We start from the raw sequence: 57,671 nt of genomic DNA on the forward strand, positions 1-57,671 counted from the left end.
TGTTTGGGGTGCGCGAGCAGCTGGTGCGGCGGCGCACGCAGCTTTCCAACACGATCCGCGGCTACGCAGCCGAATTCGGCCTGGTGGCCGCACAAGGCCTTGCCCGCATCGAGCCACTGCTGGCCCGCATTGCCGGCGACGCGACGGTGCCGGCGCTGGCAAAGGAACTGCTTGAGACGCTCGGCGAGGAATACCGCGCGGTGTGCGCGCGATACGCGGCAATCGACAAGAAGCTGTTGGCCCATCACCGCAAGGACGAGACTGGACAGCGGCTGGCTGCGATGCCCGGCGTCGGGCCGGTCGTGGCGAGCCTGCTCGGCGTCAAGGTCACTGATGCGACAGCGTTCGGTTCGGGACGCGACTTCGCGGCGTGGCTGGGGCTGACGCCGAAGAACCATTCGACCGCCGGCAAGAACCGGCTGGGGGTGATCACGCGGGCCGGCGACGAGATGCTGCGGCAGGCGCTGGTGGTGGGCGCGACGGCCCACATCCAGCAGGTGCGTCGCGGCCGCGCCAAGGCCTCGCCGTGGCTGGCGGCGTTGATTGCGCGCAAGCCGCCGAAGCTGGCGGCTGTGGCGCTCGCCAACAAGACCGCCCGTATGGCCTGGAAGATGATGATCACCGGCGAGCCGTACCGTTGCGGCCTGGCGGGCAGCCTGACGCCTCCTCGCCGCCCTCAAGGCCGCTTCGCGCCGCCTACGGCGGTGGCCTGCGGCCAGCCCTGACCGCGGCTCAGCACGGCGCTGACATGCCCGGATAGGCCGCAACGGAGGAACACCGAACACAAGCTCTTGCAACGGAAGGAAGATGGCGTGATCGATCGATCCGTGACGCGCGAAACTCCGAGGGATCCATTGGCCAACGAAACCGCTGGCATGATTGGAACGGGCGTCGCGAACCCCACCTTGGCCAGCGGCCGCAAGGACCGTGCTCAAAGGCCGGACATATGGACGCAAGCGATCGAAAACGACGCAAAACAACCGTTGCAGGCAGGGCGCCGTCCACATATGGATCCCAGGGTCTCCGCGACGCCGCTTCGCGGCTGCTACGCCCCAGGATGACGAAGCTGGGTTCACGCGCTGCGCCGCTCGGCCGGAAGCGTCTCCAGCAGCTGTTCGAGCTTGGCGATCGAGTTCTGCTCGGCGAGCGGCGTGTAGACGATCAGCTTCATGTCCGAGCCGTCGTCGATCGACAGGCTCATATGCTCGAACGCCATGGCGCCTGCCGTCGGATGCCTGACATGCTTCACACCCGACAGGTTGCGGGCCACGTCGCGTAGCGGCCACCAGGCGCGAAACTCCGGGCTCGAGCGCGTCATCAGCGCGATCAGCCGCTCGAAATCCGGATCGCCGACGTATCTGGCGCTTTCTGCCCGGAACGACGCCAGCACGGCACGCGCCAGTTCCTCCCAGTCGACGAGCAGGCGCCGATGCTGCGGGCTGGTGAAAACCATATGGACGATGTTGCGGGCATCGCCCTCCAGCAGGCCATAGTCGCCGAACACGGCTGCCGCGGCAGAATTCCAGGCCAGCACGTCCCAGCGCCGCCCGACGACATAGGCCGGCTGCAGGACCAGGCTCTGCAGCATGTGCAGCAACGGGCCATCGACCTTTTCCGGCGCATCGAGACGACGCTCCGGCTGCGGCCGGCCGGCAAGGATGAACAGATGCCGTTGCTCGGCCGTGTCCAGGCGCAACGCCTGACTGAGCGCCGTCAGCACCTCTACCGATGGCCTGACGTCGCGCCCCTGCTCCAGCCAGGTGTACCAGGTCGTGCCGACGCCGGCGATCATCGCCACCTCCTCGCGGCGCAGCCCGGGTGTGCGCCGGCGCAGGCCGGTCGAGATGCCGGTGGCCGAAGGCGTCAGCCTTTCGCGCCGCGAACGCAGAAAGGCGCCAAGCTCGCGGCGACGGCTGCCTTCGGCGGAGTGCGTGGTGGAATCCATCGGCGCTATTATAGCAGTACCGATACCAGGATAAAGTTTGAACTGTTTGGCATGCGTCTGGTGCCCCATCTTTCTGCTCAGAGCGATGACATGGAGGCTCTGAACATGGAACTGAAAGACAAGACGATCCTCATCACCGGCTCGACCGACGGCGTCGGCCGCGTTGTCGCGCAACGGCTCGGCGCCGGCGGCGCCCGCATCCTGGTGCATGGCCGCGACGCGACAAGGGGCAAGGCGATCGTGGCCGAAATCGAAGCCGCCGGCGGCAAGGCCGAGCTGCTTGTCGCCGATCTCTCCTCCCTGGCCGAGGTCCGCCGCCTCGCCGAGGCGGTGCGCGCAAGGACCAAGCGGCTCGATATCCTCATCAACAATGCCGGCGTCGGCACAGCCGGCCCCAACGCGAAACGGCAGGTTAGCGCCGACGGCTACGAGTTGCGCTTTGCCGTCAATTATCTCGCCGGCTTCCTGCTCACCATGGAGGTGCTGCCGCTGCTCAAGTCCAGCGCGCCGTCGCGTATCGTCAACGTCGCCTCGGCCGGCCAGCAGGCGATCGACTTCGACGACGTCATGCTGACCCGCTCCTATGACGGCGTTCGTGCCTACTGCCAGAGCAAGCTGGCGCAGATCATGTTCACCATCGATCTGGCAGAACAGCTGAACGGCACCGGCGTCACGGTCAACAGCCTGCATCCGGCAAGCTACATGAACACCACGATGGTGCGGCAGGCGGGCGTCACACCCTGGAGTTCGGTCGAAACCGGCGCCGAAGCCATCATCAATCTCGCCACATCGCCCACGCTGGAAGGGCGAAGCGGCCTCTATTTCGACGGCCAAAGGGAATCCCGCGCCGATGCGCAAGCCTATGACGCGAAGGCGAGGCAGCAGTTGCGTGAATTGAGCCTCGGCCTTGTCGGGCTCGCACCCGCTTCCGCAACATCGAAGAAAGAAAATTCATGATCGAGAAAACGCAGCACGCCGTGATCGTCGGCGGCTCCTCCGGCATCGGCCTCGCCACCGCGAAAAAGCTGCTTGGCCCGGGCATGAAGGTGACGATCACCGGGCGCAGCAGGGAAAGGCTCGACAACGCATGGCAAAGCCTTGGCGGCGCTGTCGGAAAAGCTGCCTTCGATGCCGCGAAGCCGGACGAGGTTCGCCGGTTCTTCAACGAACTCGGGCCTTTCGATCACCTGGTGCTGGCCGCCAGCGGCGGCAAGGGGCTCGGCCCGTTCGAAACACTTGACCTGACCGACATCGGCGGTGGCGTCGACGAGAAGGTCCGGCCACAGCTCTCCTGCCTGCAGGCCGCCTTGCCGACGCTGAACAAGAGCGGCTCGGTGACTTTCATCTCGGCGGTGTCGGCGCAACTGTCGGCGCCGGGTATAGCCGGCATCGCCGCCGTCAACGGCATGCTGCTGACCGTGGTGCCGATCCTGGCAATGGAGCTGAAGCCGTTACGCGTCAATGTCGTGGCGCCAGGCGTCATCGACACGCCCTGGTGGGACTTTTTACCCGATGAACAGCGCCATGCGGTGTTTGCCGATTATGCCGGCAAGACACCGGTCGGCCGTATCGGCCGCGCCGAGGACGTCGCCGAGGCAATTGCGTTCCTGGTTTCGAACAGCTTCGTCACCGGCCAGGTGCTGACCTGCGACGGCGGCTTGCGGTATGCGGCGTAAGGCGGCTGCCTCCACGAGGCGTGTCAAAGCGACTGCGCGATCAGCGCCAGAAATCCTCCGGCCAGCGCGACGTTGCCGACAAAGCCATTGATGCGGGACGCGCGCTCCAGGCCCTGATGATCCCAGAAGTTATGGAACATCGGCGTGGCGACGATAAGGAACAGGATCAGGCATGCCGCCGCCGGAGCGGTCCAGATGCCCGCGATCACCAGTGCTCCGGCGATGATCTGCAGGACGATCCCCAGCCACAGCACCGGCCGTGCCTGCGGCACGCCGCGCGTCGTCATCAATTGGCTCACCAACGCCGCATTCTGGATGTTGCGCAGGCCGGCAAAGACAAAGGCGCCGCCAAGCAGCAGGCGGGCGGCGAAAAGGATCTCACTGTCAAAGTTTGAAAACATGCTGTTGGTCCTCGGGCAGAAAAGAGGCGCGCGGCGCAAGGCCGCGCACCTGGTCCTCAGGCGGCCAAGACCGCTGGCATCGGATGGATTGCATGGAACGGAACGCAAAGCCGGTTCCAGGTGTTGATCATGCCGAGCGCAACCGACAGCTTGACCAGCTCCTGTTCCGAGAAATGCTCAAGCGTCCTTGCATAGAGTTCGTCCGAAACACCGTTGTCGGCGATCCTGGTCAGCGCGTCGGTCCAGGCCAAGGCCGCGCGTTCGCGCTCTGAAAACAGCGGCGATTCCTTCCAGGCGGAGACGAGATAGAGCCGCTGCTCGCTTTCGCCGTCGCGGCGCGCTTCGCGGCTATGCATCTCGACGCAATACGAGCAGCCGTTGATCTGCGACGCCCTGAGCTTGATCAGATGCAACAGGCTTTTTTCGAGCCCGCATTCGTCGACTGCCTTGTTGAGCGCCGACACCGCCTTCATGATCTCCGGCGCCGCGCCGAAAAATTGCAGCCTCTGTTTCATCGTCTGTAGCCTTTCATGCTTGCTTGGTTGAACTTGATTTCTGCGGCCGCCGATGGCGCTCGACGAAGGCGCAGTTCGCGGCGACCGAACGGGGATCGGCATCGGCCGTGTATTCTGCAACGATGTCGGACAGCCGGGCGTCGGCGAGCGCGGCGCGATAGGCACGCTCGGCCTTCAGCATGGCTACGTGGATGCCGCAGGGTTTGACATAGACCGAGGCATCGAGCTTCGCTGGGCCGCGCTGGCGGATTTCGGCGCAGCGGAACGCCGGTTCACGCCCCTCGACGGCCAGCACGATATCGAGCAGCGTTATGCGTTCCGCCGGCCGCGCCAGCCGGTAGCCGCCGGACGGCCCCGGCACTGATTCCAGAATGCCGGACGCAGTCAGCGCGTTGAGATGCTTAAGCAGATAGCTCGGCGACAGCCCGAACGCTTCGGCCATGGCAGCACCTGGCAAGGTCGCGGCGCCATCAACGCCGGCGAGCATCGCGGCGCAGTGGATGGCCGCTTCGACGCCTTCGCCCAGCTTCATTTCGATGATCTCCGATTCATGGATATTTTTTATCATGGATAAAATTCATCTGCAATAGAAATATACCACTTTGGCGGTGCGGTGGCGGGTTTGTGACGTTCCGGAATTGATCCTTTCAGATCGTTGCGCCGCCCTCTATTGCCCCGTAGCCGCAGGTTGGCAGTACTTGGGTTCCTCGCCCCCGCGGAGCGGGGGAGAGGTGGCCCGGCGAAGCCGGGACGGAGAGGGGGACGACATTCGCGAAGCCAAACCCGGTGGGGAACGGGACGCGAGCATGTTAGAACGCCTTCAGGCCCTTGAACAGTTCCCAGCCGCAGCGAAGGCCCCTCTCCGTCCCGGCTTCGCCGGGCCACCTCTCCCCACTTTGTGGGGCGAGGAACCCAAGTTCTGCGGGCCAGCCGCATTTGTTGCTTGGCGATTCCTCTCTTGCCAGTGCGAGGCAGGCGATCCTCGTCCGTCTCTATTCCGCCGCCACCTTGGCCATCGGATTGTTCGGATGCGTCGTCCAGTTGGCATAGATCGGCGACACCGGCCTGCCGGTGCGCTGGTCCATCACGCCGACCGCCAGCGCCTCCATGGTGATGCAGTTCTCGACCGGACAGACATTGACGCAGAGATTGCAGCCGACGCATTCGGCCTCGATCACCTCGAAATGCCTGACGCCATCGACGATTGCGGTGATCGCCTGGTGCGAGGTGTCCTCGCAGGCGATGTGGCAGCGGCCGCATTTGATGCAGGCCTCCTGGTCGATATGCGCCTTGGCGACGTAGTTGAGGTTGAGATACTGCCAGTCGGTGACGTTGGGCGTGGCACGGCCGACGATGTCGTCGAGCGAGGCATGGCCCTTCTCGTCCATCCAGTTTTCCAGGCCGGCGATCATCTCCTGCACGATCTTGAAGCCATAGGTCATCGCCGCCGTGCACACCTGCACATTGCCGGCGCCGAGCGCCATGAATTCGGCGGCGTCGCGCCAGGTGGTGATGCCGCCGATACCGGAGATCGGCAGGCCATGCGTTTCCGGATCGCGCGCGATCTCGGCCACCATGTTCATGGCGATCGGCTTCACCGCCGGACCGCAATAGCCGCCATGCGAACCCTTGCCGTCGATCGTCGGCTCCGGTGCGAAATTGTCGAGGTTGACGCCGGTGATCGAATTGATGGTGTTGATCAGCGACACCGCGTCGGTGCCGCCGGCAAGGGCAGCGCGTGCCGGCTTGCGGATGTCGGTGATGTTGGGCGTCAGCTTGGTGATGACAGGCATGCGGGTGTTGGCCTTGCACCAGCGCACCACCATTTCGATGTACTCCGGCACTTGGCCGACCGCCGCACCCATGCCGCGTTCCGACATGCCGTGCGGGCAGCCGAAATTGAGTTCGATGCCGTCAGCGCCGGTCTCCTCGACTACCGGCAGGATCGCCTTCCAGGCATGCTCCTCGCAAGGCACCATCAGCGAGACGACGATCGCCCGGTCGGGCCAGTCCATCTTGACCTGCTTGATCTCGCGCAGATTGACCTGCAGGTCGCGGTCGGTGATCAGCTCGATGTTGTTGAGGCCGAGCAGACGACGGTCGGCGCCCCAGATCGCGCCGTAGCGCGGACCGTTGACGTTGACCACCGGCGGGCCCTCTTCGCCGAGCGTCTTCCATACCACGCCGCCCCAGCCCGCCTTGAAGGCGCGAATGACGTTGTAGGCCTTGTCGGTCGGCGGCGCCGAAGCCAGCCAGAACGGGTTCGGCGACTTGATACCGACGAAATTATTGCGGATGTCTGCCATGCTCATGCCCTCCCGTTCGAGGTCAGTGCCCGATGAATGCTCTCCGCAGCATCGCGGCCTTGCGCGACGGCTGAAACAGTCAAGTCATCGCCGCCGAAAATGCAGTCGCCGCCAGCCCAGACATTGGCCAGCGAGGTGCGGCCTTCGGCGTCGACCTTGATGCGGCCGGCTTCCAGGTCAAGCAAAGCCCCGCTGCCGTTGAGCGCAGCCGGGACAAAACTCTGGCCGATCGCCTTGAACACCTGATCGGCGACGAGCGTCAGCCGCTCGCCGGTGCCGACAAGCCGGTCGCCGTGCATCGCGGTGTATTCGAGCTCGATCGCCGACACCTTGCCGGCGTCGGCAATGACCCGCTTCGGCTGCAACCAGTGCCGGATAATGACGCCGTTGGCGGCAGCCAGATCCTGCTCGAATTCGGAGGCATTCATGTGCTCCGGGCCGCGCCGATAGCAGATCGTCACCTCTTCGGCTCCGAGCAGCTTCGACTGCACCGCCGCGTCGATCGCCGTCATGCCGCCGCCGATGACGACAACACGCCGGCCGACCGGCAGGCTGGCCAGATCACTGGCCTGACGAAGCTCGGCAATGAACTCGACGGCGTTGGTGACGCCCTGCACCTCCTCGCCATCCGCTCGCAAGGCATTGACGCCTGCAAGCCCCATGCCGAGGAACACCGCATCGTAATTCCTGGTCAGGTCCGACAGCTGGTAATCACGGCCGAGCGCCTTGCCGTTCTGGATGTCGATGCCGCCGATCGACGTGACATAGTCGACTTCGGCCTGGGCAAAATTGTCGACGCTTTTATAGGCGGCGATACCGTACTCATTGAGGCCGCCGGGCTTCGGGCGGGCTTCCAGGATGGTCACGTCGTGGCCATGACGGGCAAGCCGATGCGCGGCCGCAAGCCCGGCCGGTCCGGCGCCGACCACGGCGACCGTCTTGCCGGTCGGTTCGGGGCGCTCGTAGAACTGCTTGTTTTCGGCCATGGCGACATCGGTGGCGTAGCGCTGAAGGCGACCGATCTGCACCGGCTTGCCTTCGGCCACCTCGCGCACGCAGACTTCTTCGCACAGCGTCTCGGTCGGGCAGACGCGGGCGCACATGCCGCCCAAAATGTTCTGATCAAAAATAGTCTTGGCTGAGCCGATCGGATTGCCCGTCGAAATCTGGCGGATGAACAGCGGGATGTCGATCGAGGTCGGGCATGCATTCATGCACGGCGCATCATAGCAGAAATAGCAGCGGTCGGACTCGACCAGCGCCTCGTGATGATCGAGCGGCGGGTGCAGGTCGGCGAAATTGTCGGCATATTGGTCTGGCGAGAGCCGCCCGCCGGCAATGCCTTGCTTGAACTGGCCTTCTGGCATCGTCAGTTCCCCATGTTCTTGTTTTGGGGAAGGCTAGCACGTTTTATTTTTTTATCAATTGGTCAATTTTCGGCGCAAGCCGCTGAAACCCCTCGATAAAAACATGATAAATGCACTCATGTTTTTGAGCACCGTCCGTTGCGCCTCAATGGATGCGGCGCCCAGAATTGGCTACCAGTGGCGACAAGCTGTTCGAAAGCGCTTACGGGGCGGTAGGCGCTTGAGCATCGTGCGCGATTTTCAGACATTGGAGAAGGTGATGGACATTGTTCAGGAGGCGGTTCAGCGGTGGGAGCCTGTGCAAGATTTACCGCTGGCTGCCTGTCAGGTGTGGCGTCTGAAATCCGACAACTACTTTGAATTGGCCGTCGAAGGCGACTTCTTCGTCGGGGCATCCGAACGAACCCTCAAGATCAACTTCCACGGAGTGCTAGCACTTTCGGCTCATGACGACATGTTGGGCGTGACCCATGTCAGCGCTAGCAGCTCAATCCCATTGATTGGCTCTGGCGGGCAAGCCTCCTATAGATGGCCCCTCCTCCGAGTCGAGAACTCGCACTGGTTGCGATCAATACCCGGGCCGACAGACGACTGTTCGCATTTCCTATTGCTCAGTCTCGAATGCACGATAGAGGTGATTGCTCGTGAAGCCATAGCTGCTTGGATCTGACCCCTCGCTTCGCACCACGCCTTCCACAACTATTCCGGGCAGCGGGATAGGCCTTAGACTGGTGATGGTCCGCTCTGGTCAGGGAAGTGAGCGACATCCGGCGCATGGATCAACAACCCCTCGTTGACTGCGAGCAAAGTCGAAAACCGCAGGGCGCGCAACCCGGTAACATTTCCAATTTGCCATCATCTTTTTTGGTTGGCTGTCGGATTTTCGTCGTGAAGATCGTCCTAGAATGGATCGCGCATGATCGATGTACAAACCGCAAGGAGCACGACAATGCCACAGTCCCCCATGCCCTTCTTCTGGTACGAGCTGATGACCACCGATCTCGACGCCGCCGAGGCGTTTTACACCTCCGTGGTGGGCTGGAGGGGGCAGCCTTTCGAAGGGGCCCAGGGCATGCCGCGCTATATCGTCATGAATGTCGGCGAGCGCGGCGTCGGCGGGTTGATGACGCTGCCCGATGACGCGCGCAAGATGGGCATGCCGCCGGCCTGGGTCGGTTATATCCTCACCAGGGACGTCGATGCCGCAACGGCCTCCCTCAAGAAGGCTGGTGGCGCGGTTCACCGCGAGCCCGACGACATTCCTGGCGTCGGCCGCTTCGCCGTCGTTGCAGACCCGCAAGGCGCGATGTTCAACTTCCTGCAGCCCAGCGGCCCCGACCAGCCGCCGCTACCGTTGGCGACCCCCGGCAACATCGGCTGGCATGAGCTCTACACGTCAGACTGGAAGGCGGCGTTCGATTTCTATTCCAGCCAGTTCGGCTGGGAGAAGGGCGACGCCATGGATATGGGTCCGATGGGCGTCTACCAGCTTTTCGCCTTCGGCGGCGAGCCCGTTGGCGGCATGATGAACAAGCCCGAGCAGATCCCGGCGCCGGTCTGGCAGTTCTATTTCAACGTGCCCGGCATCGACGCGGCAGCCAAGCGCGTCACCGACAATGGCGGCAAGATCCTGATGGGTCCGATGGAGGTCCCCGGCGGCAGCTGGATCGTACAGTGCACAGACCCGCAAGGCGCGCACTTTGCTCTGACAGCGCCCGGGCATTAACGGCCGCGCTGATCGCGGGGCCGCCATCGTGCGGCCCCAAGGCTGCAGCACGCCTCACGACTCACTCACCGACAGTTGAATGCAGGCCGGACTATGTGAATGGTCCGGCCTTTGGCGATGACCTATGGCCGGGCTAGGTGAAAATGGAGTCGTAGATGAAGTTTTTCGAAGGCCTCGCCGGCTATCAACCGTTCGCCCTTGCCGCCTTGCGCATCATGACGGCGCTGCAGTTCATTGAGCACGGCACCCAGAAACTGTTCAATTTCCCCGTCGGCGATCACGCGGGCGCTCTGACCGGGCTGACGCTGACCGCTGCCCTACTTGAATTCGCCGGTGGCATCCTGCTGGCATTGGGGCTTTTGACCAGGCCGGTGGCGTTCCTTCTCTGCGGCGAAATGGCGATCGCCTATTTCATGGCGCACATGCCGCAGGGTTTCTTCCCGGTCAACAATGGCGGCGATGCGGCGATCTCGTTCTGCTTCATCTTCCTCTATCTGGTGTTCGCCGGCGCCGGCGCCCTGGCGCTGGACAACCGCCGCGGTGCCTGAAACGTCACCCACGCATCCGCTCGAAATTCGCGTCGAACAGCGGGATCGGCTGCATGCGCGCGGCGTGGCGTTTGCCCAGAAGCTCAATCTCGAAGCCGTCGGCTTCGTCGGCAATCTCTTTCGGCACATAGCCGATGGCGACGGACTTTTTCGAATGATGCGCGTAGCCGCCCGACGTGACCCAACCGCGCACGGCACCGCCATACCAGATTGGCTCGTCGCCGATGACGTCGGCATCGACAGTATCGACGACAAAGGCCCGCAGCCGCAGTCTGCCGCCTTGCTTGCGCTCGGCCAACGCCGCCTGCTTGCCGATGAAATCGGCTTGCTTGCCGTAGGCGACGAAGCGGTCGAGCCCGGCTTCCAGCGGCCCATAGATCGGACGGTATTCGCGCGCCCATGAGCCGTAATTCTTCTCAAGCCGCAATGCGTTGAGCGCGCGCGAGCCGAACAGGCCGATGCCGAATTCCTCCCCCGCGGCCATCAGCGCCTGATAGGCGGCGCGCTGATATTCCGGCGCGACCCAGATTTCGTAGCCGAGATCGCCGGTGTAGCTGACGCGCCCGACCAGGCATGGCGCCATGCCGATATCCATCTTGCTGATGGCCATGAACGGAAACGCGGCATTCGATACGTCCGCCCGCGTAACTTTTGCCAACACGGCGCGCGCCTTGAGGCCAGCGATCGACAGGCCGGTGAGTTTTGCTCCCGACGCTTCGATACTGACCGAGCCGTCCTGCGGCAGATGCGCCTCGAACCAGCGCATATGGTACTGCTCGGCGACGCCGGAGCCGGCCAGGAACCAATCGTCACTTTCCGAATTTGGACCGCCGAGATTGGCCAGCGTGAAATCGCCAATCAGCCTGCCGTCTTCCTTCAGCATCGGCGCCAGCGTCATGCGGCCGGGCCTTGGCAACTTGCAGGCAAGCAGGCGGTCGAGCCAGGCTGCAGCGCCCTTGCCTGTCACTCTGTATTTGGCGAATGACGAGATTTCCGAGAGACCAACGCCCTGCCGAACCGTCTCCACTTCTTTCGCCACATGCTCAAAATCGCTCGAGCGCCGCCAGGAGAATTCGTCCTTGACGCCTTCGGGCGCGTACCACAGCGGCACTTCCAGCCCATAGGCGACCCCCCATTGCGCCCCTTTGGCCGACAACAGGTCGTAAACCGGTGTCGTCTTGAGCGGCCGGCCGGCCGGTAGTTCCTCGTTCGGGAAGCGGATCGAAAACCGCCGCGAATAGTTTTCGCGCACCTTGGCATTGGTGTAGGCCATCGTCGCCCAGTCACCGTAGCGCGACACATCCATCGCCCAGATATCGGCGCCGGGATCGCCTTCGATCATCCAGTTCGACAGCGCCAGCCCGACGCCGCCGCCCTGCGAGAACCCGGCCATGACACCACAGGCCACCCAGAACCCCGGCAGGCCGCGCACCGGCCCGACCAGCGGATTGCCGTCCGGTGCGAAGGTGAAGGGCCCGTTGATGATCTGCTTGATGCCGGTGTTCTGGAAGGCCGGGAAATGCCGGAAGCCGACCTCCAGCGACGGCGCGATCCGGTCGATGTCGGGTTCGAGCAGCTCGTGGCCGAAATTCCATGGCGTTTGGAACTCGGACCAAGGCTTGTTGGCCTTTTCATAAGTGCCCATCAGCATGCCGCCGCGCTCCTGGCGCAAATACAGCTCGCCGTCGAAATCCACGGCATGGATGATTTCGGAACCAGTCTTCTGGTTCCAGGCGGCGACTTCCGGCATGTCCTCGGTGATCAGGTACATGTGCTCCATCGCCAGCACCGGCAGCTCCAGCCCGACCATGCGGCCGACCTCACGCGCCCACAGGCCGGCGGCGTTGACGACATGCTCAGCCACCACCTCACCCTTGTTGGTGATGACACGCCACAACCCGTCGGCGCGCCGCACGATGTCCTCGACCTTGGTGAAACGCTCGACCTCGGCTCCAAGCTTCCTCGCGGCCTTGGCGTAGGCGTGGGTGACGCCGGAGGGGTCGAGATGACCGTCCTCCTTGTTGCGAACGGCGCCGACGAACTGCTTGGGGTCGAGCAACGGCATCAGCTCGGCCGCCTCATCAGGCGATATTTCTTCGAGGTCGATGCCGAGATAGCGGCCCTTGGCGACGACGCCGCGCAGCCAGTCGAGGCGCGCCTCGGTCGCCGCCAGCAAGACGCCGCCAGTCAGATGCACGCCGGTCGCCTGGCCGGACAGTTCCTGGATCTCCTTGTAGAGCGAGATTGTGTATTTCTGCAGCTTGGCGACATTGGGATCGCCATTGATGGTGTGCATGCCGCCGGCGGCGTGCCAGGTCGAGCCGGAGGTCAATTCATCGCGCTCCAGAAGCACGATGTCTGTCCAGCCGTGCCGGGCCAGATGGAACAGCACGGAGCACCCGACAACGCCACCGCCGATAACCACGACCTTTGCATGCGATTTCATGGGATTCTCTCTGACGTCAACGAGTTGGATGGGAACGATGAATTCGGGGAGGACGAGCCCCACGAGCGCGAGCCTTCGATCATCACGGCTCGCTTTGCCCGATCGCTTCCTTGCGCTTGGCCACGTACGCCTCAAGCGCCTCGCACCTGGAGATTTCCATCACCGGCTCGACATAGTCCTCCAGCGCCTTCTTCCAAAGCCTCGTCGCCCGCGCCGTGGCATCGAGCCCGCCAGCCTCCTGCCAGGCCTCGAAATTTTGCCAGTTGGACAGCATCGGCTGGTAGAAGGCTGTGGCGTAGCGCTCCAGCGTGTGCGGCTCGCCGAAGAAGTGGCCGCCGGTCGGAACCGCACCCAGAGCCTCGACAGCAAGCTCGGCCTCGTTGACCTCGATCGGGCGCAAAAACTCCATCATGTGCTGGATCATCTCGACGTCGATGATGAACTTTTCGAACGACGCTGTCAGTCCGCCCTCTTGCCAGCCGGCGGCATGGTAGACGAGGTTGCCATGGCCGAGCACCGCGCCCCACAGCGCCATCAGCGTCTCATAGGCGCCTTGCGCGTCGGCAGCATTGGAAGCCGAGCCCGGCGTCGTGCGATAAGGCAGGTTGTAACGCCGCGCCAACTGTCCGGACGCGATATTCGCCTTGGTGTTTTCAGGCGTGCCGAACGCCGGCGCTCCCGATTTCATATCGACATTGGAGGTGAAGGCGCCATACATCACCGGCGCGCCGGGGCGGACGAGCTGCGTCAGCACCACGCCGAACAGCGCCTCGGCATTCTGCTGGGCGAGCGCGCCGGCAAGCGTCACCGGGCTCATCGCTCCCATCAGCGTGAACGGCGTCACCGCCACCGACTGGCCGAACTCGGCCATCGTCATCAGCCCCTCGGCCATCATCTCGTCGAAGCGGCGCGGCGAATTGACCGAAATGATCGTGGTAACGCCGGGATCGTCACGCATCTCGTCAAGCGTCAGTCCGCGCGCGATTGCCATCATTTCGATGCCGTCGAGCGCCCTGCCGCTGCCGATTGCCGAGACGTGAAAGCTTTTGTCGGTCAGTGTCAGATTGGCGAAATAGGTGTCGAGATGACGGGAATTCGCCGGCAATTCTACCGGCGCGCAGACCTGGTTACCTAGCATGTGGATGCAGTTGAAATGCTGCGCCAGCCGGACGAGATCGGAATAATCGCGCAAATTGCCGGCACGGCGGCCGCGCTCCATGTCGTGCACATTCGGCGGTCCGGCGACGAGCGTGAAGTTGATGGTATTGCCGCCGAGGTGGACGGCATGGGCGGGATTGCGCGGCGTCAGCGTATAGCTGGACTGCGTCGTCTTCAGCGCTTCCTCGATCATGCCGCGATCGATGCGGACGTTCATCGTGGCATGATCGACCTTGGCCCCGGCCTTCTCGAACAGCGACAGCGCCCGCGGGCTCATCACCTCGATGCCGAAATTCTCCAGGATATGCATCGACGCCTGGTGGATCGCCTCGATCTGGTCGGCCGAGAGCATCGCCATCGGCGGATAAGGGTTTGTCACCCGCCTGAGCGGCAGTTGCGGGATGGCGGTCGGTCCCCTGTTGCTGGTTCGCTCGGCGCCGCGCTTGCGTCTTGGTTCGCTCATGCCGCGCATCAAAGCGCCGGCATGAGGATCGAGCTGTCAAGAATCCGCCACCTGCGGGCGTGATTTTAGCCAAGACGCCATTGTGGGAATTTCACGTCGGTAAAAGCGACAACAAACGTCGGAATGTTCATATTTCCTCAGCGCCTGCTAAAGCGGCTGACCAGCCGTTAAGGAACGCAGCAAGATTCCTTTTATGTTTTCGGCCTAATGCTCTTGCAATGCGTAGGTTGAGTTTTAGTAAAATTGTGGCGATTGCCGTGCCGCTGGCGCTTTCGGCCTGCGCGACGCCGCCGAACCACATCAACGATGTGTGCGCCGTTTTCGACCAGAATGACGGCTGGTTCGACAATTGGCAGGCGGCGGCACAACGAACCGAGCAGAAATACGGTGTGCCGGTTCCCGTGCTGATGGCGACGGTGCGCAAGGAATCCGGCTTCAAGAGCAACGCAAGGCCGCCGCGCACCAAGCTGCTGGGCTTCATTCCCTGGAAACATATCTCCAGCGCCACCGGCTTCTCGCAGGCGCTCGACGGCACCTGGGCGCAATACCAGAACGAGACCGGCAGCTGGGCGGCGCGCCGCACCAGGTTTGCCGATGCCGTCGATTTTGTCGGCTGGTATCATTCCAAGACCGCCGACACGCTCGGCGTCGCCCGCAACGACACCTACAATCTGTATCTCGCCTACTATCTCGGCTGGAATGCCTACAAGCGCGGCAGTCGCGGCGACGCCGACGTGCAGCGCTATGCGCATGCCACCGAACAGATGGCGCAGGACTACGCCACGCAGCTACGGCAATGCGCGCCCTAGCCTATTAACGGCTCTCAGCCGCCCTTGGGTTTGCGCGGCTTGCGCGTGGCGTCCTCGGCCTGTCGGCCGTCGCCGACAGTCGGCGGCATGATTGGTGCCACCGCGCTGTCGGCAGAGCTTGAGGTGCCGGTCTCTGAAACCTCGTCCCGAACCTCGTGACGGCGGGCTTTGGCGACCGCTTCGGCATTCTCCACTGCCTGGCCCTCGGCATCGGCTTCAACGCTGCCAGTCTTTCCATGCGGGCGCTTGGGCGGATCTCCGGCAAAGCCCGGGCCAACACCGTGGTTCGCATCATCCGGCACGCCCTCATTCGCGGCGTGCTCCTTGTCGAATTTGATCACCGGCTCCATTTTCGCCAGCACGTCGTCGGACAGCCAGCACAAGCTCATATGGCCGTCGCCGAGATTTTTGACTGGCGGCACCGTGGTTTCGCAAAGGTTGTCCGGCACCAGTTTCTTGTAGCCGCAGCGCGTCTGGAACGGACAGCCGGACGGCGGGTTCATCGCCGAAGGGATGTCGCCTTCCAGCACGATGTGCTTCTTGACCACGCTTGTGTCGGCGATCGGGATCGCCGACAGCAATGCCTCGGTATAGGGGTGATAGGGCGGCGCGAATATCTGGTCGGTCGTGCCTTGCTCAACGATATAGCCGAGATACATGACGACGACGCGGTCGGCGATGTAGCGCACCACGGACAGATCGTGGCTGATGAACAGCATCGTCGTCTTGTTCTTGCGCTGGATGTCCATCAAAAGCTCGGTCACCGCCGCCTGGACCGACACGTCGAGCGCCGAGACCGGCTCGTCGGCCACCACCACCTTGGCATCGCCGGCAAAGGCACGCGCCACGCCGATGCGCTGTTTCTGGCCGCCTGAAAGCTGGCGCGGCTTGCGCGTCTCGAATGCCCTCGGCAGCTTCACCAGGTCGAGCAGTTCCAGCATCCGCTTGCGGCGGTCGGCCACCGTGTCGCCGACATTGAACTTTTCCAGCGTACGGATGATCTGCGAACCGACCGAATGGCTGGGATTGAGCGTGTCGAACGGATTTTGGAACACCATCTGGATCGACGACACCGTGTCGACGCTGCGCTTCTCGATCCCGGTCGACTGGATCTCCTTGTTGCCGAGCTTGACGCGGCCGGAGCTTGCCGTTTCGAGGCCGAGCAGCACCTTGGCCAGGGTCGATTTTCCGCAGCCGGATTCGCCGACGATCGCGACGGTTTCGGATTCGCGCGCCATAAACGAGATCGTCTCGTTGGCCTTGACGACACGGCCCTCGCTCGAGCCGAACACTTCGCTGCCGCCGACCTTGTAGTACTTCCTGAGGTCTTCGATCTGGAGCACCGGCGCACCGGGCACCACCCGCTCGTTGACCTTCTTGGCGCCGGGTGGCAGCGCCTCCCAGTCGATCTCGTTGAAGCGCACACAGCGCGAGAAATGCCCGTCATGGCCTTCGACCGCGATCATCGGAATTTCGGCGGCGTTGCAGACGCCCTCGACGAAATGGTGGCAGCGCGGGCCGAAATTGCAGCCCTTCGGCCGCTCGTGCGGTAGCGGCAACTGCCCCGGGATGGATATCAGCGGCCGCGAATTCTTGTCGGCGCCCGGCAGCGGGATCGAGCGGAACAGGCCTTGCGTGTAGGGATGGCGCATCCGGTCGAAGACGTCCTTGATCTTGCCCGTCTCCACCGCTTCGCCCGAATACATCACCGTGATGCGGTCGCAGGTCTCCAGGATCAGGCCGAGATTGTGCGACACGAAGATCATCGAGGTGCCGAACTTCTCGCCCAGCCCCTTGACCAGGTCGACGATGCCGGCCTCAACCGTCACGTCGAGCGCTGTCGTCGGCTCGTCGAGCAGAAGCAGCGCAGGCTTCGACAGCAGCGCCATGGCAATGACGATGCGCTGCTGCTGGCCGCCGGAAAGCTGGTGCGGGTAGGAACGCATCATGCGCTCGGGATCCGGCAGCTTCACCGCGCGCACCATTTCCAAGGCGCGTTTGTAAGCTTCGTCCTTCGACACCTTGTCGTGGATCAGTGGCACTTCCATCAGCTGCTGGCCGACCTTCATCGCCGGGTTAAGACTGGCCATCGGCTCCTGGTAGATCATCGCGATCTTGTTGCCGCGGATAGCTCGCAGTTCTTCGTCGGACAGTTCTCCCATGTCCTTGCCCTGGAATTTGATCTTTCCGCCGACAATCTTTCCGATGTTGGAGAGGTCGCGCATGATGCCCAGCGACACGGTCGACTTGCCGCAGCCGGATTCGCCGACAATACCCATCGCCTCGCCAGGCATGACCGTGCAGGAAAAATCCATGACGGCCGGGATCTCGCCCTTGCGGGTGAAGAAGGAGATCGACAGGTTCTCGATCTCGATGATCGGCCCATTGGTCGGCCCATTGGTCGGCTTGGCGGGATTTCGAACTGCCTCATTCATGGGTCGCTCCAATCCTTGTTCTTCAGGCATGTCGGGCCGAACCCGGCATCGATCTTCCCGGCATCAATCTTTCATAGACTGTTCGCGCAACGAATCCGCCAGGAGGTTGAGGCCGAGCACGAACGACATCAATGCGATCGTCGGCGGCAGCGCCGGGTGGATGAAGGAGCGCAGCAGCCGGCTGGCATCCTTGATCGCCGTGCCCCAGTCCGGGCTTTCCGGCGCCAGTCCCAGCCCGAAATAGCCGAGCGTGCCAAGCAGGATCGTGGTGTAGCCGATGCGCAGGCAGGCGTCGACGATCAGCGGCCCGCGCGCATTGGGCAATATCTCCCACAGCATGATGTACCAGGGCGATTCACCGCGCGTTTGTGCCGCCGCAACATAGTCGCGCGTTTTGATATCCATGACCAGGCCACGCACGATACGGAACACGCCGGGGCTGGAGGCGAACACCACCGCCACGAAGATATTGAGCTGGTTGGGATCGATGTGGATGATCTTGAACGGATCGGCATCGAAGACAAGGCCTGCATATATCCAGCCGCCAAGTACCAACGTCAGGCCAAGCAGGATATAGAGGCGGTCGGGGCGGTTCTTGTAGCGCGTCCAGAACAGCACACTGAAGAAGATGATCGGAAACAGGAAGAACAGCCCTGCCATCGCGTAGGGGATCGGCGTGTCCATGATGCCCGGCGTCACCAGCAGGTAGAACAGGAGGATCACCGGGAAGGCCAGCACAAGGTTGGCGAGGAAGGACAGCACCGTATCGATCTTGCCGCCATAATAGCCGGCCGGCAGGCCGAGCGTAATGCCGACCATCAGCGCAAAACCGGTCGCCGCCGGCGCGATGATCAGCACGATCTGGCTGCCATAGACCATGCGGGAGAACACGTCGCGGGCGAGCTTGTCGCCGCCGAAATAGTATACAAGTTTCGACGCCGGCTCGATTGCGCCCGGCAGCGCGTCCTTCATGATCGGCACTTGGGCGAGCGGATCGAAGGGCGAGATGGTCGACGCGAAGATCGCCGTAAACAGCCAGAACAGGCAGATGCCGACGCCGACGATGCCGACGCCGCTGTCGAAAAGCTGGCCGTAAAGGCCTAGCTTCTTCTTGTAGCCGAAGCTCGCCCCCATCACCAGGGCGAGAGCGATCCAGACCGGCCAGAAGCGGGTAAGCACGCCGAGTACGACGTTGAAGGCGCTGAGATATTCGACCTGCATCCGCCGGTCTCCTATTGAACTCTGATGCGCGGATTGAGGAACGCGTAGCCGACATCGGAGATGAGCTGTGTGATCAGGACGATAAACACCGAGACCAGCGAGCAGCCGAGCAGAAGATCGATGTCGTTGTTGCCGGCGGCCTCGACCAGGGTGTAGCCGAACCCCTGGTAGCGGAACATCACCTCGACGATGACGACGCCGGTGAGCAGCCAGGGGAACTGCAGCATGATGACCGTGAATGGCGCGATCAGCGCGTTGCGCAGAGCGTGCTTTATCACCACGCTGCCGAAGGAGAGGCCCTTCAGCCGGGCGGTTCGGATATATTGCTGTGTCATCACCTCCACCATCGAGGCGCGGGTCATGCGGGCGATGTAGCCGATGCCGTAGATCGCCAGCGTCATCACCGGCAAGGTGAAATTGTAGAAGGTGATCCCTTGGCTGGCCGAGGCCGCCGAACCGTTCAGCACGCCGAGCCAGGAGGCAAAGATCACGGTGAAGATGACGCCCGAAACATATTCGGGCGTCGCCGTCGAGGCGATCGACGCCACCGACAATGTGCGGTCGGTGCGTGAGCCCTCGCGCATGCCGGCAAGAATGCCGATCAGAAGCGAGACCGGCACCATGACGGCCAGCACGCAGAGCATCAGGATGCCGGTGGCGCTGAGCGCCGGAAAGAGTTTCGAAGCGACCGTCGTCTTGAACTTGGTCGAGCAACCGAAATCGCCTTGCAGGATGCCGGAGAATGTCGGCACGACCGGATCGTTGCAGAAGGAGAAACGCTGTGCGGGCTTGCCGGTCGCCGGGTCGGTCACCGGCTGCTTGGGCATGATGCCCAGCCATTGGCCGTAGCGGATAAAGAAATTCTGCCGATAGCCATGGTTGACCAGCCAAGCCTCAAGCTGCTCGGCGGATGTGTGCATTTCGGTCTGGCTGATCGCGAGCTTCTTCAGATTAGGCCCGAGATTGACCAGGAAGAAGACGATCATCGTCAGGCACAGCATCGTCACTGCCATGGTGCCGAGACGCCTGATAACGAAAGAAAGCATGGCGGTCCCCTGCCGGTCGGGTTGGGGGGTGGAACCGGTTTGCAAGCCGTGCGCTGCCGCCAGCGGCAGAACAAGCCTTCAGACCAGTCCCAGATGCAATACCCTTTTTATTGCAGACCCAGGCCGAAGAGTCCGCAACTTTTTGCTGCGCCGACTTCCGGTCCAAGGACCATGCAAAGAGCGAGGGAAAGGGGCGAGACGCCCCTTTCCGGATCGTCCGGTCAGGCCTGGTCGAGCCAGACCTTGCCGTAGTCGCGCTCGAAGGTCGGGTGCATCTTGTAGTTCTGCACCGCCTTGACCGAATGGCTGTAGAGCTTGCGCCAATAAGGCTGGATGATAATGCCGGAATCCTGCAGGATCTGCTCGATATCCTTCATCATTTCCTTGCGCTTGGCGGCGTCGGCAACTGCCAGCGCAGCGTTGAGCTTGGCATCCCACTCCGGATTCGACCAGGCCGTCTCGTTCCAGGCCTCACCTGTGCGATAGCCGATCGCCAGAACCTGGACGCCGAGCGGCCGCATGTTCCAGTTGGTCATCGACAGCGGATACTTCGTCCAGTCGTTCCAGAAGGTCGAACCCGGCAGCACCGTACGCTTGACCTTGATGCCGGCGTCGCGCATCTGCGCGGCGATCGCATCGCCGGTGTTCTTGTGCCAGTCTTCGTCGACCGTGATCAGCTCGTGCTCGAAATCGGCCTGGCCGGCTTCCGCCATCAGCGCCTTTGCCTTGGCCGGGTCGCGAGCAACCTTCGGCAATTCGTAGTATTCCGGATGGATCGGGGCGACATGGTGGTTTTCGGCAACCGTGCCGGCATTGCCGTAGCCGAGTTGCAGGACGACATTGTTGTCGACCGCGAGCTGCAGCGCATTGCGAACCTTCTGGTCGCCGTAAGGCTTGTTGCTCACGTTGGTGCGGCAGACGATCGTCGACGCGGTGACGACCTCCGACTTCGCCAAATCCATGCCGTCGAGGATCGACACATAGTCGGCCGACGTTTCGAAGTTGGTGTGCACTTCGCCTGCCTCGAAGGCGCTGACCATGGCCGCCGGATCGGTGCCGTAGTCGATGAACTCGATGCCGTCGAGGAAGACCTCGCCGTCCCACCACTTGTTGTCTTCACGACGCTTGTAGACCACTTTCTGGCCGACATCGTAGGAGACCAACTCGAACGGCCCAGTGCCGATCGGGCAGGCTTTGAAGTCGCCGCCTTTTTCGTCGAACGTCTTGTGGACGATGAGGCCGGGATAGTCGCACACGTTGGGAATGAGGGCGATATCCGGCTTGCTGAGCGTCAGCTTGATCGTGTGGTCATCGACCTTGGTCACCGCGCTCTCATCCAGCTTGTCGTCCTTGACCAGCGAACCGAGGCGACCTGGCATGGAATTGCCTTCGGCCTTCTTGTCGGCCCAACGCTTGAGGTTGAAGATGACGTCGTCTGCCGTGAACGGATCGCCGTTGTTCCAGGTGACGCCTTTGCGCACATGCAGCGTGTATTCGGTGGCGTCGTCATTCACGTCCCAGCTCTCCAGCAGATAGGGGCGGAACGTGTATTCGGTGGTGTATTTGACCAGCGGCTCGAGCGCCTGGCGCTCGGCATTGGCGATTTCCGACCAGTCGGACTTGCGCGGATCCTTCGGATCCTTGATCCATTGCGCGACCTTCAGTATGCCGCCTTTCTTGCCCTTCACCTCTTCCGCCTTGGCCGGCGTGGGGTCTGCGAGGCCAAGCATGCCATAAGCCATCGCCGTCGACGCGCCGAAGACGCTGGCGAGAGCCAGAAATTCGCGACGATCCATCTTGCCTGCCTTGGCATCTTCGGCCATGGCCAGGATGTGATCGGGAACGCGGTCGCCGTTACTCTTGTAGATCGTCATGACTAACTCCCATTGTTGGCTTTCTGCCTTTTAACATTCCGCATCCGCGCCATGATGTCAAAGACGGCAGGGATTGGGAACATGCCAAGGAATGTGCAACTTTGAAAGCAGGGCGGTTCGCGCGATAACGACAGTCTTGGCGCAAATTTGCTACTGCGCCAGGGATTTCGTCCGAAATCCCCACGGGCAATTAAACTGGGACATTCGCCGCTGCGCCGTTCGTTCTTCGGACAACCAACTGTTCTGCGCGAACGGCCGGTTTCAATATTCCCGTTCGTAGAAAACACCGCCTTTGGCTTCGCCTGCGTCGGTTGCCTCGCCACGCAGCTTGACGCCGCGCCCCACGTCGAGATCGACGGTTGCCTTGCCCGAGCCCGGCCTGTCGCCCTTCTGGATCGTCACGTAGGTGCGGTCGTTGAGATACTTGCCCGCCGAGACGGCGGTGCCGCCCTGTTCGTCGGTGATCACGTCGAGGTCGTCGACGCCGATCGCGCTGCGCAGGTTCTGCAGCAGGGAGGTCGAGCCGCCGACGCCGGCCAGTTGTCCGGCAGCCTCGGCGAGCTGCGCGATCTGCAGCGGCGACAGGTTCGACATCGAACGGCCGAAGATCAGCTGCGCCAGCACCTCATCCTCCGGCAACGCGGGTACCGAGGAGAAGGTGAATTTCGGGTTGGTCGCCTCGCCCGACACCACGATGGTCACGGTGGCGCTGGTCGTCTTCGATTGCGCCGTGAGATTGAGGTAGGGCACCAGAGAGCCGGAAAAGCCGACGGTGCCTTCCGTGAAGGTCAGCCGCTTGGCAAGGATCGTCAACCGCCCGCGCCGCAAGGTGAAGGTGCCGACCGCCTGGGGTGACGATGCCGGGCCGGTCAGCCGCAGCGAACCGCCGAGCTCGGCGTCGACACCCCTGCCCTGGATGAAGATCTGGCTAGGCGCATTGACTGTGACGTCGAGATTGAGGCCGCTGCCGCCGCCACCGCTGCTTGCAGCGGCCGGGCGCAACGCCTTGTCCTGCGCACGTACGGCGGCCGGCGCATTCTTGTGCTTGACGTTGAGCTCGGCCAGCGAGCCGGGCAGCTTTTCGGGTACGGTGATGACGGTCTTGGCCAGGTTGACGGTACCGGAAATCACCGGCGCGGAGGTGAGCGGTCCCTTGACGGTCAGGTCGCCGCTAAGATTGGCAGTGACCACCTTGCCGTCGGTATAGCGGCCGTCGACGAGCTTGATCGACAGATCGGCCGGAAAACCCTTAGCCGGATCGATGCCGACGGTGCCGCTGGCCGAAAGGCTGCCGCGTGTCGACAGCGTGCCGGTCAGGCGATTGATCCTTGCCACGCCGCCACCGACGGCGACATCGGCAGTGATGTCGTTGATCGCAAGCCCCGAGCGCGCGTCGAGCAGCCGGGCGCCTGACGTGCGGACCGTGCCTGAGATCACCGGCGACGTCGCCGGGCCGCGCACCTGCACATCGACGTCGGCCGTGCCGCTCAGGGACAAGCCTTGCGCGGCGAGTGTCCTGGTGAGGAAGGCGAACGGCACCTTGCCGGAAAAGTTGAGATCAAGGGTGGGCGCGCCTGATGTCGTCATCGTGCCGCCGCCCTTGAGGCCGAGGCCGGCGGCATCGCTCATGTTGGCGTCGAAGGTCAGTCTGTTGCCCGAATACGTACCTGAGGATGAAACGCCCATGCCGCCGAAGCCTGCACCACGGGTCTGCGACGTCTGAACGCCTGCGGCGTCGATCTTGAAGGCAACGGCCGGATTGGCCGGCGCACCCGTCACCTTCACCGTGCCTGAGATGGAACCGGCGGCATCGAGGCCCGGCGAAAAACTGTTGGCTATCGAGATCGGGACGCGGGCCAGCGTCGCGTTGAGGTCGAACGCCTGCCCAGCCTTGCCCGTGACCGTCGCCGTGCCGCCGCCGAGGTTGAGCACCAGCCTGTCGAGGCTGGTCACTCCATTGGCGATGTTGATGGTCGAGGCCTGGGCGATGGCCGCCTTGATGCCGCGGATGGTCGCCTCGCCGGAGGCAAGTTCGACCGTCGTCGTGCCCTTGACCGCCTTGACCCGGCCGGCGGCCCTCAGCGGAATATCCTTGACGGTGGCGCTACCGGAAAAACCGGTCCATTCGCCGTCGCGCTTGAGATCGACGTTGACGCCCCGAATAGCCGTGCCGCCGGAAGTTACGCTGTCGGCACGGATTTTGCCCGAGATCACCGGTGCCGCCAGATAGTTGGCGATCAGCGCATCGATGCTCACGGCCTTGGCCGAGACATCGCCGCGCGAGATCGAGGCCGTCGTCGCCTTGACGGCGACTTGCGGCACGGTACCCGCCTTGGAGAAGGCGATCGTGCCGCGCACATCGCCATCGGCCTTTTCCAGTGCCAGGGCCGCAAGGGGACCGATATCGGGCAGGTCGAGCGCCACGGTGCCGGCCGGCAGGAAGGCATCGTCGAGCGCCAGGTCGCCGGAAATGCGGTTCTTGCCGAGCGACAGCAAAAGCCCGTTGATGGCGCGTTTGCCGTCCGATGTCGCCAGCACGGCACTACCCTGCAGCGGTTGGCCGCCGACGTTTCCGGTGAGTTGCACATTTGCGGCGGGGTTGGCCGCATCAGCCTTGCCGGTGGCGGTGAGCTTCAATCCCGTGATCTCACGCGCGGCCACCGAAAGCTTGTCGCTGTTGACAGTCAGCGACAGATCCGGTGCGGTACTGGCGCCTTGCGCATTCAGCGCGAAAGAAATAGCGCCTTTGGCGTCCTTGGATAGCAGCGAGACGTCGCCTAGTGCGCCTTTGACGTCGGCGCTCAGCTTGTTATCGGCAAGGCTCGCCTGCCCGTCTGCGGTCAGCGCGCCTGATGACAGCCTGATCGCGTTGGCGGTGACATTGCCGTTGGCATCCCGCTTCAGCGCGGCACTGAGTTGCGTTCGCTCGGCGAGCACGCCATGCACCGCCGCCGGCAGCGCCGCCGACGCGGCATCCGCCTTGAGATTTAGATCGATGGCGCCGTCGGCCAGCGAGACCCGCCCGTTGAAGCCGCTGTTCAACGCGTCGCTGGTCACCGTGCCGCTATTGATGACGATGGCATCGGCGGCAAGGCTGCCGGCGAGTTTGGCGGTGACCTTGCCGGCGATCAGCGGCGCGATAGTCGGATTGTCGAGGCCGATTTTTTCGGCAGTCACGGTGCCGGAGATCGGCCCGCTCCGGGCTTTCACGTCAAAGCGATCGGAGTGCAGCGCAAGCGTGATGCCCTCGATCATAGCTAGATTGGTGGCGGCCGATGGCAGCGTCGCGGAAATGTCGAGCTTCGGCTGGGCGCCCTGCCCGGCCGCCGTTAGCGATATCGCCTGTAGCTCGAGCTTGATCGGGCTCTCCTTGCTGCCAAGCGACAACGGCAGGCTCGGACCGGTAGAGGCCAGGTCGAGCGAAAAATCGCTGGCACCGTTCGGATTGATGGTGCCGGCTGCCTTGCCGGAGATTTTCTCGCCGGCAAGCGTCGCCTGCTCGATGGCCAGGCCGCTGGCCGACGAGAAACGGCCTGCCGCGTCGAGATCCAGCGGCCCGAGCCCGGCCTGCCGGGTCTGGCTGGTTTCGGCGCCGCTGAGCCGGGCGGTGAAGCGAATATCTGGGGCAGCCGACGATCCGGTGACCTGCGCGGTGCCGCTGAGCGCGCCCACGGCATCGAGACCCGGTGAAAAATCATTGGCAAGCGCTGCCGGCACCGCCGACAAGGTGGCAGCGAGATCAAGCGTCTGGCCGGCCGTACCCGACACGGCAACCGAACCACCGCCGACACCGAGCTCCAATTTCTCTATGCTCACCCTGCCATTGGCGATTGTCAGCGCTGATGGCTGCGCGACAGCTGCCTTGATGCCGCGGACGGTCGCCTCGCCCGAGGCAAGCTCGATGCTGGTGGTGCCGTTCGCAACCCTGACCCGCCCGGACGCGCTGGCCGGAATGCCGGCGACCGTGGCGCCGCCGCTAAAGCCGGTCCAGTCGCCATTGCGCTTCAGGTCGACATCGATGCCGCTGATCACCGTGGTTCCGGAGGTGATCGTGTCGGCCTTGATCTTGCCGGCGATTGCCGGTGCTTTGAGATAATTGGCGACCAGCGCGTTGACGGCGATTGTCTTCGCCGCCAGTTCGCCGCGCGAAATCACGGCGCTCGTCGCATCAATCGCGACCGTCGGCGCTCCGTTGTCGTTCGCAAAGCGGATGGTGCCGCGCACGTCGCCGGCTACCGACTGGCCTGCGAGTGCGGCCAGCGGAGCAATATCGGCGGCATCGAGGGTCAACGTGCCGAGCGGCAGCAGGTTGTCGTCGAGCCCGAGGTCGCCGGAGACCTTGTTGTCGGCTAACGAGACGGCAAGTCCATTGATGGAGCGCTTACCGTCGGTTGTGACCAGCGATGCCTTGAGGTCGAGCGGCTGGTCGTCGACCGAGCCGGTCAGCGAGACATCGGCGGCGGGACTGGCGATATCGGCCTTGCCGCTCGCGCTCAGCTTGATCTGCTTCACCGCATGGCCGGACGCCGTCAGGCTGTCGCTGTTGGCCGAAACCGAGAAATCCGGTGCGCTGCGCGCGCCGCTTGCGGTAAGCCCGAAACCGACGGCGCCGCCGACGTTGGCGCCGACCAGCGGCGACAGCACCGACACGTCGCCCAGCGTACCCTTGATATCGGCGCGGATATCGGTGCCTTGCGCACTGGCGGTGCCGCTGGCGCTAAGCGTGCCCGAGGTGAGTTGCAATGCGTTGGCGGCGAACGCACCGTCCGGGTCGCGGGTCGCGGTTGCGGAAAACTGCACGCGCTCGCCGAGAACCGAGCTGATTTGCGGCGGCAGCGCCGTCGAAGCCGCGTCGGCATTCATCTTGAGCGTCATCGACAGATCGGCAAGCGCCACTGTGGCTGTTACGGACGCATTGAGCGCGTCGCTGCGTAGCGTGCCTTCGTCGACGATAATCTGTTCCTTGCTGACGGAGCCGGCGAGACCGGCGCTGACCCTGCCCGTTATCAGCGGCGCCAAAGTCGCGACGTCGGTGTTCAGGTCGGCCGCCGTCAGCTTGATGGTGACCGGCCCGTTACGGTTCTGGATGTCGAAACCATCGGAATGCACTTGCCCGATCAGGTCGTCCACCCGCGTGCCGCCCGCCACCACCGAGACCAGCGACGCGCCGATATCCACCATCGGCGCCTTGCCATCGCCGAAAGCGCGGGCCGTGGCATCCTTGATTGCCACGGTTATCGGTTGCGCCTCGCTGCCGAGGCTGAGCACGATCGGCGGCCCCTTTGCGGCGAGCTTCACCGAAAGGTCGCTGGCGCCGTTCGGATCGACAATGCCGGCCGCGGTCGCGTGCAAGGCGCCGCTGTCGATATTGGCGCGCTCGACATCGACGCCGCCGGCCGCGGTCGCCGTGCCGGCGAGGTCGAAGGTGGTCTTGCCGGCAAACAGCGGTTTCAGGGTTTCGGGCAGGAAGCGCTCGAATTCGCCATCGCCGTTGGCCTCGACATAATGACCCTTGTCGGTGAGCTGATGGCGACCGGTAAGCTGGGTGACGATCCGGCCGTCGACAACGAAGGTCCCGATGCCATTCCAGTTGGCGAGCGGTCCGGTGCCGGAAACGACAATGTTGACCGGCGGAGCGCCCGGCAGGTTGAGCAGGTTGGCGATGATGCCGCCGGCCGGCTCGGATGCCTTAAGGTCGAGGTCGAGCTTGTTGTCGGCCGGCGCGAAATGGGCTTTGGCGTCGACCGTGCCTTGCTTGCCGTCGTGGCGAACGATGTTGAGGTTGGTCTCGATCGCCAATGGTGAGGCGTCCGCCTTGAGCGCTCCCTTGGCTGCAAGTTCGGCGACACCGCTGCCGGCCAGAGCCTGCCCGAGCGCAATTTCGGGAAGGTCGAGTTGCCTGACGTCGATGGAAACCGGCAGCGTCGTCGCTCCGCTTTGGCTCGACTGTGTATTGGCCACCGGCAGCCTTGCCAACTCGATACGCTCGGCCCCAATGCGATCGGCGCTGAAGCTCTTCGACAGGAGTGCCAGCGGCGACCAATCGACGGCCACGTTGCGCGCCACCATCCAGGCGCCTTCGCGATCCTCCAGAACGACATGATCGACCCTCAGCGCGCCCGACCAGATACCGTCGATGCCGACGACAGTGACCTTGCGATCACCGGTCGAGGCCATGGTCGAGATGATGCCGGCAAGGTTTTCGCGGCCGCGCTCGGTTTTGGTCAGCACGACGAGCGCCCCCACCGCCGCTGCCACGACGATGAGCAGCGTGTAGAAAAGGATACGGAGGATGCGCCTGAATATTGCCATCAGAATGCCTGGCCGATGCCGGCATAAATGCCGAAATGAGGATCGTCGGGGCCGCGGTTGAGCGGCACCGCCGCGTCGACGCGCAGCGGCCCGAACGCCGTCAGATAGCGCAACCCTACACCCGCGCCGACCTTCATGTCCGAAAAATCGGGGACCTGCCTGGTCGACACCGTGCCGGCATCTACGAACGGCACGACGCCGATCTTGTCGGTGAGGGCGATGCGCATCTCGAGCGAGGTCTCGAAGAAGGAAAGCCCGCCGATCGGCTCTCCATTGCTGTCCTTCGGGCCGATGCCTTGATAGGCATAGCCGCGCACCGAACCGCCGCCGCCTGAGTAGAAGCGTCGATCTGCCGGAACATCTTGAAGGCCGGCGCCGATGATAGAGCCGATGGCGACACGTTCGGCAAAAACGAATTTCGAGGCCGAATCGAGTGACTGGTAGGCCGACCCCTCGCCCTTCAGCTTGACAAACGCAGCCCCGCTCAAAATGTCGTAGCTCGGCTCGCCATAGGCCAGCACCCTGAAGCCCCGGGTCGGATTGAGCTTGCTGTCGCGATTGTCGTAGACATATTGCAGTGGAATGCTGGCGATCAGATAGGTGTGCTTGCCGAAAGCGTCGTGGATCCTCGAATAATCCAGCGCGACTTGCGCGGAAACCGTCTGCTTCTTGTCGAGTTCGAAGGATAGGCCGGTGCTGCCCTTGACCGAAAAATGGTCGTAGGCGTCGGGGTGCTCCAGCACGGTATTGACGCTGGCAATGAATTTCGACGCCGGCCCGATCACGCCCGGCTTTTCGAACATGACGCCGGCATTGTAATTGAGCTGGGTCAAGTCGTTGCTGCCGATGCCGCTGATCTTGCCGTCAATGCGCACCTTTTCGGCGCGGCCAAACAGATTGCGATGCCCCCAATAGCCTTCGAGGCCCAGCCCTTCGGTGTTTGAGAAGCTGCCGCCAATGCCGAAATAGCGCGGCTTGCGTTCGCTTACCTGGACACCGATCGGGATGTTGCCCTCGGCGTCGAGGGCGTCGGCTTCCTTCACCGTCACGCTGTTGAAGACCTCAAGCCCGAGCAGCCGGTCGCGCGCATCGTCGATCTCATCGGGCGAATATTGGCGGCCGCGCTTAAGGCCGGTCATATATTCGGTGAAGTCGCGGTCGACCTTTTCCGTGCCCTCGACAGTGGTGTCGCCATAGCCGGCGACCGGGCCGGCCGCGACGGCAAGCGTCACGTCGAGCGTCGAACCGGCGTGCTCGGCGACGATCTCGCGGCCCGTCACCTTGGCCAGCGGCCTGCCTTCTTGCTTGAGTGCCCGCACGATCGCCGCCTCGGCCTTGAGCACGGCGCCCGAACTGGCGTCACCGCCAGCGATCAGGCCGAAATCGGCACTTGCCAGCCCCGCCGCATCGCCTTCCAGTCTGATGTTGCCAAGCGTGAATTTCGGCCCGGCTGCTATGCGTATCACCACCGGTATCGGCTGCGGACCCGAAAACTCGGCATCGGGCGGCAGATCGTCGAGCGGCTTGCCCTGAATAGTGATGGTGACGACACCCTCGTAGCGGGCGTCAGTGTAGAGTGCGGCAACAAGTTGCTCACGGTCACTGCGCGCCTTGGCCAGCAGGCCGAGAGAACCGGATACCGGGTGTTCCTCGTCGGCCTTCAGCGCCGAGGCGTTTTCGAGCTTCTCGGCGAGATCCTTGTCGGCGTCCGGCGCCTCGATCGTCACCGCATAGCGCAGCGGGTCTACGATATCGGCATCTTCGTCTTTGGATCCCCACAGCTTGATGCCGAAAATCTCGAAGGCTGCCGCACTTCCGGTTTCGGCAACAAGTGCCGTAGAGCACAACAATGCGAAAAGCAGGGCGCGCGAAAGCGCGCGCCGTGGCGCGGTTCCTCCCGACATCTGCCTTTCATACGCCGGCATTACGCTCCTAGCCTAGCTCGCAAACCTAAAATTGGAATGAAGTTCTGAAGCACTCGTAAAGGGGCCACAATCCAATTGCTGAAATAGACAGGGCTTGGAACTCACACCTTCTGCGTCGCCGCAAGAAAGCGTGATCCCCTGTCCTATGGAGCTACTACCGGTCACCGGCCGGAAAGCAAACCGTTGGCAGGCGGATCCTGCCGCGTCCCGATGTTGACAAGCGCGACTGAAGCTTGAAGATTTCTGGACGTAAGCACTTGTCTGGAGGGGTTTATGGCAATGCGCGCGGCTCGTGGTCTATCGATTCTTTTCCTTCTCTTTTTTGCCTGGAGCGGTGTCGCGCAAGCGGCCGAAGCCCGGCGGGTGGTGACATCGGACAATTCCGACTATTTCGGTTTCGATCTCAGATCCGACCAGAATGTCAGCCTCGACCAGTGCAAGACCACCTGCCTCGGCGACCCGGCCTGCCGCGCCTTCACCTACAACCTCAAGGCCAAATGGTGCTTCCTTAAATCCGATTACAATTCGTTGAAACCCTTCGGCGGCGCCGTCGCCGGCAAGATCGTCAACATCGATGGCGATCCCGACATCGGCGCGCCACCCGAACTCGCCTTCTTCCCCAACTGGATGGCCGACCAGGCCCAGCAATACCGCAACAAGCTCACTGGCCCGACCTACACCAAGCCGACAGAAGGGCTGACGGCGCTGAGGGCCGCCGCCGAACAGTCGGCGCTGACGGGCGATCATCGCTCGGCCATGCACAAATACGAAGCGGCGGTTTCGGTGTTGCCTTATGATGGCCAGCTCTGGCTCGAGCTGGCGCGCGAAACGCTTGCCGTCCATCCGACCGCCAACAGCTCGGAGCCGTCGACCCTACCGGCGAACGCCACTTCCGCCGCCTTCAACGCCTACAAATTGCTGCGCACAACCAAGACGCGCGCCGACGTGCTGGCGCTGCTCGGGGACGGCCTTGATCGCCGCGATCTCTACAGGCCGGCCCTGCAGGCCTACGAGGCGAGCCTCGCTCTCGTCAATTCGCCGGCAGTCAGGGCCGCCTATCAGGATCTCAAGGCCCGCAAGGGCTTCCGCGTCATCGATCATACCGTCGATGCCGACACCAGCGCGCCACGCATCTGCGCGCAGTTCTCCGAGGAACTGGTCAAGACCGGCGTCGACTACTCGCAGTTCGTTACTGTCGACAACGCCGCTCCCAAGGGCGTCGAAGCCAAGGACAAGCAGATCTGCGTCGAAGGACTCGAGCACGGCCAACATTACGACGTGACCTTCCGCGCCGGCTTGCCGGCCGCCATTGGCGAAGTCACCGCGGCACCGGTGGTTCTGTCGATCTACGTGCAGGACCGCGCGCCTTCGGCCCGCTTCACCGGCGACAGCTTCGTGCTGCCCGCAGGCGCACGCCGCGGCATACCGGTCGTCACCGTCAACATGAATGCCGCCGAAATGAAGCTCTTCCGCATCGGCGACCGCTCGCTGGCCCAGCTTCTGTCGGGATATCAGTTCCTGCGCCAGCTTGACGGCTACGACATTTCGAACATCTCCGAACAGATGGGCGAGCCGGTCTGGCAAGGCCAGCTCGACATCGCCAACGACCTCAACAAGGAAGTCACCACCTCCTTCCCAATCGACGAGGCTTTGCCGAAGCGCAAGCCCGGCGTCTATGTGCTGACCGCACAAGCCGTCAACGATCGCAGCGACGACTATGATTCGCACGCCACGCAATGGTTCGTCGTCTCCGATATCGGCCTGTCGACCTATACCGGACAGGATGGGCTGAACGTCTTTGCCCGTTCGCTCGCAACCGCCAAGCCGATCGCCGGCGCCGAGCTGACGCTGCTGGCCAGGAACAATGAAATCCTCGGCACCGCGACCACCGACGCGGAAGGGCGGGCGGTGTTCAATCCCGGCCTGACGCGCGGCGACAGCGGCATGGCCCCGGCCGTGCTGATGGCCAAACAGGGCGACGACGATTTCGTCTTCCTCGATATGGGCCGCGCCGGCTTCGACCTGTCCGACCGTGGCGTCGCCGGACGGCCGGCACCTGGCGCGCTCGACGTCTATGCCTGGACCGAGCGCGGCATCTACCGCGCCGGCGAAGATGTCCATGTCGCGGCCCTTGCCCGCGACAGTGCCGCCAAGGCGGTCGAGAACCTGCCGCTGACCTTCATCTTCTCGCGGCCCGACGGCGTCGAGGACCGCCGCATCGTCAGCGATGGCGCATCGGCCGGTGGTCACGCGGTCGACCTGCCGCTGGAACCCAACGCCATGCGCGGCACCTGGACGGTGGCGATCCATACCGATCCCAAGCAGGCGGCGGTCGCCAGCCAGATGTTCCTGGTCGAGGACTTCGTACCGGACCGCATCGAGTTCGACCTGTCCTCCGACAAGCAGGAGATCGCGCAGGGCGAGACCGCCAACATTACCGTCGACGGCCGCTTTCTCTACGGCGCGCCGGCCGCGGGCCTCGCGCTCGAAGGCGAATTGACGCTGTCGACCGCCCGCGACTGGGACCGCTTCAAAGGCTATTCCTTCGGTCTGGCCGACGAACAGTCGGCGGAACCGACGGTGACGCCCTTCACCGGCCTGCCGGTGGTCAGCGAGGACGGCAAGGCGACCTTCCCGGTCTCCGTCGATCAATTGCCATCCACCACCAAGCTGGTCGATGCAAAGGTCACTGTCAGGATGCGTGAAACCGGCGGCCGTGCCGTCGAGCGCTCGCTGAATATCGGCATCCGCCCGCAGGGCCACATGATCGGCATCCGCCCGGATTTCGACGACGACGAGGTGCCGCAAGGCGGCACGGCCAAGTTCAGCCTGATCGCTGTCGACCCAGACGGCAAGCGTGAGGCGCTGAAGGGCGCGCAGTGGTCGCTGGTCAAGGTCGAGCGTAGCTACCAGTGGTACCGCTCGAGCAACTCCTGGAACTATGAGCCGGTCACCTTCACCAAGGCGGCGGCCAACGGCCAGGTCGACCTGAGCGCCGATGGCGAGGCGACGGTGTCGCTGCCGGTCGACTGGGGCCGCTACCGGCTCGAGATCGAGACAGCGGATCCGGAAGGCCCGGCCACCAGCTACGAGTTCGACGCCGGCTGGTATGTCAGTTCCACCACCACCGAAACGCCCGACGGCCTCGAGATCGCCCTCGACAAGGATACCTATGCGGCGGGTGAAGTGGCCAAGCTCAAAGTGTCGCCGCACTTTGCCGGCGAGCTGCTCGTCACCATCGGCGCCGACAAGCTCCTGAAGACCGTCACCGCCAGCGTGCCGGCCGGCGGCAGCACCGTCGACATCCCGGTCGGCGACGACTGGGGTGCCGGCGCCTACGTCACGGCAACGCTGTTCAGGCCGGGCGATGCGCAAGAGACACGTATGCCGGCGCGCGCCATCGGCGTCAAATGGCTGAAGCTCGATCCCGGCTCACGGAGGCTTGCCGTCAGCTTGGCGCCGCCGGACAAGACCATGCCGCGCCAGCAGCTGTCGATCCCGGTGGCCGTAGCCGGCGTGCAGCCCGGCACCAACGCCTATGTCATGGTCGCGGCCGTCGACGTCGGCATCCTCAACCTGACCAACTACAAGGTTCCGGATCCGGAGAACTGGTTCTTTGGCCAGCGCATGCTCGGTCTCGAGGTTCGCGACATCTATGGCCGGCTGATCGACGGCTCGCTGGGCACAACCGGTAAGCTGCGCACCGGCGGCGACGGCGCCAACATGCAATCGCAAGGCAGTCCGCCGACCGAAAAGCTGGTCGCCTTCTTCTCCGGCCCGGTCCAGCTCGACTCCGACGGCAAGGCGCGGATCGACTTCGACATTCCGCAGTTTAACGGCACCGTGCGCGTCATGGCCGTCGCCTGGACAAAGGAAGCAGTCGGCCATGCCCAGTCCGACGTCATCGTTCGCGATCCGGTGGTGATCACCGCCGGCCTGCCGCGATTCCTGGCGCCCGGCGATTCCGCCGTCATGCGGCTCGACGTCGCCGACACCGACGGCCCCGCTGGCGACTACAAGCTGACCATCGACACGACGGGCGACCTGTCTACCGGCAGTGCCGCCTTGCCTGAAAAGCTGACGCTGGCCAAAGGCAAGCGGCAGACGCTGACCGTGCCGTTGATTGCGCAGACCGCGGGCAACGCCTCGATCACCATCAAGCTTGCGCATGCCGACGGCACCGCCGTCGAGCAGACGCTCTATGTGCCGGTGCGCCCGGCGCAACTGCCGGTGACCACCCGCATGGTCGTCGACCTCAAGGGCAATGGCGGCGCGCTGCGCGTCGACAAGGAACTGCTGGCGGCAAGCCTGCTTGATGGCGCTTCGGTCAGCGTCGGCGTTTCGCAGGCGGCTGCCTTCGACGTACCGTCGCTGCTGATGACGCTCGACCGCTATCCCTATGGTTGTGCCGAGCAGACCACCAGCCGCGCCATGCCGCTTCTCTACGTCAACGAGATGGCTTCCGGCATAGGCATGGCCAGCGACCCCGATCTGCATGGCCGCGTCCAGGACGCCATCTACAAGGTGCTGAGCTATCAGGCCTCGGCCGGCAGCTTCGGCCTGTGGGGTCCGGGTTCCGGCGATCTGTGGCTCGACGCCTATGTCACCGATTTCCTCACCCGGGCGCGCGAGCAGAAATACGACGTACCGGCCCTGGCGATGAACCAGGCGCTGAGCAATCTGCAGAACGCGATCGGCTACGATCAGGACGTCCAGGATCGCGGCAGCGAGATCGCCTATGCGCTCTATGTGCTTGCCCGCAACAAGAAGGCCTCGGTCGGCGATCTGCGTTATTATGCCGACACCCAGCTCGAAGCCTTTACCAGCCCGATGGCCGTCGCCCAATTGGCGGCGTCTCTCGCGCTCTACGGTGACACCCAGCGCTCGGAGGCAACCTTCCAGGCCGCGCTGCAACTGGCCAAGTCGACGCCCGAATATGACTATTACCGGTCCGACTATGGCTCGCCACTGCGCGACGGCGCGGCGATCCTGGCGCTTGCCGCGGAAAGCAAGCCGGTGCCGACCATCGTGCCGGCGCTGATCCAACTAGTGACCAGGGAACGCGCCGACGCCAGGTGGACCAGCACACAGGACGAGTCCTGGATGCTGCTGGCGGCCCGCGCGCTGAAGGCCGGCAATGATTCGATCGCGCTGACCGTCAACGGCGCACCGCATGCCGGCGGCTATTCGGACCAGATCGCCGATGGCGACCTGGCCGACAGTCCGCTGACCATCGTCAACACCGGCAGAAATCCGCTGCAGGCGGTCGTCACCACCGTGGCCTCGCCGATCCAGCCTCTGCCGGCCGGCGGCAACGGCTTTACCATCAGCCGTACCTACTACAAGCTAGACGGCACAGAGGCCAACGTGACGGAGGTCAAGCAGAACGAACGCTATGTCGTCGTGCTCAAGGTTTACGAGCAGAACACCTGGCCTTCGCGACTGCTGATCACCGACCTGTTGCCGGCCGGCTTCGAGATCGACAATCCGGGCCTGGTCTCCAGCGCCCAATTGACGAACTTCTCCTGGCTGGCGCAGACCGATGCCGCCCATCTCGAATTCCGCGACGACCGTTTCGTCGCGGCGTTCAATCCCAACGACGGCGACGGCGACCGTAACATCACACTCGCCTACGTCGTGCGCGCGGTGACGCCGGGCACCTACGCCCACCCGGCGGCAACGATCGAGGACATGTACCGGCCGCAATATTCGGCCCGCACCGCCACCGGCATGATGGAGGTCAAGGCGCCGTAAGGCAAAAAATGGCGGATAGGAATATGGCGATGGCGCTGCCCCTCATTGCCCTGCCGGGCATTTCTCCCCGTCTAGAGACGGGGAGAAAGAGCCATGCGCCGAAGTTTTCGCCGACCTTTAACGTCGCAGAAAAGGCGCCAAGGGTCGCGACAGCCCCCTTCTCCCCGTCACTAAGCGGGGAGAAGGTGCCGGCAGGCGGATGAGGGGCGGCGCCATGCTCTCCAGAAAATTCCTGCGCCGAACGGCCATCACGGGCATTTCCTTGGCCGGTCTCGCTGCAATCACCGCCGCCGCCCTCTGGCAGCTCGACCGCGCTTTTCCGCCGCCGCTGCCGGCTGCTTTGACGGTCTCAACCGAGGTGCAGGACCGAGACGGCCAGCTGCTGCGCGCCTTCGCTACGCCGGATGGCTACTGGCGGCTCGCTACCAGCCTGGACCAGGTCGACAAGCAGTTCGTCGACATGCTGGTCACCTATGAGGACAAGCGTTTCTGGGATCATCAAGGCGTCGACGTGCTGGCACTGGCGCGTGCCGCCGGCCAGTTCGCGACCAGCGGCCATATCGTCTCCGGTGGTTCGACGCTGCCGATGCAACTCGCCCGGCTGATCGAACCGCGCGACAGCCGCAGCCTCGGCTCGAAGATCAAGCAGATGCTGCGCGCCCTCCAGATCGAACGGCGGCTTTCCAAGCGCGAGATCCTCGAACGCTATCTGACGCTGGCGCCCTATGGCGGCAATCTCGAAGGTGTGCGCGCCGCTTCGCTTGCCTATTTCGGCAAGGAGCCGAAACGGCTGACGGTCTCGGAGGCGGCCCTGCTCGTCGCTTTGCCGCAATTGCCGGAAAAGCGGCGCCCTGACCGCAACCTCGACGTCGCCCATGCCGCCCGCGACCGCGTGCTGACCCGCATGGTCTCGGCAGGCCTGCTCGGCGAACGTGAGGCCGCGCGTGCCGCGCTCGACGATGTGTCGGGGCTGCGGCGGACCTTGCCGGCGCTCGCTGCCCATGCGGCCTATACAATGCTGTCCAAGGCTGTTCCCGCCCAGAAGCTGCAACTGACGATCCGCAAGAGTGTCCAGGAAGGGCTGGAGCAGGTGGCCAAGGATGCGGCCGCCAGGCTCGGCCCTCGCCTCTCGGTGGCCATGGTACTGGCCGATGCCCGTACCGGCGATATTCTTGGCGAGGTCGGCTCCGCCGATTTCTTCGATGCCAGCCGTTCGGGCTGGATCGACATGACCAAGGTCGTTCGCTCGCCTGGCTCGACGCTGAAGCCGTTCATCTACGGCCTCGCCTTCGAACAAGGCCTGGTGGCGCAGGAGATGCTGATCGAGGACAGCCCAGCCGATTTCTCCGGGTATCGGCCGAAGAACTTCGACATGGGCTATCAGGGCGATGTCAGCATCAGGCAGGCGCTGCAATTGTCGCTCAACGTGCCGGCGATCCGCGTGCTCGACGCGGTCGGCCCGGCCCGGCTGATGGCACGCTTTCGCCAGGCCGATGTGACCCCTATCCTGCCCGTCAACGAAGCGCCCGGCCTGGCGATCGGCCTCGGCGGCGTCGGGGTGACCCTGCGCGACCTGGTCCAACTCTATGCCGGCTTTGCCAATGGCGGCAAGGCACACACGCTGCATGACGGCACCGAGCCGGCGAATGCCGAACGCTCGACCACCACCATCCTCGACGGGCAGGCGACCTGGCAGATCACCGACATCCTGTCAGGCGTCAAGCCTCCCCAGGGTGCCGCCCAACGCGGCATCGCCTACAAGACCGGCACCTCCTACGGCTATCGCGACGCCTGGTCGGTCGGCTTCGACGGCCGCTACGTGCTCGGCGTCTGGGTCGGCCGCCCCGACGCCGGCGCGGTGCCCGGCCTGTCCGGCTATGTCTCGGCTGCGCCCATCCTGTTCGAAGGTTTTGTCCGTTCCAGCCTGGCCGCCGTACCGCTGCCGAGCCAGCCGTCCGGCGTCCGGCGTCCGAAGCGCGAGGAGCTGCCGGTGACGCTGACGCGCTTCGGCGCCGGCGCCGATGGGCTGGTACAGGCGACGCCGACCGAACCTGCGCCAACCATCATCTTTCCGCCCGACGGCGCTCGCGTCGATCTCGGCACTTCCTCGGCCGACGCCTCGCCGCTGGTGCTCAAGCTGCAAGGCGGCCGCGCACCATTCCGCTGGCTGGCCAACGGCAAGCCGCTGGTCGGCATCGACCGGCGGCGCACCGCGACCTGGCAGCCGGACGGCGCCGGCTATTCGACCCTAACCGTGATCGACGCGGCGGGACGCGCGGCCAGTGTGAAGGTTTTCGTCGAGTGAAAGTTTCCCTTGAGTAATTTCCGGCAGGTGATTCAGGGGATTGGATTTTACGTCTTGCTTTCGGCCGCCGGTATTTCCTCGGCGTCTGCTGACGCGCTGCCCGCCGGCTTTGTTCGGCTAGCCGACATCGATCCCAATATCCGGCAGGATATCCGCTATGCCGGCCTCGAAAATTTCCTACATCGCAAGGTAAGCGGCTACGATGCGCCGGTATGCGTCCTCACCAGGCAAGCGGCGCAAGCGCTTTCGGCAGTGCAGAAAGCGATTGCCGCCGAAGGACTGACGCTGGTCGTGTTCGACTGCTATCGCCCTGCGCGGGCTGTCTCCGACATGGGTGACTGGACAAAAACGAGTGGACCACCGGACCCGCAATGGTACCCAAAGGTCAAGCGCAAGGATCTCATCGCCAAGGGCTATATCGGCGAACTGTCCACCCATTCGCGCGGATCGACGGTCGATGTCGCGATCGCGCGAGCCGACCGCAAGAGCGCTCCGAAACCGGCCTGCGGCGCGACCGATGCCGACACGCTCGATTTCGGCACGGGTTTCGACTGTTTCGATCCAGCGAGCGAAACGGCTCACCGACCGATAGCCAGTGAAGCGGCGGCAAACCGCAAAAAACTTGTCGAGGCTATGCGCGCGGGCGGCTTCAGGAATTATGCACGCGAATGGTGGCACTTCACGCTGGAAAACGAGCCGTTTCCAAGAGAGCGCTTCAACTTTCCCGTTACCGACGAATAGCCGGCCGAAACCTTCGGGCGCGACGCAGCCATTGCCGAAGAGCTAGCCGTCTCTAGATAATCGCGTCGGGAGCGCGATCATAGTCCATGCGGGAAAATAGTTTCTCGCATCGCCGAAACTAGGCGAAAAATTGCTTCAATAGGCCAAAAAAGGCAACATTGAATGCATCTAAATTCTATCAATTCGGTAGATTTGGCGCGAGTTCAACGGAGGCGGAAATGACCAAACCTCATTTCAGGAAACTGCTCGGCGCACTGGTCGCCACGTCTGTCCAGTTCGGCACGCTCGGTTTCGCGTTTGCCGACACCACCATTCTCAACGTGTCCTATGATCCGACGCGTGAGCTCTACAAGCAATTCGACGAGGCCTTCACCGCCCACTGGAAGGCCGAGACAGGCGAGACGGTCACCGTCCAGCAATCGCATGGCGGGTCGGGCGCGCAGGCTCGCGCCGTGATCGACGGCCTCGACGCCGACGTGGTGACGCTGGCGCTCGAAGGCGATATCAACGCCATTGTCTCGAAAGCGAAGAGGATCAATCCCGACTGGCGGACGAAATTCGAAAACAATTCGGCGCCCTACACCTCGACCATCATCTTTCTCGTCCGCAAGGGAAACCCCAAGGGCATCCATGACTGGGGCGATCTGGTCAAGGACGACGTCCAGGTGATCACGCCGAATCCCAAGACCTCCGGTGGTGCGCGCTGGAACTATCTCGCCGCCTGGGCCTATGCCAGCGCCAAGGATGGCGGCGACGAGGCCAAAACCAAGGAATTCGTCGGCAATCTCTATGCGCATGTCCCGGTTCTCGACACCGGTGCGCGCGGCGCAACCGTGACCTTCGCGCAAAAAGGGCTGGGCGACGTGCTGCTCGCCTGGGAAAACGAGGCCTATCTGGCGCTCGACGAGTTCGGCGCCGACAATTTCGATATCGTCTACCCGCCGACCTCGATCCTGGCCGAGCCGCCGGTCGCCGTGGTCGACGCTAATGTCGACGCCAAAGGCACGCGGAAAGTTGCCGAAGCTTATCTGAGCTATCTCTATTCCAAGGAAGGCCAGACGCTCATCGCCAAAAACCATTATCGCCCTTCGAAGCCCGAGTTGGTGCCGGCGGAGGACTTGGCCAAGCTGCCTGAGATCAAGCTGATCACCATCGACGACCCGCTTTTTGGCGGCTGGAAGAAGGCACAGCCTTATCATTTCGGCGATGGTGGTATATTCGACCAGATCTACAAGCCGGCCCAGTAGCATTTAGATCAGGACGACATGACCACAGCACCCGCCAAGGCGAGGTGGCGATTCAGGCAGCCGAGCGTCATTCCGGGTTTCGGATTGACGCTCGGCTTCTCGCTTGCCTACCTCACTCTCATCATCCTCATCCCCCTGTCCGGGCTGATCTGGCGCTCGGCGGCGCTCGGCTGGACCGACTTCTGGGCGATCGTCACCGACCGCCGCACCATCAACGCGCTTGAAATCAGCTTCGGCACCGCCTTCATTGCCGCCGCCGTCAACGTCGTCTTCGGCACGATCGTCGCGTGGGTGCTGGTGCGCTACAGCTTTCCAGGCCGCCGCATCGCCGATGCCATGGTCGACCTGCCCTTCGCGCTGCCGACGGCGGTTGCCGGCATCGCGCTGACCACGCTTTACGCACCGAATGGCTGGATCGGAAGCCTGCTGACGCCGCTCGGCATTAAGGTCGCGTATACGCCGCTCGGCATCGTCATCGCGCTGGTCTTCATCGGTCTGCCCTTCGTCGTGCGCACCGTGCAGCCGATCATGGAGGAGATCGACAAGGAGGTAGAAGAAGTGGCCGCCACGCTCGGCGCCAATCGCTTCCAGATCATCAGCCGCGTTCTACTACCCGGACTGGCGCCTGCCATCGTCACCGGTTTCGCGCTGGCCTTCGCGCGCGGCGTCGGCGAGTACGGTTCCGTCATCTTTATCGCCGGCAACCTGCCGTTCAAATCCGAGATCGCGCCGCTTCTGATCGTCATCCGGCTGGAGGAATATAATTACGCCGCGGCGACCGCGATAGCGGCGATCATGCTGGCGCTGTCCTTCGTCATGCTGCTGGTCATCAACCTGGTGCAGACCTGGAGCCGCAAGCGCTATGGCTGACCCGGAGATCAAATCCTACGCACCGCACCATGAAAGCCAGTCGCCGGCGGTGACCGAGAGCCGCACGGCGAGAACCGTGCTGATGATCGTGACCTTTGCCTTCCTCGGCATTTTCCTGCTCCTGCCGCTGATCATTGTCTTCAAGGAAGCTTTCGCCAAAGGTATCGAGGCCTACACACAGGCGCTGAGCGAACCGGACACGCGCTCGGCGATCCGCCTGACGCTTCTGGTCGCGGCGATCTCGGTGCCGCTCAACATCGTCTTCGGTATTTCCGCCGCCTGGGCGATCGCCAAGTTCGAGTTCAAGGGCAAGGCGTTCCTGACCACACTGATCGACCTGCCGTTTTCGGTCTCCCCGGTCATTTCCGGCCTGGTCTATGTACTTCTGTTCGGCGCGCAAGGCCTGCTCGGCGCCTGGCTCAAGGCGCATGGCATCGTCATCCTGTTTGCCGTGCCGGGCATCGTGCTGGCCACCGTCTTCGTCACCTTCCCCTTCGTCGCCCGCGAATTGATCCCGCTGATGCAGGAACAGGGCAATGGCGACGAGGAGGCTGCCCTGTCGCTCGGGGCCAACGGCTGGCAGGCGTTCTGGTACGTGACGTTGCCCAACGTCAAATGGGGATTGCTCTACGGCGTGTTGCTGTGCAATGCCCGTGCCATGGGCGAGTTCGGCGCGGTCTCGGTCGTGTCGGGCCACATACGCGGGCTAACCAACACCATGCCGCTGCATGTTGAAATCCTTTATAACGAGTACAATGCCGCCGCCGCCTTTGCCGTCGCTTCGCTGCTTGCCGGCCTGGCGCTCGTCACGCTGGTCTTGAAAACACTTCTCGAGATGCGCTACGGCGCCGAGATCGCCGCGACGCGCGGACACTGACAAATGCATGTCGCCCAAAAGTGTGTAGCGGTTTTTGGACAACGACATGCATAAAACAAAGATTTGATGTCGCCCAAAAGTGGGAACCGGTTTTGGGATAACGGCATGCATCAACTACAAAAGGGATTTGCATGGAAGTTCGCGTTGCCAACGTGCGCAAGGAGTTTGAGCGGTTTCCGGCCCTCCGCGACGTTTCGCTCGACATCAAGTCGGGAGAACTGATCGCCCTGCTGGGACCTTCCGGTTCCGGCAAGACGACGCTGCTCAGGCTGATTGCCGGCTTGGAGCGGCCGACCCGCGGAAAGATCTTCTTCGGCGAAGAGGATGCCTCCCAAAAGTCGATTCAGGAGCGCAATGTCGGCTTCGTCTTCCAGCACTACGCGCTGTTTCGCCATATGACGGTCGCCGACAATATCGGCTTCGGACTCAAGGTCCGGCACGGGCCGTCACGCCCGTCGGCGAAGGAAATCCGCCGCCGCGCCTCGGAACTCCTCAACCTCGTTCAGCTTTCCGGTCTGGAAAAACGCTATCCGGCACAGCTTTCGGGCGGCCAGCGCCAGCGCGTGGCGCTGGCCCGCGCCATGGCGATCGAACCGGCCGTGCTTTTGCTCGACGAGCCGTTCGGCGCGCTCGATGCGCAGGTGCGCCGCGAACTGCGCCGCTGGCTGCGCGACATCCACGACGCCACCGGCCATACCACGGTCTTCGTCACCCATGATCAGGAAGAGGCGCTGGAGCTTGCCGACCGCGTCGTGGTGATGAGCCAGGGCCGCATCGAGCAGGTCGGCACCGCCGACGAAATCTACGACACTCCGAACTCGCCCTTCGTCTACGGCTTCATCGGCGAATCGAGTTCGATTCCGGTCAAGGTCGAGGACGGCCAGGTCTGGATCGCCGACGGGCCGATCGGGCTTTCCGCGCCGCACGCACCGCAAGGCGAAGCGACGCTGTTCTTTCGCCCGCACGACGTCGATCTGGTGGAAGAATGCAACGGCTGCATCGCCGGCACGGTCGCCACCAGCCGCCGCGTCGCCGGCACCAGGCGGGTCGAGCTCGAAATCGGCGGCGAACGTCAGCGGGTCGAGATCGAATTGCCCGTCGATCATCCGGCGGCGCAGAAAAGTCGCGTGGCTTTCAGGCCGCGGCGCTGGAAGCTTTTTCCGGCTGCTTGATCCTCTATCAGGCGCTACACCAGCCAGTTCTCGACCTTCAGGCCTTTGATCCGGTTGAAATCCCCGGTGTTGGCGGTCACCAGGGTAGTTCCAAGCGCACGGGCGTGGGCAGCAATAAAAAGGTCATTTTGGCCGATGGTCTGGCCCCTGCCTTCCAGTTCTGCGCGAATCGCGCCGTACTCGGCATCCACCGGCACATCGAGCGGCAAGACGGGAATCTCAGCCAGCAATTCCTCGACCTTCTTGTGCAACTTGGCTGATCTTTTCTTGACGCAGCCATATCGCAGTTCCGACGCGACCACGATGCTGGTACACACGGCGGCGTCTCCCACGCGCAGGACAGCGCTTGCGGCTTTCCCGGCCGGATTTCGGATCATGTCGCTAACAATGTTCGTGTCCAGCATGAACCGCATCAAAAAATTTCCTCGGATTTGACAGGCATATCCTCGACTTCGGGAAAGTCTTCCTCGGCACCGGGCGGCGGCTCTTTCGCCCATTGCGCGAGCAGTGCGGTGAGGCCAGGTTTGCGGACCGGCTCGATGATCAGGCGGTCGCCTTCACGGCTGATCAAGACCTTTTCGCCGGGAAGTTCGAACTCGACAGGAATGCGCACCGCCTGGCTGCGATTGTTACGAAACAACTTCGCCTCCTTCGGCGGGGTTGTTGAATGGCGGTGTTGAGACATGACAACAGCTCCTTGTATATACTATTTGTATATGCCAGACTAGGGCGGCGATGCAATCGCCTTGCACCGCGTTGGCCGGCCGGGAATCATCGTGCACGCCGACGGCATCGGCGCCGCTGCCAAGCTGTCCTGAGACTCTGCTTGAAAGAAAAAACTAGAAATCGCCCACAACGGGACTACTTTTTCTCGCGATAATGTCGAGCGGCCGCTCTGCGTGCCTCGTCGCGCACGATGCCTTGCCGCTATGGTCCGGCATTAAGCTCATGGCATTGGAGCCTGTTTTCATGAAGCGATTTTTGCTTGGCGTCGCCACGTTGGCCGGCTTGTTCCTCGCATCCTCCCAAGCCTGGTCGGCCGACAGATTGCTCAATGCTTCCTATGATGTCGGCCGCGAACTGTTTGCGCAGGTCAACAAGGCGTTCGTCGCCGGCCACCCCGGCGTCACCATCGATCAGTCGCATGCCGGAACCTCGGCACAAGCACGCGCCATCGCCGAAGGCCTCGGCGCCGACGTGGTCACGTTCAACCAGGTCATCGACATCGACTTCCTGGTCAAGAAGGGCCTCATCTCCGCCGACTGGCAGAAGGACTTTCCCGACAACGCCTCGCCGTTCTATTCGCTGCCGTCCTTCCTGGTGCGCGCCGGCAATCCGAAGCACATCAAGGATTGGAACGATCTCGTGCGCGACGACGTCCAGGTGATCTTCCCCAATCCGAAAACCTCGGGCAATGCGCGCTACACCTATCTTGCGGCCACCGCCTACGCCAAGGAAGCCTTCAAGGGCGATGATGCCAAGGTGAAGGAGTTTGTGACAAAGCTGTTCAACAACGTGCCGGTGTTCGACAGCGGCGGGCGCGCCGCGACCACCACGTTCGTGCAGCGCGAAATCGGCGACGTACTCATCACCTTCGAGTCGGAAACGCGCGGCGTCCGCAAGGAGTATGGCGAGGACAAGTTCGAGCAGGTGACGCCTTCGGTCAGCCTGTTGGCGGAATTTCCGGTGGCGATCGTCGACACCGTTGCAGACGAGCATGGCACGCGCGATCTCGCCAAGACCTATCTCGACTTCCTCTATACGCCGGAGGGCCAGGACATCGCCGCCCGCAACGGCCTGCGGGCCCGGGACGCGGCGGTCGCCGCCAAATATAAGGCTGAGTTTCCCGACGTCCGCCTGCTGACGGTGGGGGACGTCTTCGGCGGCTGGGCCAAGGTCCAGGCCGAGCACTTTGCAGCGGGCGGTCTGCTCGACCAGACTTATGGCAGCCGCTGAGGCGATCTTCCAACTTTGACAGAAGCCGGCTTTGCCGGCTTCTTTGCTTTCGCGCCGCGAAAGGTCATTTCTGGCACTTTCCGGGCGCATTCCGTCCAAAACGTTACAAAGAATCAACGCGTTTGTGCCTACCGTGAGAACGGACGGCTTGTTTTCGCGAACGGCTTCGCGTGATCAAACCGTCATGATTTGCACACAAACAGCCGCCAGACGCGGGTGGTTGGGGCTTCATGGGTTGACTCGGGGCATGCTTACCAAAAAAGGCAAATACGGCCTCAAGGCCCTCGTGCATCTGTCGGGCCTGCCGGTCGGCCAGCTCGCATTCGTCAACGACATTGCGGTCGCCAATAACATCCCCAAGAAATTCCTGGATGCCATCCTGGGCGAGTTGCGTAACGCCGGCTTCGTCCAGAGCCGCAAGGGCAAGGAAGGCGGTTACCGCCTTGCCCGGCCGGCTTCCGAGATCAAGATCGGCCATGTCGTGCGTGTCCTCGACGGGCCGCTGGCGCCGATCCCCTGCGCCAGCCGCACGCAATACCAGCGCTGCGAGGATTGCGACGAGGCGACCTGCCAGGTTCGGCACATGATGCTGGAGGTCCGGCAGGCGATCGCCGAGGTGCTGGACAACCGCAGCCTCGCGGCCATGCGCGACGCCGACAATGACGATTTCCCAGTCGAACTGACGTCGCAAATCTAGCGCGCGAGCAGGCTCAAGGCAGTCGCGACGGTGTCGGCGACCGGACGCGTGCCATCCAAGGTTATCGCCGCCTCGTCCGCCGCTGGCGCCTCGAGCGTGGCGAACTGGCTGTCGACCAGGCTTGCCGGCATGAAATGACCCTTGCGATCGCCGACGCGCTGTTTTGCTGTTGCCGGGTCGATCTCCAGGTAAACGAAAACGATATCCGGGCAAAAGCCGCGCAGGCGATCGCGGTAGCTGCGCTTCAGCGCCGAGCAGGCGGCGACCACACCTTGCCCGCTTGCGACCGACGCGGCCATCCGCTGGCCGATCGCGTCGAGCCAGCCCTCGCGCAGCGCGTCGGTAAGCGGCTGCCCGCTCGCCATGCGCGCGACGTTTTCGGGCGGATGCAGCCTGTCGCCTTCGATAAAGACGGCGCCCAATGCCGCTGCAAGCGCTTCGCCGACGACCGACTTGCCGCAGCCGGCGACGCCCATCACCACGATGGCGGGTGTCGTTCGAACAGTGCTCGCCGGCTTATATGCCACGTCTTTACCGGTCATGCAGGTCAGCGGCTTGCCGGCGCGCGGCCATAGAGCAGCAGCATGGCGACGATGACGACGCCGTAGATGATCTGCCGTCCCGCCTCCGGCATCTGCATGACAGAGAGAATGGATTGCAAGAGGGTGATCAGGATTACCCCGGCGACGGTGCCGAGATAGGAGCCGCGCCCGCCGAGGATCGAGGTGCCGCCGAGCACCACCGCGGCGATCGACGGCAGCAGATAGGCATCGCCCATCGACTGCGCCGCCTTGGAGGCATAGCCGGCCAACAGCACGCCGCCGAAGGCGGAGAGCCCGCCCGAAACCGCAAAGGCGATCATCACCACGCGCCTTGTATCGATGCCGGAAAGATAGGCGGCACGCTCGCGATTGCCGATGCCGTAAACGGTGCGGCCGAAGCCGGTGCGGGTCAGCACGAACACCATTGCGGCGCCGATCAGCGCCCAGATGAGGACGGCGTTGGGCACGGCAGGAACGGCAAAGCCGGTCGCCAGATAGCGCATCGCACCGGTCGCTGAATCCTGCGGCGAGAAACCGCCCGTGTAGACCACCATCAGCCCCTGCGCGACGGCGTTGGTGGCAAGCGTGATGATCATCGAGGGAATGCGCAGATAGGCGACGCCGATGCCGTTGACGATGCCGATCAGAACACCGCAGAAGATGCCGAACGGAATGGCAAGCGCCACGCCGACGGGGCCGTATGCGGCCGCGGCGCAGGCCATCATGGCGCCGGCCGCCACCGACCAGGGCACCGACAGGTCGATCTGGCCGAGCAGTATGACCAGCATCATGCCGGTGGCGATGACGCCGAGAAACGACGCCACCTTGAGCTGCTGCAAAAGGTATTCAGGCGACAGGAAGCTGCGCGAATAGAGGCTGCCGAGGAACAGCAGCAGCACGATACAGGCGAACGCCGTCAGCACCGCCGGGTCGGCGCGGCGGAGGAATTTCGGCATGCGGCCGGCGAGACCACTCACAGTCGTTTCGCTCACAGGAACCACTCCAGCCGGTTGCGGACCCGAAACAGGGCGAAAGCGCCGAGGCTGACCGCGATCAGCAGAATGACGCCCTGGAACAGGGGCTGCCAGAGCGGATCGAAATCGAAGACGAACAGCAGGTCGCCGATGGTGCGGAAGGCAAGCGCGCCGAATATCGCGCCGATGGCGCTGCCCTTGCCGCCGAACAGCGACACGCCGCCAAGCACGACCGCGGCAATCGAAAACAGCGTATAGGCATTGCCGCTGGCATAGGCCGCATCGCCGGTATAGGTGAAGAACGTCAGGAACAGTCCGCCGATCGCGGCAAGCAGACCGGCAAGCGCATAGGCGGCGAACTTTCCACGCCGGATCGGCACGCCGGACATGTAGGCCGCCATCTCCGAGGAGCCGGCTGCATAAGCGGCGCGGCCTAGCACCGACCGGCTGAACGGCACCCAGACCACGAGCACGACCGCCAGCAGCGTCACCAGACTCGCCGGCACAAAACCAAACAGGCGCCCGGTCAGCGCATCGGCGAGCCCTTCATTGACCGAGCCGCCGGGAAACGGCCGAAGCAGCAGCGCGATGCCGAAATAGACCGCGCCGGTGGCGATGGTGGTGACGATCGGCTGCAGGCGTCCATAGATGACGATCGCACCGTTGATTGCCCCGCACAGCAGCCCGGTGCCGAGCACGGCGAGGACGCCGAAGGCGGTCTCGATGCCGGTGCCGACGACCAGCCACGAGGCCAGGCAGTTGGTCAGCGTGAAGATCATCCCGACCGAGAGATCGATGCCGGCGGTGATCACCACCAGCGTTTGCGCCATGGCGACGAAGGCGAGCAGCACACCCTTGTTCGAGGCCGTCTGTACGACATTGGCGGTGAAGCCCGCCGGATGGTTCGAGGTGTAGATGACGAACATGACGACGAAGATGCCGAACGCCAGCAGCGTTCCGCGCTGTTCGGCAAGCCAGTAGCGCCAATCCTTCACGCGTCCGCTCCTTGCCTTGGCATCTCTTCATGAATGTTGAGCGCGCTGGCGATCAAGGCCCGCTCGGTGATTTCGGCGCCGACCAGTTCACGCTTGACCGCGCCGTCATAGAGCACCAGCACCCGGTCGCAGCAGCCGATCAGCTCGTCATAATCGGTCGAATAGAAGAGGATCGCCGCGCCTTGATCGGCAAGCTTGCGCATCAACTGGTACAGTTCCTGCTTGGTGCCGACATCGATGCCCCGCGTCGGGTCGTTGAGCAGGATGATGCGCGGTTGCCGCATCAGCCATTTGGCGATGACGACCTTCTGCTGGTTGCCACCGGATAGCGCGCCGACCGGAATGTCGAGGCCGGCGGTCTTGATCGCCAGGAGACCGACCATATCGTCGATCAGCCGCTGCTCGGCGGCGCGATCGATGATGCCGGCCCTGGACAGCCGATCGAGGGCGGCAAAGGAGAGGTTTTCGCGCACCGTCATCGGCAGCATCAACCCTTCCGTCTTGCGGTCCTCCGGGATCAACGCCATGCCGATCCGGTCATCGCGCGCCGCGGCCGGACTGGCGATCGCCATCGGTCTGCCGTCGATCAGGATCTGGCCCGACAGGCCACGCAGCACACCGAAGAAGGCGAGCAGCAATTCGCGCTGACCCTGGCCGTCGAGGCCGCCAAGCCCGACCACCTCGCCCGCCCCGACCGACAGCGAGACATCGTGCAGCCGATCCGTCCATGACAGGCTGCGCGCCTCGAGAACCGGCGCGGCTGCGGCAGCCGCCCGCGCGGGCTTGGGCGGAAAGATGTGGCTGTATTCGCGCCCGATCATCAGTTCGACGACTTCATTGTCGCTCTTGGTGCCGGCCGCGTAGCTGGCGACATTGCGGCCATTGCGGAACACCGTGCACTGGTCGGCCAGCTCGGCGATCTCGTTCATGCGGTGCGAGATGTAGAGCAGCGCCAGCCCTTCCGAACGCAACCGCTTCAACACGGCGAAAACCCTGGCGACGTCAGCCGCGGTCAGCGCCGAGGTCGCCTCGTCGAGGATCAGGATGCGTGGCTTGCGCGCCAGTGCCTTGGCGATCTCGACCATCTGCCTTCTTGAAAGAGGAAGATCCTTGACCAGCGCCAGCGGATGGATATCGGAAGCGCCGGCGCGAGCCAGGGCTTCTTCGGCGACGCGGCGCTGCGCCTTGCGGTCGATCATGCCGAAACGCTTCGGCGGATCGGAAATGACGATGTTGTCGGCGACGCTGAGTTCGGGGACGAGCGACAGTTCCTGGAAGATGCAGACGATGCCGGCCTGGTTGGCGGCGGCCGGCGAAGCGAAGGTAACTTCGCTTCCGTCCAGCATCATGCGGCCCTCGTCGGGCGCAACGACCCCCGCCATGACCTTGATCAGCGTCGATTTGCCGGCGCCGTTCTCGCCGAGAATGGCATGGATGCTGCCTGGAGTGACCGACAGTTCGGCCTTCTCCAGCGCTCGCACGCCGCCATAGCGCTTGGATATGCCTTCCATGCGGAAGAGCGGAACCGCACCGTCCATCGGCCCTCCCCAGGCGCTTGGCAATCAGGATGTCGAGCACCGACGCCGCGGGATCTCCCGCGGCGTCAGGCTGTCGGAGCTTACTGGTTTTCCTTGCTCTGGCCCATGATTTCCTGCGCCGTGAAATTGATGCCGCAGGTCGGGAAGGAATTGCCGACGAAGAAATTGTCGGACTGGTCGGGGAAGTAGTCCTGGCCTGCCTTGAAGTTCGGATCCTCGACGATCGCCAGCGGCAGCTTGACCGCTTGCGGCACGACCTGGCCTTCAAGTGCTGCAATCGCCGTCTTGATGGCAACCGCGACCTGAGCCGGGCCGGTGCCGGCCGACGAGCATTTCAGGCCGTCAGCGGCGAACTTGGCGCAGAATTTGCGGAAGCCGTTCTCCGTCTCGCCGCCGAACGGCACGAACGGATGCTTGGCATCGATCATCGCCTGCACGATGCCGGTATCGCCGCCCTGTCCGGTAATGCCGTCGAAGGGGCCGTTGGTGGCAATGGCATCGGCCGTAGCCTTTTGCGCAACGCCGTCATCCCACTTGCCGACGACCTCGGTGACATCCCATTTCTTGCCGGAAGCGTCGAGAACCTCGTGGATGCCGTTATGGCGATCGGTGTCGACGGACGTGCCGGCGACGCCGCGCACTTCCAGCACCTTGCCGCCGTTCGGCACGTGCTTGACCAGCCAGTTGGCCCACAATTCGCCAAGGCCTTTCTGGTCGACATTGACGTTGATGGCATCCTTGGTGTCGAGGATGTTGTCGAAAGCGACCAGCACCACACCGGCTTCCTTGGCCCGCTTGATGACCGGGCCGAACGCGGTCGGGTTCTGGGCGTTGACGACAATCGCGTCATAGCCGGAATCGATGAAATTATTGATTGCCGAAATCTGGGCCGGCACGTCCTCGCCGGTCGAGACCACCTTGAATTCCTTGAGCTTGGCCGCGACCGCCGGCTGCGCTGCATAGGCCTTCGCCGTCTGCACCATCTGGATGCGCCATGTGTTGGCGATATAGCCGTTGGCCAGAGCGATACGGTACGGGCCGTCTTTCTTGGGGAACTTGAAGAACTGCGTATCGGCCGACCAGGGCGCGAAGCAGTCAGGCTCGGCCGATGGCCCCTTGACGATTTCAGGATCGGCGATCGCCGACGAGCTCAGCATGACGAAAGCAGTGGCGGCAACGATACCGCCAACGAGTGACTTGATCATCGATATTCCTCCCAGTTGCAGTTTTGTTTGTTGTTACGCTGATGAATTTGCGCGTTTCCGGCCCGGCACCTCCCGCCGTACCCGTCGCGCGTTCAGGTGGCCGAATGCCGACCCGATCCCCTCCTTTGCTGCCCGGCTAGTCCCACAAAAACTATCATATTATACATAATAAACAAGCATGAGCTGTCGCTTATGTATAATAAACAGCCTCCCATCGTCGGGGCGAAGTACCGCCCGGCCATAACTGGTAGCGCTACCATGACGTAGTGTAAAGCGCCATTGCGTCGAAGCTCGCTTCAGCGCGCCGTGCTTTCACGCCGCTTGAGTTCGAAGCCGAGGTCGACGACCCGCTGTTCCGGCCTGTTGCCTTCGATCGCCGCAAGCGCCATGGCGACCGCCCGCCGGCCGATCTCGTAGCGATACGTCCGAACGCTGGTGACCGACGGAAACGCCACCTCCATCATGTCGAGATCGTTGAAGCCGACGATGCCGATCGTCTTCGGCACGGCGATCGAAGCGCGGTGGCATTCGAACAGCACCCCGAGTGCTATATCGTCATTGTTACAGAACACGCCATCGAGGCTCGGCACCTTGGCCAGCGCGTCGCGGAACAATTCGCGGCCGAGGGTGACGCTGGAGGGCACCGGCGTGGTGGTGGTAAGCCGCGCATCGAACAGGCCGGCCGCCTCCATCGCCGCGCGATAGCCGGCCAAGCGCCGCTGCGAACGCGGATCCATGCGCGCGCCGATGAAGCCGATCCGGCGATAGCCTGCCTCGATCAGATGTTCCGCAGCCGCCTTGCCGCCCTCGAAATGCGAGAAACCAACCATCATGTCGACCGGATCGGGCCCGGTCTCCATCACCTGCACCACCGGACAGCCCGCCGTTTCCAGCAGTTTTCGCGACGCCGGCGTCTGGTCGATGCCGGCCACGATCAGCGCCGCCGGGCGTTGCGGGCCAAACACCTGCAGCAGCCGCTCTTCCTCAAGGCCGGAATAGTGGGTATTGCCAAGCTGGATCCGGAAAGGGCCGTCCGACAGGCTGTCGTAGATGCCGCGCACCACTTCGGCAAAGACGTTGTTGGTAAGCGACGGCACCAGAACGCCAAAGACCTCGGCGCGCGCCGAAGCCAGCGCCCGCGCATTCGGGTCGGGCACATAGCCGAGCTCGTTCACGGCCGACTCGATCTGGCGGCGCAGATCTTCCGAGACACGCCCCGGCTCACGCAGGGCGCGCGATACGGTAATGGCGCCGACGCCGGCCTTGCGGGCGACATCGGCGATGGTCGGGCGGCCGCCGCCGCGGCGCGAGCGCGGCTTGATCACCGTACTGGTCCCGAAGCCGGGCAACCGCCCAGACGCGACCGTGAGACGATGTTCAGGGTCTTTGCCACTGCTGCCATGCCAAACTGGCCCGTTGCCACACCTTGTCTGGCGTCGCGCAGCCTTCGGCTGTTGTCAAGCGACGGCCGGAGAGACTGTATCCGTACCGCTGTGCTTCAGGCCGCCACAGCAGCGCTGCGCCGGGCCTTCCACAGCAGCAGCACCATGGCCAAAATATTCAGCAGGTTCCAGGCAATGCCGTTGAGGAACGCGGCGGCATAAGAACCGGTCAGATCGTAGATCCAGCCCGACATCCAGCCGCCGATGGCCATGCCGAAGATGGTCGCCATCATGACGATGCCGACGCGCTGGCCAGCCTCCTTGGCTGGCATATATTCGCGCACGATGATCGCATAACAGGGCACGATGCCGCCTTGCGACAGGCCGAAGACCAGCGAGACGACATAAAGCGAGGCAAGCCCGTCGAACGGGATATAGAACAGCAGCGACAGGCATTGCAGCACCGAGCCGATCAGCAGGGTTTTCACGCCGCCGATGCGATCGGCAAGGAAACCCGAGCCAAGCCGGCTGACGACGCCCGCCGCCAGCATGATCGACAGCATATCGGCGCCACGCGCCACGCCGTAGCCGAGATCCATGCAATAGGCGACGATATGGACTTGCGGCATCGACATCGCCACGCAGCAGCCGAGCCCGGCGACGATGAGCAGCGCCTGCAAGGCCGCCGGCGACAGCGAGATCGGCTGGACCACGCGGCTGCCCGGCGATCCCGGAGCCGCCTGGGGCGGTGCGCCGCGCCGGAGCAGCAGGATCAAGGGCACCATGGTGACCAGGCAGACGGCGCCGATCGCGGCATAGGTGAAGCGCCAGCCCTCGGTCTGCATGACATAGGGCATCGCCGTCGGCCAGATCGCTCCGGCGAGATAGTTGCCGGATGCGGCAGCCGTCACCGCGACGCCGCGGCGCCGGTTGAACCAGTGCGAGATGTCGGCGATCAGCGGCCCGAAAATCGCCGACGAGCCAACGCCGATCAACAGGCCCTGGACGAGGGTGAACTGCAGGATCGAACTGGTCAACGACGCCAGCAGGAAGCCGGCGCCAAGTGTAATCGCGGCAATCAGCGCCGGGATCCAATACCCCATGCGGTCGATGGCGCGGCCGAACAGCACATTGCCGGCGGCAAAGCCGACCATGGTCGCGGTGTAGGGCATCGAGGCAGCGGCGCGATCGACGCCGAATTCTGCCTGCACGGCAGGCAGCACCACGACCACCGCCCACATGCCGACCCCGCCGATCGTTGCCAGCAGCATCGAGATGCCCAGCCGTATCCAGGCATAGGCACTGTCGATGCCGGAACTTTCTGCCTGGCTTGAGACGATTGGGGTCAAGAGCGTTTCCTGTCCGCAGTTCTTGAATCGGCGGTTCTGACCACTATCGGCGCATTCGCATCGCCGAGCAGCGCCACGACAGGCAAATCCGTGGCTCCAGGGATCCGGGCCGAAGTGGAACAGGGGTGCGCCATAAGGCGTTTTCCCGGCAACGACCTAGTGGAAGGAGTTTGCCATGACCGCGCAACGGAAATGGTCCGCCGACGTCACCGAGCACAGCGACGCGCTGGACCTCGAGGAACACATCTTCGAATCCCACGATCCCAAGAAGATTGCCGCCTCGTTGAAGCGCTCGGCCGAGCACAGCGACCGGCGCAAGGCAGGGCCGTTTCAATCCGCCATGTCGATGCTGAATTTCTACATCAACCGCGCCGGCAAGAACCTGCCGGCGGCGCAGAAGAAAGTGCTGGAGGACGCCAAAGACGAGCTGCGCGCCCTTTTTGGCCGCCCAAAGGAAGACTAGAATCGATCGCCATCGACTGGTTCTGCCAAATTCGGCTCAACTGGACCTAGTGACGGGTCCTCTTTGCCGCCAGTCTGCAGGCTCGGCTTGTATTCCCAAGCCCGCAAAAGCCTGGCGTCATGACGGTCAAGATCGGCATCAATCCCATCACCTGGAGCAATGACGACGTTCCGGCGCTTGGCGGGGATACGTCCTTGGAGACCTGCCTGTCGGAAACGGCGCTGGCCGGCTACCGCGGCACCGAGCTCGGCGGCAAATTTCCGCGCCAGGCTGAAGTGCTTGGGCCGCTCCTGTCATCCTATGGCCTGGAACTCGTCTCCGGCTGGTATGATGGCCGCATTCTCGACCGCACGGTCGAAGAGGAATTCGCGGCGATTACCCCGCATCTGACGTTGCTGCGCGACCTCGGCGCCAGGATCGTCGTCTACGCCGACACCTCGCGCGGTCGCCATGACGGCATTTTCGCACCGATCTCCGAGCGTCCGCGCCTCGCCGACAGGGACTGGCCGTCCTATGGCGAGAAACTGACCGCCCTCGCCGACCGCATGGCTGCATTCGGGGTCGGCATGGCCTTCCACCACCACATGGGCACCATCGTCGAGACGGACGATGAAGTCGACAGGCTGATGGCGGCGACGGGCCGAAGCGTCGGCCTTTTGTTCGATAGCGGCCACTGCCTGTTTTCGGGCGGCGACCCGCAATCGCTGCTGCAACGGCATCTCGACCGTATCGTGCATCTCCATTGCAAGGACGTTCGCAGGGCGGTGCTGGAACGGGCACGCCGCGAGGACATGAGCTTCATGGCGGCGGTAATGGACGGCATTTTTACCGTGCCCGGCGACGGCTCGGTCGATTTCCTGTCATTGCTGAAACTCCTCGCCGCGCGCGGCTATGAAGGCTGGCTCGTTGTCGAAGCCGAGCAGGATCCGGCCAAGGCGCATCCGCTGACCTATGCCAGCAAAGGCTATTTCTCGCTGCTCGCCACCACCCGCGAGGCCGGCTTCGAAGTGGCGACTCGGCAGGCAGAATGACCGGCCCGCATTGCGAGCCGGAGGAACATAATGGGCGCGCGCCTCGATGGGGTTAGCGACGCGAAGGCGCCCGGCGATCCGCGCCGCCTTGCTCCCTGCGCGGCGCGGATCGCAGAATCCCGGCTCTGGATTTCAAACCCCGACTTTCAAGCTTGAGGCCGGCCGGAAGCCGTGCCTTGATGCAACCGAGGAGGAGCGACATGGCTTTCGAAGCTGCGCTTGGCATGGAACGGCTTTGCACCATCCGGGAGATTGCCGAGAAGGCGGAACTTGGCGCCGCCACCGTGCATCGCGCGCTGAAGAACAGCCGCGAGATCAGCCCCGAAACCAGGCGACTGGTGCTCGACACCGTCTGCCGGCTCAACGAGGAAAAGATCGCCCGCGCCGCCCGGTTCGTCGGGGGATAGTGCCGTGGCGGACCACATGCGCCTTTCCCTCGACATCATGTCGGTCGACCGCGCTTCGGAAGAACCGATGCATCGTCAGATCTACGGCGCCTTGCGACGCTTCATCCTTGACGGCCAAATCCCGCAGAACACGCTGCTGCCGTCGACGCGCTCGCTGGCCGAAGATCTGAAGGTCGGGCGCAACACGGTCATCGCCGCCTATGACCAGCTCCTTGCCGAAGGTTTTATCGAGGCGCGTGCCGGATCGGGCACCTGGGTGGCGCCGATCCAGCAGAACCGCCCCTTAGCATCCCTGCGCGCCGGACTGGCAGCGCCGCAAAAGCTGTCGCGGCGTGGCCAGACCATCGTCAACGGCCCGCAGCCGCCACGCAATGCCGGCGTCATCAATTTCCATCCCGGCGTGCCTGAAACGGCATCGTTTCCGTTCACCATCTGGTCAAGCCTTCTGGTGCGCAATGCACGCAGCCGCGACGAGAGCCTGCTTGGTTATCTCTCCTTTGCCGGCCACCCCGGCCTGCGTCAGGCCATTGCCTCGACCATCGGCCTGTCGCGCGGCATCAGCTGCACCGCCGACCAGGTGATCATCGTCACCGGTGCGCAGGCAGCGCTCGATCTGGTCTCGCGCGTGCTGATGGACGAAGGCGACCATGTCTGGATGGAGGAGCCCGGCTATCTCGGCGCCAAGAGCGCCTTTCTCGCCAGCGGTGCCAGGCTGGCACCGTTGAAGGTCGACCGGCGCGGCTGGCATCTTGCCGATCCGGAGCTGCCGCCGCCGCGGCTGATCTATGTGACGCCATCCTGCCAATGGCCGTTCGGCACAATCATGCGCATCGAGGAGCGGTTGCAGCTGCTCGACATCGCCGAACGCAACGGCGCCTGGATCGTCGAGGATGACTATGACGGCGAATACCGGTTCCGCGGCCGGCCGGTGCCGGCGCTACGCGGGCTCGATCATGCCGACCGCGTCGTCTATATCGGCAGCTTCGGCAAGACGCTGATTCCGGCGCTGCGCATCGGCTATCTGATCGTGCCGCGCGAATTGTCGGTTCCGTTCGACCGGGCGGTGAGCATCACCGGCCAGTTCGCGCCACTGATCCTGCAGGCAACGGTCAACGACTTCATCACGCAGGGCTATTTCGCCACGCACCTCAAGCGCATGCGCCGGCTCTATGCGCGCCGGCAGGCGAACTTCGTCAAGCTGTGCCAGGAGCATCTGGCCGAATGGCTGACCGTCACGGAAAACGATTCAGGCATGCAACTGCTGGCCAGCTTCGTCAGGCCCTATAAGGACAGCGACGTGGTCGCCGCCGCCGTCAAGGAGGGGCTCGACGTTCAGGGCATCTCCATCAACTACCACTCTACTGAACCCGAGCACGGCCTGCTGCTCGGCTACGCGGCAATGGACGAACGTCAGATCTTGCGCGCCGTTCTGGCGCTGCGCGCCGCGTTCCTAAGATTGGATAGAAGCTAGAGCCAGGCTCTCCATCTCGTTCACCGCGGGGTTGAGTCAATCGCCCGCAGTGATTAGGAATATGGGGCATCGGTCCTTGTTTTTCGGCGTTCGCGCAAAGCGCGCTTCCCAAGGCCGAACCTCCCCGAAAACCAGAAGCATGCCTACCGCCGGTATAGGCGGGCAACGCATTCATCTGAACCATGAGGATTGCCATGAGAACCGCATCCTGTGCCTGTGGGCAACTGAGGATCTCCTGTAACGGAGCGCCGCAACTGATCGCACAGTGCCACTGCCTCGACTGCCAGAAACGAACCGGCAGCACATACGGCGTCGCCGCCTTCTTTGCGCGCGACAAGGTAGAAGCCGAAGGCGACGCCAGAACCTACAGGCGGTCAGCTCGGAGCGGCCACCACGTCACTTTCCATTTCCACCCGGGCTGCGGCTCAAGCGTCTTCTGGGAGCCCGGGCGAAAGCCTGAATGGATCGCTGTCGCGGTCGGCTGCTTCGCCGATCCGGCCTTTCCGGCCCCGGCGCATGTTG

General features: G+C 63.5%; 44 protein-coding genes (1 of these 44 running past the window's edge). 21 read left to right on the plus strand and 23 right to left on the minus strand.

The window, feature by feature from the left end; translation table 11 throughout:
• The coding region (locus NKI59_RS28570) for an IS110 family RNA-guided transposase (RefSeq protein ID WP_352708065.1) at positions 1 to 725 on the plus strand (725 nt) is incomplete at its 5' end.
• 347 nt (positions 726 to 1,072) lie between these two features.
• On the opposite strand, the gene NKI59_RS28575 is transcribed toward NKI59_RS28570, so the two are convergent.
• The gene (locus tag NKI59_RS28575) at positions 1,073 to 1,945 is read right to left on the minus strand and encodes a helix-turn-helix transcriptional regulator (RefSeq protein WP_352708066.1); all 873 of its coding nucleotides are present in this window, start codon (positions 1,943 to 1,945) and stop codon (positions 1,073 to 1,075) included.
• A gap of 105 nt (positions 1,946 to 2,050) precedes the next feature.
• On the opposite strand from NKI59_RS28575, the gene NKI59_RS28580 reads away from it, so the two are divergent.
• Complete coding sequence (locus NKI59_RS28580) at positions 2,051 to 2,902, plus strand: SDR family oxidoreductase (protein ID WP_352708068.1); 852 nt, start codon at positions 2,051 to 2,053, stop codon at positions 2,900 to 2,902.
• The gene (locus NKI59_RS28585; protein ID WP_352708069.1) at positions 2,899 to 3,621 is read left to right on the plus strand and encodes an SDR family oxidoreductase; all 723 of its coding nucleotides are present in this window, start codon (positions 2,899 to 2,901) and stop codon (positions 3,619 to 3,621) included. The genes NKI59_RS28580 and NKI59_RS28585 overlap by 4 nt, the downstream gene beginning before the upstream one ends.
• Before the next feature lie 23 nt (positions 3,622 to 3,644).
• Here NKI59_RS28585 and NKI59_RS28590 read toward each other — a convergent pair whose 3' ends face one another.
• From NKI59_RS28590 to NKI59_RS28610, 5 genes are all read right to left on the minus strand, one after another.
• Entirely contained in the window at positions 3,645 to 4,022 is a 378-nt protein-coding gene (locus tag NKI59_RS28590; protein ID WP_352708070.1) for a DoxX family protein, read from the minus strand.
• A gap of 56 nt (positions 4,023 to 4,078) precedes the next feature.
• Positions 4,079 to 4,537 (minus strand): carboxymuconolactone decarboxylase family protein, encoded by a 459-nt coding sequence (locus NKI59_RS28595; protein ID WP_352708071.1) that lies wholly within the window; start codon positions 4,535 to 4,537, stop codon positions 4,079 to 4,081.
• Positions 4,538 to 4,550: 13 nt separating this feature from the next.
• Positions 4,551 to 5,069 carry an RrF2 family transcriptional regulator gene (locus NKI59_RS28600; RefSeq protein WP_352708117.1) on the minus strand — a complete coding sequence of 173 codons (519 nt, stop codon included), beginning with the start codon at positions 5,067 to 5,069 and terminating at the stop codon, positions 4,551 to 4,553.
• A gap of 460 nt (positions 5,070 to 5,529) precedes the next feature.
• Positions 5,530 to 6,843, minus strand: a complete 1,314-nt coding sequence (preA, locus tag NKI59_RS28605) for an NAD-dependent dihydropyrimidine dehydrogenase subunit PreA (protein ID WP_352708072.1) — start codon at positions 6,841 to 6,843, stop codon at positions 5,530 to 5,532.
• A gap of 2 nt (positions 6,844 to 6,845) precedes the next feature.
• A complete protein-coding gene (locus NKI59_RS28610) occupies positions 6,846 to 8,210 on the minus strand; it encodes an NAD(P)-dependent oxidoreductase (RefSeq protein WP_352708074.1) in 1,365 nt (454 codons plus the stop codon).
• Between the two features lie 220 nt (positions 8,211 to 8,430).
• Between NKI59_RS28610 and NKI59_RS28615 the strand changes: the two genes are divergently transcribed.
• From NKI59_RS28615 to NKI59_RS28625, 3 genes are all read left to right on the plus strand, one after another.
• On the plus strand, positions 8,431 to 8,880 hold the full coding sequence (locus tag NKI59_RS28615) for a cupredoxin domain-containing protein (RefSeq protein WP_352708076.1): 450 nt from the start codon (positions 8,431 to 8,433) through the stop codon (positions 8,878 to 8,880).
• A gap of 279 nt (positions 8,881 to 9,159) precedes the next feature.
• Complete coding sequence (locus NKI59_RS28620; protein ID WP_352456224.1) at positions 9,160 to 9,936, plus strand: VOC family protein; 777 nt, start codon at positions 9,160 to 9,162, stop codon at positions 9,934 to 9,936.
• A 155-nt stretch (positions 9,937 to 10,091) separates the two neighbouring features.
• The gene (locus tag NKI59_RS28625) at positions 10,092 to 10,484 is read left to right on the plus strand and encodes a DoxX family protein (RefSeq protein WP_352708077.1); all 393 of its coding nucleotides are present in this window, start codon (positions 10,092 to 10,094) and stop codon (positions 10,482 to 10,484) included.
• 4 nt (positions 10,485 to 10,488) lie between these two features.
• Here NKI59_RS28625 and NKI59_RS28630 read toward each other — a convergent pair whose 3' ends face one another.
• On the minus strand, positions 10,489 to 12,930 hold the full coding sequence (locus NKI59_RS28630; RefSeq protein WP_352453199.1) for a GcvT family protein: 2,442 nt from the start codon (positions 12,928 to 12,930) through the stop codon (positions 10,489 to 10,491).
• An 82-nt stretch (positions 12,931 to 13,012) separates the two neighbouring features.
• Positions 13,013 to 14,551, minus strand: coding sequence for a trimethylamine methyltransferase family protein (locus tag NKI59_RS28635; protein ID WP_352708079.1), 1,539 nt, complete (start codon positions 14,549 to 14,551; stop codon positions 13,013 to 13,015).
• 218 nt (positions 14,552 to 14,769) lie between these two features.
• Here NKI59_RS28635 and NKI59_RS28640 point away from each other — a divergent pair, with 218 nt between their 5' ends.
• Complete coding sequence (locus NKI59_RS28640; RefSeq protein WP_352708081.1) at positions 14,770 to 15,360, plus strand: transglycosylase SLT domain-containing protein; 591 nt, start codon at positions 14,770 to 14,772, stop codon at positions 15,358 to 15,360.
• Between the two features lie 14 nt (positions 15,361 to 15,374).
• Here NKI59_RS28640 and NKI59_RS28645 read toward each other — a convergent pair whose 3' ends face one another.
• From NKI59_RS28645 to NKI59_RS28670, 6 genes are all read right to left on the minus strand, one after another.
• The gene (locus NKI59_RS28645; protein ID WP_352708082.1) at positions 15,375 to 17,795 is read right to left on the minus strand and encodes a dipeptide ABC transporter ATP-binding protein; all 2,421 of its coding nucleotides are present in this window, start codon (positions 17,793 to 17,795) and stop codon (positions 15,375 to 15,377) included.
• 63 nt (positions 17,796 to 17,858) lie between these two features.
• Entirely contained in the window at positions 17,859 to 19,016 is a 1,158-nt protein-coding gene (locus tag NKI59_RS28650) for an ABC transporter permease (RefSeq protein WP_023675848.1), read from the minus strand.
• Between the two features lie 11 nt (positions 19,017 to 19,027).
• Positions 19,028 to 20,062 carry an ABC transporter permease gene (locus NKI59_RS28655; RefSeq protein WP_352589346.1) on the minus strand — a complete coding sequence of 345 codons (1,035 nt, stop codon included), beginning with the start codon at positions 20,060 to 20,062 and terminating at the stop codon, positions 19,028 to 19,030.
• 221 nt (positions 20,063 to 20,283) lie between these two features.
• Entirely contained in the window at positions 20,284 to 21,936 is a 1,653-nt protein-coding gene (locus NKI59_RS28660) for an ABC transporter substrate-binding protein (RefSeq protein WP_352589343.1), read from the minus strand.
• Positions 21,937 to 22,197: 261 nt separating this feature from the next.
• Positions 22,198 to 28,248: a translocation/assembly module TamB domain-containing protein gene (locus NKI59_RS28665; RefSeq protein WP_352708083.1), complete on the minus strand. Its 6,051-nt coding sequence runs from the start codon at positions 28,246 to 28,248 to the stop codon at positions 22,198 to 22,200.
• Positions 28,248 to 30,173 carry an autotransporter assembly complex protein TamA gene (locus tag NKI59_RS28670; RefSeq protein WP_352708084.1) on the minus strand — a complete coding sequence of 642 codons (1,926 nt, stop codon included), beginning with the start codon at positions 30,171 to 30,173 and terminating at the stop codon, positions 28,248 to 28,250. The genes NKI59_RS28665 and NKI59_RS28670 overlap by 1 nt, the downstream gene beginning before the upstream one ends.
• A gap of 273 nt (positions 30,174 to 30,446) precedes the next feature.
• On the opposite strand from NKI59_RS28670, the gene NKI59_RS28675 reads away from it, so the two are divergent.
• The 7 genes from NKI59_RS28675 (at position 30,447) to NKI59_RS28705 (ending at position 43,139) form a co-directional block, all read left to right on the plus strand.
• Entirely contained in the window at positions 30,447 to 35,927 is a 5,481-nt protein-coding gene (locus tag NKI59_RS28675; protein ID WP_352708085.1) for an alpha-2-macroglobulin family protein, read from the plus strand.
• Between the two features lie 214 nt (positions 35,928 to 36,141).
• Entirely contained in the window at positions 36,142 to 38,232 is a 2,091-nt protein-coding gene (gene pbpC / locus NKI59_RS28680; RefSeq protein WP_352708086.1) for a penicillin-binding protein 1C, read from the plus strand.
• 54 nt (positions 38,233 to 38,286) lie between these two features.
• On the plus strand, positions 38,287 to 38,973 hold the full coding sequence (locus NKI59_RS28685) for a M15 family metallopeptidase (RefSeq protein WP_352708087.1): 687 nt from the start codon (positions 38,287 to 38,289) through the stop codon (positions 38,971 to 38,973).
• Between the two features lie 218 nt (positions 38,974 to 39,191).
• Entirely contained in the window at positions 39,192 to 40,220 is a 1,029-nt protein-coding gene (locus NKI59_RS28690; protein WP_023675840.1) for a sulfate ABC transporter substrate-binding protein, read from the plus strand.
• Positions 40,221 to 40,238: 18 nt separating this feature from the next.
• Positions 40,239 to 41,090 (plus strand): sulfate ABC transporter permease subunit CysT, encoded by an 852-nt coding sequence (gene cysT, locus NKI59_RS28695; RefSeq protein ID WP_352453212.1) that lies wholly within the window; start codon positions 40,239 to 40,241, stop codon positions 41,088 to 41,090.
• Positions 41,083 to 41,967, plus strand: coding sequence for a sulfate ABC transporter permease subunit CysW (gene cysW, locus NKI59_RS28700; RefSeq protein ID WP_352621239.1), 885 nt, complete (start codon positions 41,083 to 41,085; stop codon positions 41,965 to 41,967). Before cysT ends, cysW begins: the two co-directional genes overlap by 8 nt.
• A gap of 131 nt (positions 41,968 to 42,098) precedes the next feature.
• On the plus strand, positions 42,099 to 43,139 hold the full coding sequence (locus tag NKI59_RS28705) for a sulfate/molybdate ABC transporter ATP-binding protein (protein WP_352708089.1): 1,041 nt from the start codon (positions 42,099 to 42,101) through the stop codon (positions 43,137 to 43,139).
• Between the two features lie 14 nt (positions 43,140 to 43,153).
• On the opposite strand, the gene NKI59_RS28710 is transcribed toward NKI59_RS28705, so the two are convergent.
• Together NKI59_RS28710 and NKI59_RS28715 are read right to left on the minus strand one after the other, a co-directional pair.
• On the minus strand, positions 43,154 to 43,552 hold the full coding sequence (locus NKI59_RS28710; protein WP_352708090.1) for a type II toxin-antitoxin system VapC family toxin: 399 nt from the start codon (positions 43,550 to 43,552) through the stop codon (positions 43,154 to 43,156).
• On the minus strand, positions 43,552 to 43,824 hold the full coding sequence (locus NKI59_RS28715; RefSeq protein WP_352683570.1) for an antitoxin: 273 nt from the start codon (positions 43,822 to 43,824) through the stop codon (positions 43,552 to 43,554). Before NKI59_RS28715 ends, NKI59_RS28710 begins: the two co-directional genes overlap by 1 nt.
• A 284-nt stretch (positions 43,825 to 44,108) precedes the next feature.
• On the opposite strand from NKI59_RS28715, the gene NKI59_RS28720 reads away from it, so the two are divergent.
• The gene (locus tag NKI59_RS28720; RefSeq protein ID WP_352708091.1) at positions 44,109 to 45,095 is read left to right on the plus strand and encodes a sulfate ABC transporter substrate-binding protein; all 987 of its coding nucleotides are present in this window, start codon (positions 44,109 to 44,111) and stop codon (positions 45,093 to 45,095) included.
• A 247-nt stretch (positions 45,096 to 45,342) separates the two neighbouring features.
• Positions 45,343 to 45,792, plus strand: a complete 450-nt coding sequence (locus tag NKI59_RS28725; RefSeq protein ID WP_006202816.1) for an RrF2 family transcriptional regulator — start codon at positions 45,343 to 45,345, stop codon at positions 45,790 to 45,792.
• On the opposite strand, the gene NKI59_RS28730 is transcribed toward NKI59_RS28725, so the two are convergent.
• The 7 genes from NKI59_RS28730 to NKI59_RS28760 all read right to left on the minus strand — a co-directional run bounded on the left by NKI59_RS28730 (position 45,789) and on the right by NKI59_RS28760 (position 53,777).
• Positions 45,789 to 46,268, minus strand: coding sequence for a gluconokinase (locus NKI59_RS28730; RefSeq protein ID WP_352708092.1), 480 nt, complete (start codon positions 46,266 to 46,268; stop codon positions 45,789 to 45,791). The genes NKI59_RS28725 and NKI59_RS28730 overlap by 4 nt on opposite strands.
• A 71-nt stretch (positions 46,269 to 46,339) precedes the next feature.
• On the minus strand, positions 46,340 to 47,326 hold the full coding sequence (locus NKI59_RS28735) for an ABC transporter permease (RefSeq protein WP_352465244.1): 987 nt from the start codon (positions 47,324 to 47,326) through the stop codon (positions 46,340 to 46,342).
• Complete coding sequence (locus NKI59_RS28740; RefSeq protein ID WP_352708094.1) at positions 47,323 to 48,303, minus strand: ABC transporter permease; 981 nt, start codon at positions 48,301 to 48,303, stop codon at positions 47,323 to 47,325. The genes NKI59_RS28735 and NKI59_RS28740 overlap by 4 nt, the downstream gene beginning before the upstream one ends.
• On the minus strand, positions 48,300 to 49,841 hold the full coding sequence (locus tag NKI59_RS28745) for a sugar ABC transporter ATP-binding protein (RefSeq protein WP_352708095.1): 1,542 nt from the start codon (positions 49,839 to 49,841) through the stop codon (positions 48,300 to 48,302). The genes NKI59_RS28740 and NKI59_RS28745 overlap by 4 nt, the downstream gene beginning before the upstream one ends.
• A gap of 80 nt (positions 49,842 to 49,921) precedes the next feature.
• A complete protein-coding gene (locus tag NKI59_RS28750) occupies positions 49,922 to 51,046 on the minus strand; it encodes a sugar ABC transporter substrate-binding protein (RefSeq protein WP_352453282.1) in 1,125 nt (374 codons plus the stop codon).
• A gap of 296 nt (positions 51,047 to 51,342) precedes the next feature.
• Entirely contained in the window at positions 51,343 to 52,371 is a 1,029-nt protein-coding gene (gene gntR, locus NKI59_RS28755; RefSeq protein ID WP_352683578.1) for an HTH-type transcriptional regulator GntR, read from the minus strand.
• Between the two features lie 173 nt (positions 52,372 to 52,544).
• On the minus strand, positions 52,545 to 53,777 hold the full coding sequence (locus tag NKI59_RS28760; RefSeq protein WP_352708097.1) for an MFS transporter: 1,233 nt from the start codon (positions 53,775 to 53,777) through the stop codon (positions 52,545 to 52,547).
• A 175-nt stretch (positions 53,778 to 53,952) separates the two neighbouring features.
• Between NKI59_RS28760 and NKI59_RS28765 the strand changes: the two genes are divergently transcribed.
• The 5 genes from NKI59_RS28765 to NKI59_RS28785 form a co-directional block, all read left to right on the plus strand.
• Positions 53,953 to 54,240, plus strand: coding sequence for a DUF3175 domain-containing protein (locus NKI59_RS28765; protein ID WP_023675825.1), 288 nt, complete (start codon positions 53,953 to 53,955; stop codon positions 54,238 to 54,240).
• Positions 54,241 to 54,359: 119 nt separating this feature from the next.
• Complete coding sequence (gene iolE, locus NKI59_RS28770) at positions 54,360 to 55,271, plus strand: myo-inosose-2 dehydratase (RefSeq protein WP_352708099.1); 912 nt, start codon at positions 54,360 to 54,362, stop codon at positions 55,269 to 55,271.
• Positions 55,272 to 55,471: 200 nt separating this feature from the next.
• On the plus strand, positions 55,472 to 55,678 hold the full coding sequence (locus tag NKI59_RS28775; protein WP_352683585.1) for a LacI family DNA-binding transcriptional regulator: 207 nt from the start codon (positions 55,472 to 55,474) through the stop codon (positions 55,676 to 55,678).
• Positions 55,679 to 55,682: 4 nt separating this feature from the next.
• Positions 55,683 to 57,149 carry a rhizopine catabolism transcriptional regulator MocR gene (gene mocR, locus NKI59_RS28780; protein ID WP_245274662.1) on the plus strand — a complete coding sequence of 489 codons (1,467 nt, stop codon included), beginning with the start codon at positions 55,683 to 55,685 and terminating at the stop codon, positions 57,147 to 57,149.
• A 194-nt stretch (positions 57,150 to 57,343) separates the two neighbouring features.
• Positions 57,344 to 57,671: the 5' portion of a GFA family protein gene (locus NKI59_RS28785; RefSeq protein ID WP_352708101.1), read on the plus strand. 38 nt of this gene lie beyond the right edge of the window; 328 of the gene's 366 nt are visible here — the first part of the coding sequence; its start codon is at positions 57,344 to 57,346; its stop codon lies off the right edge, out of view.

The sequence above is a fragment of the Mesorhizobium sp. M0598 genome (assembly GCF_040320865.1).
In the GTDB taxonomy this organism is placed as follows: Bacteria; Pseudomonadota; Alphaproteobacteria; order Rhizobiales; family Rhizobiaceae; genus Mesorhizobium.

What these genes read in the sequence shown, in the direction of transcription:
- NKI59_RS28750 (WP_352453282.1), bottom strand. Translation starts at nt 51,046, where the DNA reads ATGATCAAGTCACTCGTTGGCGGTATCGTTGCCGCCACTGCTTTCGTC.
- preA (WP_352708072.1), bottom strand. Translation starts at nt 6,843, where the DNA reads ATGGCAGACATCCGCAATAATTTCGTCGGTATCAAGTCGCCGAACCCG.
- NKI59_RS28610 (WP_352708074.1), bottom strand. Translation starts at nt 8,210, where the DNA reads ATGCCAGAAGGCCAGTTCAAGCAAGGCATTGCCGGCGGGCGGCTCTCG.
- NKI59_RS28690 (WP_023675840.1), top strand. Translation starts at nt 39,192, where the DNA reads ATGACCAAACCTCATTTCAGGAAACTGCTCGGCGCACTGGTCGCCACG.
- NKI59_RS28660 (WP_352589343.1), bottom strand. Translation starts at nt 21,936, where the DNA reads ATGACGATCTACAAGAGTAACGGCGACCGCGTTCCCGATCACATCCTG.
- NKI59_RS28600 (WP_352708117.1), bottom strand. Translation starts at nt 5,069, where the DNA reads ATGAAGCTGGGCGAAGGCGTCGAAGCGGCCATCCACTGCGCCGCGATG.
- NKI59_RS28675 (WP_352708085.1), top strand. Translation starts at nt 30,447, where the DNA reads ATGGCAATGCGCGCGGCTCGTGGTCTATCGATTCTTTTCCTTCTCTTT.
- NKI59_RS28630 (WP_352453199.1), bottom strand. Translation starts at nt 12,930, where the DNA reads ATGAAATCGCATGCAAAGGTCGTGGTTATCGGCGGTGGCGTTGTCGGG.
- cysT (WP_352453212.1), top strand. Translation starts at nt 40,239, where the DNA reads ATGACCACAGCACCCGCCAAGGCGAGGTGGCGATTCAGGCAGCCGAGC.
- NKI59_RS28590 (WP_352708070.1), bottom strand. Translation starts at nt 4,022, where the DNA reads ATGTTTTCAAACTTTGACAGTGAGATCCTTTTCGCCGCCCGCCTGCTG.
- NKI59_RS28580 (WP_352708068.1), top strand. Translation starts at nt 2,051, where the DNA reads ATGGAACTGAAAGACAAGACGATCCTCATCACCGGCTCGACCGACGGC.
- NKI59_RS28775 (WP_352683585.1), top strand. Translation starts at nt 55,472, where the DNA reads ATGGCTTTCGAAGCTGCGCTTGGCATGGAACGGCTTTGCACCATCCGG.
- NKI59_RS28575 (WP_352708066.1), bottom strand. Translation starts at nt 1,945, where the DNA reads ATGGATTCCACCACGCACTCCGCCGAAGGCAGCCGTCGCCGCGAGCTT.
- NKI59_RS28640 (WP_352708081.1), top strand. Translation starts at nt 14,770, where the DNA reads ATGCGTAGGTTGAGTTTTAGTAAAATTGTGGCGATTGCCGTGCCGCTG.
- NKI59_RS28745 (WP_352708095.1), bottom strand. Translation starts at nt 49,841, where the DNA reads ATGGACGGTGCGGTTCCGCTCTTCCGCATGGAAGGCATATCCAAGCGC.
- NKI59_RS28585 (WP_352708069.1), top strand. Translation starts at nt 2,899, where the DNA reads ATGATCGAGAAAACGCAGCACGCCGTGATCGTCGGCGGCTCCTCCGGC.
- NKI59_RS28765 (WP_023675825.1), top strand. Translation starts at nt 53,953, where the DNA reads ATGACCGCGCAACGGAAATGGTCCGCCGACGTCACCGAGCACAGCGAC.
- NKI59_RS28710 (WP_352708090.1), bottom strand. Translation starts at nt 43,552, where the DNA reads ATGCGGTTCATGCTGGACACGAACATTGTTAGCGACATGATCCGAAAT.
- NKI59_RS28670 (WP_352708084.1), bottom strand. Translation starts at nt 30,173, where the DNA reads ATGCCGGCGTATGAAAGGCAGATGTCGGGAGGAACCGCGCCACGGCGC.
- NKI59_RS28645 (WP_352708082.1), bottom strand. Translation starts at nt 17,795, where the DNA reads ATGAATGAGGCAGTTCGAAATCCCGCCAAGCCGACCAATGGGCCGACC.
- pbpC (WP_352708086.1), top strand. Translation starts at nt 36,142, where the DNA reads ATGCTCTCCAGAAAATTCCTGCGCCGAACGGCCATCACGGGCATTTCC.
- cysW (WP_352621239.1), top strand. Translation starts at nt 41,083, where the DNA reads ATGGCTGACCCGGAGATCAAATCCTACGCACCGCACCATGAAAGCCAG.
- NKI59_RS28665 (WP_352708083.1), bottom strand. Translation starts at nt 28,248, where the DNA reads ATGGCAATATTCAGGCGCATCCTCCGTATCCTTTTCTACACGCTGCTC.
- NKI59_RS28725 (WP_006202816.1), top strand. Translation starts at nt 45,343, where the DNA reads ATGCTTACCAAAAAAGGCAAATACGGCCTCAAGGCCCTCGTGCATCTG.
- NKI59_RS28655 (WP_352589346.1), bottom strand. Translation starts at nt 20,062, where the DNA reads ATGCTTTCTTTCGTTATCAGGCGTCTCGGCACCATGGCAGTGACGATG.
- NKI59_RS28620 (WP_352456224.1), top strand. Translation starts at nt 9,160, where the DNA reads ATGCCACAGTCCCCCATGCCCTTCTTCTGGTACGAGCTGATGACCACC.
- NKI59_RS28595 (WP_352708071.1), bottom strand. Translation starts at nt 4,537, where the DNA reads ATGAAACAGAGGCTGCAATTTTTCGGCGCGGCGCCGGAGATCATGAAG.
- NKI59_RS28730 (WP_352708092.1), bottom strand. Translation starts at nt 46,268, where the DNA reads ATGGGCGTCGCCGGCTGCGGCAAGTCGGTCGTCGGCGAAGCGCTTGCA.
- NKI59_RS28720 (WP_352708091.1), top strand. Translation starts at nt 44,109, where the DNA reads ATGAAGCGATTTTTGCTTGGCGTCGCCACGTTGGCCGGCTTGTTCCTC.
- iolE (WP_352708099.1), top strand. Translation starts at nt 54,360, where the DNA reads ATGACGGTCAAGATCGGCATCAATCCCATCACCTGGAGCAATGACGAC.
- NKI59_RS28635 (WP_352708079.1), bottom strand. Translation starts at nt 14,551, where the DNA reads ATGAGCGAACCAAGACGCAAGCGCGGCGCCGAGCGAACCAGCAACAGG.
- NKI59_RS28625 (WP_352708077.1), top strand. Translation starts at nt 10,092, where the DNA reads ATGAAGTTTTTCGAAGGCCTCGCCGGCTATCAACCGTTCGCCCTTGCC.
- NKI59_RS28715 (WP_352683570.1), bottom strand. Translation starts at nt 43,824, where the DNA reads ATGTCTCAACACCGCCATTCAACAACCCCGCCGAAGGAGGCGAAGTTG.
- NKI59_RS28650 (WP_023675848.1), bottom strand. Translation starts at nt 19,016, where the DNA reads ATGCAGGTCGAATATCTCAGCGCCTTCAACGTCGTACTCGGCGTGCTT.
- NKI59_RS28705 (WP_352708089.1), top strand. Translation starts at nt 42,099, where the DNA reads ATGGAAGTTCGCGTTGCCAACGTGCGCAAGGAGTTTGAGCGGTTTCCG.